The sequence below is a fragment of the uncultured Pseudoflavonifractor sp. genome (assembly GCF_944387805.1).
Taxonomy (GTDB): Bacteria; Bacillota; Clostridia; order Oscillospirales; family Oscillospiraceae; genus Pseudoflavonifractor.
The window spans coordinates 1-56,178 of record NZ_CALXGI010000009.1 but is presented as its reverse complement, the minus strand read 5'-3'; the positions used below and the strand labels follow the sequence as shown (position 1 = coordinate 56,178).

General features: G+C 55.5%; 57 protein-coding genes (1 of these 57 only partly in view). 42 read left to right on the top strand and 15 right to left on the bottom strand.

Annotated elements, in window-relative coordinates; all coding sequences use genetic code 11:
• The 12 genes from Q0K06_RS04310 to Q0K06_RS04255 all read left to right on the top strand — a co-directional run.
• Window positions 1–3,674, top strand: partial view of a PolC-type DNA polymerase III gene (locus Q0K06_RS04310; RefSeq protein WP_294549019.1) — the 3' portion only. Its footprint begins 508 nt before the window's first position; the window shows 3,674 of its 4,182 coding nt (coding positions 509–4,182); its start codon lies off the left edge, out of view; it ends in the stop codon at window positions 3,672–3,674.
• 167 nt (window positions 3,675–3,841) lie between these two features.
• A complete protein-coding gene (hisZ, locus tag Q0K06_RS04305) occupies window positions 3,842–5,011 on the top strand; it encodes an ATP phosphoribosyltransferase regulatory subunit (protein WP_294549017.1) in 1,170 nt (389 codons plus the stop codon).
• Window positions 5,008–5,646: an ATP phosphoribosyltransferase gene (hisG, locus tag Q0K06_RS04300; RefSeq protein WP_277216106.1), complete on the top strand. Its 639-nt coding sequence runs from the start codon at window positions 5,008–5,010 to the stop codon at window positions 5,644–5,646. The genes hisZ and hisG overlap by 4 nt, the downstream gene beginning before the upstream one ends.
• On the top strand, window positions 5,646–6,944 hold the full coding sequence (gene hisD / locus Q0K06_RS04295; protein WP_294549014.1) for a histidinol dehydrogenase: 1,299 nt from the start codon (window positions 5,646–5,648) through the stop codon (window positions 6,942–6,944). The genes hisG and hisD overlap by 1 nt, the downstream gene beginning before the upstream one ends.
• Window positions 6,944–7,555, top strand: coding sequence for an imidazoleglycerol-phosphate dehydratase HisB (gene hisB, locus Q0K06_RS04290; RefSeq protein WP_294549012.1), 612 nt, complete (start codon window positions 6,944–6,946; stop codon window positions 7,553–7,555). The genes hisD and hisB overlap by 1 nt, the downstream gene beginning before the upstream one ends.
• A complete protein-coding gene (locus Q0K06_RS04285) occupies window positions 7,555–7,938 on the top strand; it encodes a DUF3795 domain-containing protein (RefSeq protein ID WP_294549010.1) in 384 nt (127 codons plus the stop codon). Before hisB ends, Q0K06_RS04285 begins: the two co-directional genes overlap by 1 nt.
• Window positions 7,939–7,988: 50 nt before the next feature.
• A complete protein-coding gene (hisH, locus tag Q0K06_RS04280) occupies window positions 7,989–8,597 on the top strand; it encodes an imidazole glycerol phosphate synthase subunit HisH (RefSeq protein WP_294549008.1) in 609 nt (202 codons plus the stop codon).
• Window positions 8,594–9,316: a 1-(5-phosphoribosyl)-5-[(5-phosphoribosylamino)methylideneamino]imidazole-4-carboxamide isomerase gene (hisA, locus tag Q0K06_RS04275; RefSeq protein ID WP_294549006.1), complete on the top strand. Its 723-nt coding sequence runs from the start codon at window positions 8,594–8,596 to the stop codon at window positions 9,314–9,316. The genes hisH and hisA overlap by 4 nt, the downstream gene beginning before the upstream one ends.
• The gene (gene hisF / locus Q0K06_RS04270; RefSeq protein ID WP_294549004.1) at window positions 9,310–10,107 is read left to right on the top strand and encodes an imidazole glycerol phosphate synthase subunit HisF; all 798 of its coding nucleotides are present in this window, start codon (window positions 9,310–9,312) and stop codon (window positions 10,105–10,107) included. Before hisA ends, hisF begins: the two co-directional genes overlap by 7 nt.
• The gene (hisI, locus tag Q0K06_RS04265; protein ID WP_294549002.1) at window positions 10,100–10,426 is read left to right on the top strand and encodes a phosphoribosyl-AMP cyclohydrolase; all 327 of its coding nucleotides are present in this window, start codon (window positions 10,100–10,102) and stop codon (window positions 10,424–10,426) included. Before hisF ends, hisI begins: the two co-directional genes overlap by 8 nt.
• A gap of 3 nt (window positions 10,427–10,429) precedes the next feature.
• A complete protein-coding gene (gene hisE / locus Q0K06_RS04260; RefSeq protein ID WP_294549000.1) occupies window positions 10,430–10,759 on the top strand; it encodes a phosphoribosyl-ATP diphosphatase in 330 nt (109 codons plus the stop codon).
• Between the two features lie 108 nt (window positions 10,760–10,867).
• Window positions 10,868–12,046: an iron-containing alcohol dehydrogenase gene (locus tag Q0K06_RS04255; RefSeq protein ID WP_294548998.1), complete on the top strand. Its 1,179-nt coding sequence runs from the start codon at window positions 10,868–10,870 to the stop codon at window positions 12,044–12,046.
• Window positions 12,047–12,091: 45 nt separating this feature from the next.
• Here the strand turns inward: Q0K06_RS04255 and Q0K06_RS04250 are convergent, their stop codons facing one another.
• A complete protein-coding gene (locus Q0K06_RS04250) occupies window positions 12,092–12,595 on the bottom strand; it encodes a nitroreductase family protein (protein ID WP_294548996.1) in 504 nt (167 codons plus the stop codon).
• Window positions 12,596–12,932: 337 nt separating this feature from the next.
• On the opposite strand from Q0K06_RS04250, the gene Q0K06_RS04245 reads away from it, so the two are divergent.
• The 3 genes from Q0K06_RS04245 to Q0K06_RS04235 all read left to right on the top strand — a co-directional run bounded on the left by Q0K06_RS04245 (window position 12,933) and on the right by Q0K06_RS04235 (window position 15,062).
• Complete coding sequence (locus Q0K06_RS04245) at window positions 12,933–13,580, top strand: redox-sensing transcriptional repressor Rex (protein WP_294548993.1); 648 nt, start codon at window positions 12,933–12,935, stop codon at window positions 13,578–13,580.
• A gap of 4 nt (window positions 13,581–13,584) precedes the next feature.
• Window positions 13,585–14,736: a hypothetical protein gene (locus Q0K06_RS04240; protein ID WP_294548991.1), complete on the top strand. Its 1,152-nt coding sequence runs from the start codon at window positions 13,585–13,587 to the stop codon at window positions 14,734–14,736.
• Window positions 14,737–14,906: 170 nt separating this feature from the next.
• A complete protein-coding gene (locus tag Q0K06_RS04235) occupies window positions 14,907–15,062 on the top strand; it encodes a hypothetical protein (protein WP_294548989.1) in 156 nt (51 codons plus the stop codon).
• Window positions 15,063–15,147: 85 nt separating this feature from the next.
• On the opposite strand, the gene gltX is transcribed toward Q0K06_RS04235, so the two are convergent.
• On the bottom strand, window positions 15,148–16,632 hold the full coding sequence (gene gltX / locus Q0K06_RS04230) for a glutamate--tRNA ligase (RefSeq protein ID WP_294548987.1): 1,485 nt from the start codon (window positions 16,630–16,632) through the stop codon (window positions 15,148–15,150).
• Window positions 16,633–16,824: 192 nt separating this feature from the next.
• Between gltX and trpS the strand changes: the two genes are divergently transcribed.
• From trpS to Q0K06_RS04210, 4 genes are read left to right on the top strand one after another with little or no spacing between them, the layout of a single operon-like run.
• Window positions 16,825–17,826, top strand: coding sequence for a tryptophan--tRNA ligase (trpS, locus tag Q0K06_RS04225; protein WP_294548985.1), 1,002 nt, complete (start codon window positions 16,825–16,827; stop codon window positions 17,824–17,826).
• A 33-nt stretch (window positions 17,827–17,859) separates the two neighbouring features.
• Window positions 17,860–18,975, top strand: coding sequence for an MraY family glycosyltransferase (locus tag Q0K06_RS04220; RefSeq protein ID WP_294548983.1), 1,116 nt, complete (start codon window positions 17,860–17,862; stop codon window positions 18,973–18,975).
• The gene (gene wecB / locus Q0K06_RS04215; RefSeq protein ID WP_294548981.1) at window positions 18,972–20,129 is read left to right on the top strand and encodes a UDP-N-acetylglucosamine 2-epimerase (non-hydrolyzing); all 1,158 of its coding nucleotides are present in this window, start codon (window positions 18,972–18,974) and stop codon (window positions 20,127–20,129) included. Before Q0K06_RS04220 ends, wecB begins: the two co-directional genes overlap by 4 nt.
• 40 nt (window positions 20,130–20,169) lie before the next feature.
• Window positions 20,170–20,946 (top strand): hypothetical protein, encoded by a 777-nt coding sequence (locus tag Q0K06_RS04210; protein ID WP_294548979.1) that lies wholly within the window; start codon window positions 20,170–20,172, stop codon window positions 20,944–20,946.
• A gap of 6 nt (window positions 20,947–20,952) precedes the next feature.
• Here Q0K06_RS04210 and Q0K06_RS04205 read toward each other — a convergent pair whose 3' ends face one another.
• Genes Q0K06_RS04205 through Q0K06_RS04195 form a run of 3 tightly spaced genes read right to left on the bottom strand, consistent with a single transcriptional unit; the run spans window position 20,953 to window position 22,093 of the window.
• Window positions 20,953–21,255, bottom strand: coding sequence for a hypothetical protein (locus Q0K06_RS04205; protein ID WP_294548978.1), 303 nt, complete (start codon window positions 21,253–21,255; stop codon window positions 20,953–20,955).
• Window positions 21,248–21,769: a hypothetical protein gene (locus Q0K06_RS04200; protein ID WP_294548976.1), complete on the bottom strand. Its 522-nt coding sequence runs from the start codon at window positions 21,767–21,769 to the stop codon at window positions 21,248–21,250. Before Q0K06_RS04200 ends, Q0K06_RS04205 begins: the two co-directional genes overlap by 8 nt.
• A gap of 42 nt (window positions 21,770–21,811) precedes the next feature.
• The gene (locus tag Q0K06_RS04195; RefSeq protein WP_294548974.1) at window positions 21,812–22,093 is read right to left on the bottom strand and encodes a hypothetical protein; all 282 of its coding nucleotides are present in this window, start codon (window positions 22,091–22,093) and stop codon (window positions 21,812–21,814) included.
• An 86-nt stretch (window positions 22,094–22,179) separates the two neighbouring features.
• On the opposite strand from Q0K06_RS04195, the gene Q0K06_RS04190 reads away from it, so the two are divergent.
• Together Q0K06_RS04190 and Q0K06_RS04185 are read left to right on the top strand one after the other, a co-directional pair.
• Window positions 22,180–22,653: a YfcE family phosphodiesterase gene (locus tag Q0K06_RS04190; RefSeq protein WP_294548972.1), complete on the top strand. Its 474-nt coding sequence runs from the start codon at window positions 22,180–22,182 to the stop codon at window positions 22,651–22,653.
• Between the two features lie 4 nt (window positions 22,654–22,657).
• Window positions 22,658–23,443, top strand: coding sequence for a type III pantothenate kinase (locus Q0K06_RS04185; protein WP_294548969.1), 786 nt, complete (start codon window positions 22,658–22,660; stop codon window positions 23,441–23,443).
• Window positions 23,444–23,479: 36 nt separating this feature from the next.
• On the opposite strand, the gene sigG is transcribed toward Q0K06_RS04185, so the two are convergent.
• The 6 genes from sigG to Q0K06_RS04155 all read right to left on the bottom strand — a co-directional run bounded on the left by sigG (window position 23,480) and on the right by Q0K06_RS04155 (window position 30,292).
• Complete coding sequence (gene sigG / locus Q0K06_RS04180) at window positions 23,480–24,250, bottom strand: RNA polymerase sporulation sigma factor SigG (RefSeq protein WP_294548967.1); 771 nt, start codon at window positions 24,248–24,250, stop codon at window positions 23,480–23,482.
• 179 nt (window positions 24,251–24,429) lie between these two features.
• Window positions 24,430–25,485 carry an LCP family protein gene (locus Q0K06_RS04175; RefSeq protein ID WP_294548965.1) on the bottom strand — a complete coding sequence of 352 codons (1,056 nt, stop codon included), beginning with the start codon at window positions 25,483–25,485 and terminating at the stop codon, window positions 24,430–24,432.
• Window positions 25,486–25,570: 85 nt separating this feature from the next.
• Complete coding sequence (locus Q0K06_RS04170; protein WP_294548963.1) at window positions 25,571–26,497, bottom strand: GTP-binding protein; 927 nt, start codon at window positions 26,495–26,497, stop codon at window positions 25,571–25,573.
• Window positions 26,498–26,518: 21 nt separating this feature from the next.
• Window positions 26,519–28,255: an ASKHA domain-containing protein gene (locus Q0K06_RS04165; protein ID WP_294548961.1), complete on the bottom strand. Its 1,737-nt coding sequence runs from the start codon at window positions 28,253–28,255 to the stop codon at window positions 26,519–26,521.
• 43 nt (window positions 28,256–28,298) lie between these two features.
• Window positions 28,299–28,955: a hypothetical protein gene (locus Q0K06_RS04160; RefSeq protein ID WP_294548959.1), complete on the bottom strand. Its 657-nt coding sequence runs from the start codon at window positions 28,953–28,955 to the stop codon at window positions 28,299–28,301.
• Between the two features lie 59 nt (window positions 28,956–29,014).
• On the bottom strand, window positions 29,015–30,292 hold the full coding sequence (locus Q0K06_RS04155; protein ID WP_294548957.1) for a helix-turn-helix domain-containing protein: 1,278 nt from the start codon (window positions 30,290–30,292) through the stop codon (window positions 29,015–29,017).
• Window positions 30,293–30,565: 273 nt separating this feature from the next.
• Here Q0K06_RS04155 and Q0K06_RS04150 point away from each other — a divergent pair, with 273 nt between their 5' ends.
• From Q0K06_RS04150 to Q0K06_RS04125, 6 genes are all read left to right on the top strand, one after another.
• On the top strand, window positions 30,566–31,225 hold the full coding sequence (locus tag Q0K06_RS04150) for a cobalamin-dependent protein (protein ID WP_294548956.1): 660 nt from the start codon (window positions 30,566–30,568) through the stop codon (window positions 31,223–31,225).
• A gap of 87 nt (window positions 31,226–31,312) precedes the next feature.
• Window positions 31,313–31,954, top strand: coding sequence for a corrinoid protein (locus tag Q0K06_RS04145; protein ID WP_294548954.1), 642 nt, complete (start codon window positions 31,313–31,315; stop codon window positions 31,952–31,954).
• A 90-nt stretch (window positions 31,955–32,044) separates the two neighbouring features.
• On the top strand, window positions 32,045–33,502 hold the full coding sequence (locus Q0K06_RS04140) for a trimethylamine methyltransferase family protein (RefSeq protein ID WP_294548952.1): 1,458 nt from the start codon (window positions 32,045–32,047) through the stop codon (window positions 33,500–33,502).
• A gap of 129 nt (window positions 33,503–33,631) precedes the next feature.
• Window positions 33,632–33,868, top strand: a complete 237-nt coding sequence (locus Q0K06_RS04135) for a hypothetical protein (protein WP_294519895.1) — start codon at window positions 33,632–33,634, stop codon at window positions 33,866–33,868.
• Window positions 33,869–33,871: 3 nt separating this feature from the next.
• Entirely contained in the window at window positions 33,872–35,434 is a 1,563-nt protein-coding gene (locus tag Q0K06_RS04130) for a sodium:solute symporter family protein (protein WP_294548950.1), read from the top strand.
• Between the two features lie 83 nt (window positions 35,435–35,517).
• The gene (locus Q0K06_RS04125; RefSeq protein WP_294548948.1) at window positions 35,518–36,876 is read left to right on the top strand and encodes a uroporphyrinogen decarboxylase family protein; all 1,359 of its coding nucleotides are present in this window, start codon (window positions 35,518–35,520) and stop codon (window positions 36,874–36,876) included.
• 192 nt (window positions 36,877–37,068) lie between these two features.
• Here Q0K06_RS04125 and Q0K06_RS04120 read toward each other — a convergent pair whose 3' ends face one another.
• Entirely contained in the window at window positions 37,069–37,953 is an 885-nt protein-coding gene (locus Q0K06_RS04120; protein WP_294548946.1) for a hypothetical protein, read from the bottom strand.
• An 86-nt stretch (window positions 37,954–38,039) separates the two neighbouring features.
• On the opposite strand from Q0K06_RS04120, the gene Q0K06_RS04115 reads away from it, so the two are divergent.
• The 12 genes from Q0K06_RS04115 to Q0K06_RS04060 all read left to right on the top strand — a co-directional run bounded on the left by Q0K06_RS04115 (window position 38,040) and on the right by Q0K06_RS04060 (window position 47,823).
• Window positions 38,040–38,342: a YlmC/YmxH family sporulation protein gene (locus tag Q0K06_RS04115; protein WP_294548944.1), complete on the top strand. Its 303-nt coding sequence runs from the start codon at window positions 38,040–38,042 to the stop codon at window positions 38,340–38,342.
• A 188-nt stretch (window positions 38,343–38,530) separates the two neighbouring features.
• Window positions 38,531–39,256 carry a 30S ribosomal protein S2 gene (rpsB, locus tag Q0K06_RS04110; RefSeq protein WP_294548942.1) on the top strand — a complete coding sequence of 242 codons (726 nt, stop codon included), beginning with the start codon at window positions 38,531–38,533 and terminating at the stop codon, window positions 39,254–39,256.
• 98 nt (window positions 39,257–39,354) lie between these two features.
• Window positions 39,355–40,272, top strand: coding sequence for a translation elongation factor Ts (gene tsf / locus Q0K06_RS04105; protein ID WP_294548940.1), 918 nt, complete (start codon window positions 39,355–39,357; stop codon window positions 40,270–40,272).
• Window positions 40,273–41,288: 1,016 nt separating this feature from the next.
• Complete coding sequence (locus Q0K06_RS04100; RefSeq protein WP_294548938.1) at window positions 41,289–42,845, top strand: transposase family protein; 1,557 nt, start codon at window positions 41,289–41,291, stop codon at window positions 42,843–42,845.
• Window positions 42,842–44,194: an ATP-binding protein gene (locus tag Q0K06_RS04095; protein ID WP_294548936.1), complete on the top strand. Its 1,353-nt coding sequence runs from the start codon at window positions 42,842–42,844 to the stop codon at window positions 44,192–44,194. The genes Q0K06_RS04100 and Q0K06_RS04095 overlap by 4 nt, the downstream gene beginning before the upstream one ends.
• 24 nt (window positions 44,195–44,218) lie before the next feature.
• Entirely contained in the window at window positions 44,219–45,418 is a 1,200-nt protein-coding gene (locus tag Q0K06_RS04090) for a TniQ family protein (RefSeq protein WP_083870454.1), read from the top strand.
• An 11-nt stretch (window positions 45,419–45,429) separates the two neighbouring features.
• The gene (locus Q0K06_RS04085; protein WP_040647668.1) at window positions 45,430–45,732 is read left to right on the top strand and encodes a hypothetical protein; all 303 of its coding nucleotides are present in this window, start codon (window positions 45,430–45,432) and stop codon (window positions 45,730–45,732) included.
• 2 nt (window positions 45,733–45,734) lie between these two features.
• Window positions 45,735–46,088, top strand: coding sequence for a hypothetical protein (locus tag Q0K06_RS04080; RefSeq protein WP_294548931.1), 354 nt, complete (start codon window positions 45,735–45,737; stop codon window positions 46,086–46,088).
• Window positions 46,085–46,393, top strand: coding sequence for a hypothetical protein (locus Q0K06_RS04075; RefSeq protein ID WP_294548929.1), 309 nt, complete (start codon window positions 46,085–46,087; stop codon window positions 46,391–46,393). The genes Q0K06_RS04080 and Q0K06_RS04075 overlap by 4 nt, the downstream gene beginning before the upstream one ends.
• 63 nt (window positions 46,394–46,456) lie before the next feature.
• Window positions 46,457–47,122, top strand: a complete 666-nt coding sequence (locus Q0K06_RS04070) for a recombinase family protein (protein WP_294548926.1) — start codon at window positions 46,457–46,459, stop codon at window positions 47,120–47,122.
• Window positions 47,119–47,442: a hypothetical protein gene (locus Q0K06_RS04065; protein WP_294548924.1), complete on the top strand. Its 324-nt coding sequence runs from the start codon at window positions 47,119–47,121 to the stop codon at window positions 47,440–47,442. The genes Q0K06_RS04070 and Q0K06_RS04065 overlap by 4 nt, the downstream gene beginning before the upstream one ends.
• Before the next feature lie 54 nt (window positions 47,443–47,496).
• On the top strand, window positions 47,497–47,823 hold the full coding sequence (locus Q0K06_RS04060; RefSeq protein WP_294548922.1) for a hypothetical protein: 327 nt from the start codon (window positions 47,497–47,499) through the stop codon (window positions 47,821–47,823).
• Window positions 47,824–47,924: 101 nt separating this feature from the next.
• Here Q0K06_RS04060 and Q0K06_RS04055 read toward each other — a convergent pair whose 3' ends face one another.
• Both Q0K06_RS04055 and Q0K06_RS04050 read right to left on the bottom strand, forming a co-directional pair.
• Window positions 47,925–48,116 (bottom strand): hypothetical protein, encoded by a 192-nt coding sequence (locus Q0K06_RS04055; RefSeq protein ID WP_294548920.1) that lies wholly within the window; start codon window positions 48,114–48,116, stop codon window positions 47,925–47,927.
• A gap of 1,825 nt (window positions 48,117–49,941) precedes the next feature.
• Window positions 49,942–50,208, bottom strand: coding sequence for a type II toxin-antitoxin system prevent-host-death family antitoxin (locus Q0K06_RS04050; RefSeq protein ID WP_294549069.1), 267 nt, complete (start codon window positions 50,206–50,208; stop codon window positions 49,942–49,944).
• Between the two features lie 484 nt (window positions 50,209–50,692).
• Between Q0K06_RS04050 and Q0K06_RS04045 the strand changes: the two genes are divergently transcribed.
• Window positions 50,693–50,971: a type II toxin-antitoxin system Phd/YefM family antitoxin gene (locus tag Q0K06_RS04045; RefSeq protein ID WP_294548918.1), complete on the top strand. Its 279-nt coding sequence runs from the start codon at window positions 50,693–50,695 to the stop codon at window positions 50,969–50,971.
• A gap of 554 nt (window positions 50,972–51,525) precedes the next feature.
• Window positions 51,526–51,960, top strand: a complete 435-nt coding sequence (locus tag Q0K06_RS04040) for a selenium binding protein (RefSeq protein WP_148316764.1) — start codon at window positions 51,526–51,528, stop codon at window positions 51,958–51,960.
• 1,327 nt (window positions 51,961–53,287) lie between these two features.
• Here the strand turns inward: Q0K06_RS04040 and Q0K06_RS04035 are convergent.
• Window positions 53,288–54,145, bottom strand: a complete 858-nt coding sequence (locus tag Q0K06_RS04035) for a hypothetical protein (RefSeq protein ID WP_294548880.1) — start codon at window positions 54,143–54,145, stop codon at window positions 53,288–53,290.
• Window positions 54,146–55,915: 1,770 nt separating this feature from the next.
• Here Q0K06_RS04035 and Q0K06_RS04030 point away from each other — a divergent pair.
• Window positions 55,916–56,170: a hypothetical protein gene (locus tag Q0K06_RS04030; protein ID WP_294548879.1), complete on the top strand. Its 255-nt coding sequence runs from the start codon at window positions 55,916–55,918 to the stop codon at window positions 56,168–56,170.
• The last annotated feature ends 8 nt before the right edge of the window (window positions 56,171–56,178 follow it).

Here is a 56,178-nt window from a genome sequence, read left to right as displayed (position 1 = left end):
GCCGCCGGGAGATCAAAGGCGAGGTGACTGCCATGAAGAGCCTGAACCTGGACATGGGCACGGTCACTGTTAAGGGCGATGTCTTTGCTGTGGAGCACAAGGAACTGAAGAAGCGGGGAGCCTGGGTTATCGGCTTTGATATGACCGACTACACCGGCTCTATCCACGTCAACAAGTTCTGTCCCGGAGACGAGGGCAAGCCCATCGTGGACAGCGTGAAGGAGGGCATGCACCTTCTGGTTCAGGGCAAGCTGACGGTGGACCGTTTCTCCGGCGAGATGGTGCTGGAACCCTACGCCATTATGGAGGGGAAGAAGGAAACCAAGCAGGACAATGCCCCGGAGAAGCGTGTGGAGCTTCATCTCCACACCACCATGTCCACTATGGACGCCCTGACGCCCGCCAAGGCGGTGGTCAAGCGGGCGGAGGGCTGGGGCCACCGGGCCATCGCCATCACCGACCACGGCGTGGCCCAGTCCTTCCCGGACGCCTGGCATGCCGCCAAGGACATCAAGGTGCTCTACGGCGTGGAGGCCTATTACATCAACGACGTGGATGACCGGGTGGTAATCCACGGAGAGCAGGAGCAGGACTTCACCGGTGAGGTAGTCTGCTTCGACATTGAGACCACTGGCCTGGACAACCGGCGGGATGTGATCATTGAGATTGGTGCGGTCATCCTGCGCAACGGCGAGATCGCCGAGACCTTTGATACCTTTGTCTCCCCCGGCCGCCCCCTGAGCCGTGAAATTGTGGAGCTGACCAGCATCACCGACAAGATGCTGGAGGGAGCCCCCTCTCAGGAGGAGGCCATCCGGGCCTTCCTGGAGTTCGCCGGGGACCGTCCCCTGGCCGCCCACAATGCCGAATTCGACATGGGCTTTATTGCTGAGGGCTGCCGCCGGTACGGCATCCCCTTTGAAAAGACCTCCATTGACACGCTGATTCTGGCCCAGAACCTGCTGCCCGACCTGGGCAAGTACAAGCTGGACATTGTGGCGGAGCACCTGCGGCTGCCGCCCTTCAAGCACCACCGGGCCGACGCAGACGCCGGCATGGTGGCCTATATGCTGGTGCCCTTCTTCAAGATGCTGGAGGACTTGGGCATCCACACCCTCCAGTCCATCAACCCGGAGATGACCCGCCTGCGGGTCAAGGGAAAGGCCCGCCGCCAGCCCAAGCACCTGATTGTGCTGGCTAAGAACAATATAGGCCTGCGGAACCTGTACACCCTCATCTCCAAGGCCCACCTGGAACATTTCAAGCGGTATCCCATCATGCCAAAGAGCCTCATTAACCAGCACCGGGAGGGCCTGATTTTGGGCTCCGCCTGCGAGGCGGGCGAGCTCTTTGAAGCGGTGGTCAAGCACAAGGACTTCAATGAGCTCAAGCGCATCGCCTCCTGGTATGACTTTCTGGAGATCCAGCCCCTGTGCAACAACGCCTTCATGCTCCGCAAGGGCATGGTCCGGAGCGAGGAGGAGCTGCGGGACTTTAACCGCACCATCGTGGCTCTGGGCAAGGCGCTGGACAAGCCGGTGTGCGCCACAGGCGACGTCCACTTCCTGGACCCGGAGGATGAGATTTACCGCCATATCCTGCTGGACACCAAGGGCTTTGAGGACTGCGACGCGCCGCTGCCCCTGTACTTCAAGACCACCGAGGAGATGCTGGAGGAATTCTCCTACCTGGGCAAAGAGGACTGCTACAACGTGGTGGTCCGCAACACCAACCTGGTGGCCGACTGGTGCGACCGCATCAACCCCCTGCCCAAGGGCCTGTTTGCCCCCAAGCTGGAGGACTCCGCCGGCGAGCTGTCCCGGCTGGTGTGGGGGAAGGCCAAGTCCCTCTACGGCGAAGAGGTGCCTCAGATTGTGTCTGACCGCATCAACGCCGAGCTGGGAGACATTCTGAAGCGGCACTACGACGTGATCTACATGTCCGCCCAGAAGCTGGTGCAGAACTCTCTGGAGCACGGCTATCTGGTGGGCTCCCGCGGCAGCGTAGGCTCTTCCCTGGTGGCCTTCATGTCGGGTATCACGGAGGTAAACTCCCTGCCGCCCCACTACCGCTGTCCCAACTGCAAGCACTCTGACTTTGAAATCGCCAAGGAGCTGGGGGCGGGCTGCGGCGCGGACATGCCCGACGCAGTGTGCCCGGTCTGCGGCGCCCAGTACGCCAAGGACGGCTTCAACATCCCCTTCGAGACCTTCCTGGGCTTCGGCGGAGACAAGGTGCCCGATATCGACCTGAACTTCTCCGGCGAGTACCAGGCCAAGGCCCACCGGTATACCTTTGAGCTCTTCGGAGAGACCCACGTGTTCCGGGCCGGCACCATTGGCACGGTGGCAGAGAAGACCGCCTTCGGCTACGTGAAGAAATATCTGGAGAAGCGGGGCATCCATGTGCCCCGTGCAGAGGAGAACCGGCTGGCACACGGCTGCACCGGCGTCAAACGCACCACCGGCCAGCACCCCGGCGGCATGGTGGTCATTCCCCAGAACCGGGAGATCTACGATTTCTGTCCCGTTCAGCACCCTGCCGACGACCCCAACACCGACATCGTCACCACCCATTTCGAATATCACTCCATGGAGTCCAACCTGCTGAAGCTGGACATGCTGGGACACGATGACCCCACCATGATCCGCATGCTGGAGGACCTGACCGGCGTCAACGCCCGGACAGATATTCCTTTGGACGACAAAAAGACCATGTCCCTTTTCACCTCCTCGGAGGAGCTGGGATTTGTGGACGATCCGGTACTGGGGCCCACCGGCGCAGTGGCTATCCCCGAGTTCGGCACCTCCTTTGTCCGGGGCATGCTGGAGGACACCAGCCCCAGCGAGTTTGATATCCTTATCCGCCTGTCCGGCTTTTCCCATGGCACCGATGTGTGGTTGGGAAACGCCAAGGACCTCATCGTCAACCAGGGCATCCCGGTCGGCCAGGCCATCGGCTGCCGCGACGACATCATGCTCTTCCTTATCTCCTGCGGCATGCCGGAGAAGCGTTCCTTTAAAATCATGGAGTCGGTCCGAAAGGGAAGAGGCCTGCCTGAGGGCGCAGAAGAGGAGATGAAGGCCGCTGGCGTGCCAGACTGGTACATTGGCTCCTGCAAAAAGATTAAATACCTGTTCCCCAAGGCCCACGCCGTGGCCTACGTGATGATGGCCTTCCGCATCGCCTGGTTCAAGGTCCACCGGCCGCTGGCCTTCTACGCGGCCTATTTCTCTATCCGGGCCAAGGCCTTTGACGAGACCTATATGTGCCGGGGAATGGATGTGGTCAAGGCAAAAATGAAGGAGATCAAGGCCAAGGACAAGGAGGCCACCGCTGTGGAGCAGGACATGCTCACCACCCTGGAGGTGTGCTACGAGTTCTATCTCCGCGGCTTCACCTTTGAGCATGTGGACCTGTACAAGTCCCACGCCATCAACTTCATCTTCAGCGAGACCAACGACAAGGCGCTGATTCCGCCCTTCTCAGCCATTCCCGGCCTGGGCGAGACGGCGGCCTGGTCCATTATGGAGCAGCGGGAGGGGAAGGAGTTTATCTCTGTGGAGGAGTTCTCCGCCGCCTGCCCCAAGGTTTCCAAGACTCATATTGAAATGCTCAAAGCCGCCGGCGCCATGGATGGAATGCCGGACACCAGCCAGATGACTCTGTTCTGAGGCGGGGCTTTCTCTGTGGCTGCGCAGGTGACCGGTGAGCTCCGGCCGCCTGCGCAGCATTACTATTTGCCGGGATGTGCGGGAAGGAGGCCGGGAAAAGAATCTTGACTTTAACATGGTAATGTGCTAATATGAAAAAGCAAAAATCGGGTATAGGAGGATTCTGCGTGAATTACACGGTACATACCCCCGAGGGCACCCGGGACCGGCTCTTTGCCGAGTGCCGGGAGCGGCGCCAGGTCCAGCGGGCGCTGACGGCGCTCTTCCGCCGCCGCAGCTATGCGGAGATCATCACCCCCGAGGTGGAGTTCTACGACCTCTTTCTCCAGTCGGGCAACCCCTTACCCCAGGAGGCCATGCTGAAGATTATCGACCGCTCCGGCAAGATTATGGTCATGCGGCCTGACTGTACCACCCCTATCGCCCGGGTGGCGGCCACCAAACTGCGCACCTTACCCCTGCCCCAGCGGCTCTACTATGACCAGACCGTGTTCCGGTCCGGGGACGCCCACCGGGGCGGCAGCAGTGAGATTGCCCAGTGCGGCGTGGAACTCATTGGTGCGGCGGGCAAGAAGGCCGACCTGGAGATGGTGGCTCTGGCTGTGGACGCGCTGAAGGCCGCCGGCCTGGAGCGATTCCATGTGGAGCTGGGCCATGTGGGCTTTTTCCGGGAGCTGACTGCCCGGGTGGATATGCCGGCGGAGGCGGCGGAGCAGATGCGCTCCCTCATTGAGGGCAAGAACTTCGCCGCCCTCAACGACCTGCTGGAGCCCTATGACGGCCAGCCCGCCGTCCGACCCCTCCGCCGCCTGCCCTATCTCTTCGGCGGGGCCGAGGTGCTGGATGAGGCGGAGACCCTCTCCGGCGGCAGCGACGCCCTGGACTACCTGCGGGACCTGTACGGCGAGCTGAAGCATGCAGGCTACGGAGACCACATCCGTTTTGACCTGGGCCTGGTCCATCAGATTGACTATTACACCGGCGTGGTCTTCCGGGGCTACGTGGAGGGAGCGGGAGACGCGGTCCTCTCCGGCGGCCGGTACGACAAGCTGGTGGGCGCCTTCGGGCGGCCCGCTCAGGCCACCGGCTTTGCCGTGGACGTGGACGCGGTGGCGGCCTGCCTGCCCGCGGCCGCTCCTGTCAGGCTGGAGATGCTGATCCACTATGGAGACGGGGAGTTTGCCCGCGCTCTGGCAGTGCTGGATGTCCGGGAGCCCGGCTCCTGCGAGCTGTCCCCCTGCCGGGCCCTGGAGTCCACCCTCAGCCTGGCCCGTGAGAAGGGGGCGTCTGTGGTGCTGGTGCTGGAAAACGGCGGAGAGAGGTTGGTGGAGGTATGAGTCAGAATCTGAGAATCGCCCTGACCAAGGGCCGCCTGCAGGACAAGGCCGTGTCCCTCTTTGAGGCCATGGGACTGGACTGCACCCCCATCAAAAACCCGGGCCGCCGGCTCATCCACACCATCCCAAACTACCCCCTGGACGGGGTGCTGGCCAAGGCGCCCGACGTCATCACCTACGTGGAGCACGGCGTCTGTGACCTGGGCATCGCCGGAAAGGACACCATTCTGGAGCAGGGCGGCGCCTTTTACGAGGTGCTGGACCTGGGCTTCGGCAAGTGCCGCTTCGCCCTGGCGGTGAAGGAGGGCAGCGATTTCTACGGCACTTATAAGACCCGGCGCATTGCCAGCAAGTACCCTAACGTGGCCCGTGCCTTCTTTGCCAGGAAGGGCATGGATGTGGACATCATCAAAATCGAGGGCAGCGTGGAGCTGGCCCCCATCCTGGGCCTGGCCGACGCCATCGTGGACATTGTGGAGACAGGCGCTACTCTGAAAGAGAACGGCCTGGTGCCCATTGAGACCGTGGCGCCGGTGAGCGCCCGGCTGATTGTCAACACAGCCAGTATGAAGCTCCGCAAGGCGGAGATTCAGGATTTTATCGCCAGATGTGAGCGGGAATTGGAGAAAAAGTGATGCTGGAGATTATTCGTGCCGATGGAACGGCGGAGCGAAACAAAATCACAGCCATGCGGGCCAGAGCAGCCCAAGTGAGTGCAGATGTAGACCGCGCGGTGGCTGATATTCTAAGAGATGTAAGGGAGAATGGCTTTGCAGCTGTAAAGGAGTACTCCCTTCGGTTTGACAAGGCGGAACCCAGGGAAATTTCCAGAGAAGAGCTGGACGCGGCCTATGCCGCCTGCTCCCCGGAGCTGATCGCCGCCATGGAGCGGTCCGCTGCCAACATCCGGGACTACAATGAGCACCTGCTCTCCCGCACCATGGAGTGGCGTTCGCCTGACGGCGGCGTAGTGGGCCGGGTGGTCCGGGGGCTGACCCGGGTGGGTATCTACGTGCCCGGCGGTACGGCGGCCTATCCCTCCTCGGTGCTGATGAATGCGGTGCCTGCCAAGGTGGCGGGGGTGGAGGAGATTGTGATGGTCACGCCCCCCACCGAGAACCTGAACAGCGCCGTGCTGGCCGCAGCCAAAATCGCCGGGGTGGACCGGGTCATCGCCGTGGGCGGCGCCCAGGCAGTTGCCGCCCTGACCTACGGAGCCGGGTTCATTCCCAGAGTGGATAAGCTGGTGGGGCCGGGCAACGCCTTTGTGGCGGCGGCCAAGCGGATGGCCTACGGCAAGCTGGACATCGACATGGTGGCCGGCCCTTCTGAGGTTCTGGTTATTGCCGACGGCAGCGCCAACCCGGTGTATGTGGCCGCCGATCTGCTGAGCCAGGCCGAGCATGACCGGCTGGCCTCCGCCATGCTGCTCACCACCAGCATGGAGCTGGCCCAGGCGGTGGATAAAGAGATTATCCGCCAGACCGGATATCTGAGCCGCAGCGAGATCATGGAGGCCTCCCTCCGGGACTTTGGCTGCGCCATCGTCTGCGACACTCTGGACGACTGCGCCGCTCTGGCCAACGAGATCGCCCCGGAGCACCTGGAGATTGTGACCAGGAACCCCCGAGCCCTGCTTCCGTCCATCCGCAACGCCGGCGCGGTATTCCTGGGGGCCTGGTCCCCGGAGCCACTGGGGGACTATATGGCGGGACCGGACCACGTTCTGCCCACCAGCGGCACCGCCCGCTTCTTCTCGCCCCTGAGTGTGGACAGCTTTCTCAAGACCATGAGCGTCATTGCCTACGAGAAGGAACAGCTGGCGCCAGTGAAGGACCAGATCATCGCTCTGGCCGAGGCGGAGCGGCTCACCGCCCACGCCAACGCCATCCGGGTGCGCTTTGCAGAGGCGCCATCCAAGGAGGAATGTTGATGGAGACCCATGTGTACAAGGCGGGGGACGCCCCGGTCCGGGCCTATGCCATGGAGCGCAAGACCAAGGAGACCCAGATCAGCGTGAACCTCTGTCTGGACGGGGGAGAGGTGAAGATATCCACCGGCATCGGCTTTTTTGACCACATGCTCCACGCCCTGGCCTTCTACGCTGGCTTTGGTCTGGAGCTGGAGGCCAAAGGCGACCTGGAGGTGGACGGCCACCACACGGTGGAGGACACCGGCATCGTCCTGGGCCAGGCCTTCTGCCGGGCCATCGGCGGACGGAAGGGTATCCGCCGCTTTGCCAGCGCCTATGTGCCCATGGACGAGGCTCTGGCCTTCACCGCGCTGGACATCTCCAACCGGCCCTTCCTGGTCTACGATGCGGAAATGCCCCAGGAGCGGATAGGGGAATATGACGCCTGCCTTACCGAGGAGTTTATGCGGGCCTTCGCCGTCAACGGGGGAGTGACCCTTCATATGAAGGCCCTCTACGGCCGCAACTCCCACCACATCACCGAGGCCCTGTTCAAGTCCCTAGGCCTGGCCCTGAAGGACGCGGTGAAAATAGAGGGGAGCGGCGTCACCTCCACCAAGGGGGTATTATAATGAAACCCGAGTTGGGAATTGGATATTGTGGATTGGCCTGCTGCCTGTGCAGTGAGAATGAGACCTGTGCTGGCTGCCGAAACGGCGGCTGTGAGGAAAAAAACAGCTGCAAATGCTATCAATGCTGCGTGGAGCAGGGCTTTGCCGGCTGCTGGGAGTGCGCCGCATTTCCGTGCAGTGGAACCATTCTGGACAAGAAGCGGATTCGGGGCTTTGCCGCCTTCGCGGCTCAATATGGAGCGGAAAAACTGATGAAGTGCCTGGCGCGCAATGAGAAGGCCGGAGTGATTTATCACAACCCCGGCACGCTGACAGGCGATTATGACCGGGTGGGAGACGAGGCGGAGCTTTTTCGCCTTTTGCTCGAGGGACCGGATAGATGAGAAACGTATGTCCCGGAATCTTGGGCTGCCGAACAGGGGGAGAAGAATAGATGGGCTATACCGCAATCGTGGACTACGGCGTAGGCAATCTGAAGAGCATTGCCAACGCGATGAAATACCTGGGGCTGCCTACCCAGGTCACAGACGACGCCGGAGTGCTGGAGCGTGCCGAGGCAATTATCCTGCCCGGCGTAGGGGCCTTTCCCGACGCGGCGGATCGCCTGCGCCGGTCCGGACTGGACAAGGCGGTGGTGGCACAGGCAGAGCAAAAGCCTGTCCTGGGTATTTGCCTGGGCATGCAGCTGCTCTTCGACATGGGCGAAGAAGTGCGATGCTGTAAAGGACTTGGACTTGTCCATGGCCGCGTCAAGCGAATTGAGACCGACCAGAAGCTGCCCCATATCGGCTGGAACAGCCTGACCTTTCAGAACGACGCCCCTATTTTTCGGGGGCTGGAGGACGGCGCGTGGGTCTACTTTGTTCACTCCTACTGCGGCGTAGCCGCATCGGAAGAGGACGTGATCGTCCGGACAGAGTACGGCGTGTCGGTAGTGGCGGCAGTGCGCAGCGGCAATGTGTACGGCTGCCAGTTCCACCCGGAGAAGAGCGGGGAGACCGGCCTGCAAATCCTGAAAAACTTTGGGGAGCTGAACCGATGAAACTTTTTCCTGCCATTGATATGAAAGACGGTAAGGTCGTAAGGCTTTACAAAGGAGATTTTGCAACGGTTCACCAGGTTGCTGACAATCCTCTCACCGTGGCCCGTGCCTTCTACGGCGCCGGCGCCCGCCACATCCACATGGTGGACCTGGACGGGGCCCGCAGCGGCATACGGGTGAACTTCCCCATGATCTATCAGGTCATTCAGAACTCCGGCCTCAAGGTGGAGCTGGGCGGCGGCATCAAGACCGAGCTGGACGTAATCACTGTGGGCGAGTCCGGCGTGGACCGGCTGGTCATCGGCTCTGCGGCGGTCACCAATCCCGGTCTGGTGTCCTACGCTCTGGGACTCTACGGGGACCGGGTGGCCGTGGGCATCGACAGCCTCAGCGGCAAGGTACGCACGGCCGGCTGGGAGGAAAACTCCGGCCTGGACTACCTGGAGTTTGCCGCTCAGATGGAGTCGCTTGGCGTAAAGAATATTATCTTTACAGATATTGCGACGGACGGAATGCTGTCCGGCCCCTCCTATGAGCAGCTGGCGCAGCTCCAGAAGACGGTGTCCTGCAACATCACCGCCTCGGGCGGTGTGTCCTGCCTGGATGACATTAAGCGCCTGCGGGACATGGGGCTCTACGGGGCCATCATAGGCAAGGCCTACTACGCCGGGACCATCGACCTGGCGGAGGCGGTAAAGGAGGCTGGAGATCAATGCTAGCCAAACGGATTATTCCCTGTCTGGACGTGCGTGACGGCCGGGTGGTCAAGGGAGTCAACTTTGTCAATATTCGGGACGCGGGGGACCCGGTTGAGCTGGCCAGGTATTACTCGGACGCAGGAGCAGACGAGATTGTCTTTCTGGATATTACCGCCACCAGCGACAACCGAAACACGGTGGCCGACGTGGTGGAGCGGACGGCGGAGCAGGTCTTTGTGCCCCTGACTGTGGGAGGCGGCATCCGCACTCTGGAGGACTTCCGGTTGCTGCTCCGGGCCGGAGCGGACAAGATTTCGGTGAACTCTGCGGCGGTGAAGGACCCCACCCTTATCTCCCGGGCAGCGGAGCGGTTCGGCTCTCAGTGCGTGGTTTTAGCCATTGACGCCCGCGGCAGGGGGGACGGCACCTGGGAGGTGGTGACCGCCGGCGGCCGCAACCCCACCGGGCTGGATGCGGTGGAATGGGCCAGAGAGGGCCAGCGGCTGGGGGCGGGGGAGATCCTCCTCACCTCCATGGACGCCGACGGTACCAAGGCAGGCTTTGACCTGCCTATGACCAGAGCGGTCACCCAGGCGGTGAGCATCCCGGTCATCGCCTCGGGAGGCTGCGGCAGCCTGGAGCACTTCGCCCAGGTCTTTGAGGAGACCGGCTGTGACGCGGCCCTGGCGGCGTCCCTCTTCCACTTTGGCGAGCTGACCGTGGAGGAGGTCAAGGAATACCTGCAGGGCCGGGGTATCCCGGTTCGCCGGTCAGAGAAGAGCGAGTGGATGGGAGGCCGGCTGCATGTTTGATTTGGAAGCGCTGTTTCAAAAGTCGGAGCTGATTCCGGTGATTATCCAGGACGCGGACACCCTGGAGGTACTGATGCTGGGCTTCACCAACAGGGAGGCGGTGGAGCTGACCATCAAAACGAAAACCGCCTGGTTCTGGAGCCGCAGCAGGCAGAAACTGTGGAACAAAGGGGAGAGTTCAGGCCATTTCCTCCATGTGGAGCGGATGGTTACCGACTGCGACACCGACACCCTGCTCTACTTCTGCCATCCCGTAGGTCCCACCTGCCACACCGGGGCCAAGAGCTGTTTTTTCCGTGAAATCGCAATGGAGGAATGACAAATGAACGACGAAGTTTTAAAGCGGCTTTACCAGGTGGTGCTGGACCGGAAGGCCAACCCGCGGGAAGGGTCATATACCTGTTATCTCTTTGACAAGGGCGTGGATAAAATCCTCAAGAAGGTGGGTGAGGAGTGCGCCGAGACCATTATCGCCGCGAAAAACGGCGTGGAAGCAGACACGGTAAACGAGTGCTCCGACCTGCTTTATCATCTGATGGTCCTGCTGGCGGCGCAGAATATCCCGCTGGACGCGGTGCTCGCCGAACTGGACCGCCGCAGCGCTAAGATTGGAAACCTCAAGCAGATGCGGGTCACCGACCACAATACTTGATACAGAAGAAAAAGGCCATATCCGTTATATTCCGGATATGGCCTTTTGTCTGAGTTTGTAGTATACTAATGCCGGATGTAAGCTCTGCCTCAAAGGAGGAATTGCAAGATGAACGCCTTTACCTATCATATACCCACCAGAGTTATTTTCGGTGAGAACACAGAGAGACAGACTGGCCGGGCGATTCGGGATGCGGGGGGAACCAAGGTTCTGATCATCTGCGGCCGCAGCGCATTGAAAAGCGGCCTGATGCAGCGTATCGTTGAGTCCCTGGACGAGGCCGGACTGCCTTGGGTGGCAGTAAGCGGCGTACAGCCCAATCCTCGCCTGAAGCGGGCCCAGGAGACTGTGGACACCTATGCCTACCGAGGATTTGACTTTGTATTGGGTGTGGGCGGCGGCAGCGTGATTGATACTGCCAAGGCGGTGGCCCACGGTCTTGCCAGACCCGACGTGCCCATCTGGGACTATTATAGCGGCAAAGCCAAGGTGACAGCTTCTCTGAAGAAGGGGGCTGTTCTTACTATTGCGGCAGCAGGCAGCGAGATGTCGGACTCAGCAGTCCTCACCAATGAAGAGAATGGGCAGAAGAAGGGAATTAACACGCCCTTCAACCAGCCGGATTTTGCCATCATGAATCCCGCCCTCACCTGTACGCTGCCGCCCCGACAAACGGCCTGCGGTGTGGCTGATATCATGATGCACACAATGGATCGCTATTTCAGCATCCAGACTGACAACGCTCTCACCGACAGCATTGCCGAGGCGCTGCTTCGTACGGTTATTGAATATGGCCGGGTAGTCATGGACGACCCTGACGATCTGAAGGCCCGGTCTGAAATTATGTGGTGTGGCAGCCTGTCCCATAACGGTCTGACCGGTTTGGGACAGCCCAAGGATTTCTCTGCGCACGCGCTGGGTCATGAGCTCTCCGGCATGTTCGATATTCCTCACGGCGAGAGCCTGACCATTATGTGGCCTGCATGGGCTCGGTATGTATACCGGAACGCCCCTGGACGCTTTGCCCGTTTCGGACGCAATGTCTGGGGAATTCAGGAGGAGAATGAAGAGCGGGCCGCTCTGGCGGCTATCCGCGCCGCAGAGCGGTACTTCTGCGAGGTGCTGAAGCTGCCCGTCTGTTTCAGCCAGGCCATGGGAGTGCAGGATGAAACGACCCTCCGGGATCTGGCTCTGCGTGCCACCTACTATGGAGACCGCAGAGTGGGCCAGCTTCACCCCATGGAGAAGGATGAGATCTATCTGGTCTATCAGATGGCCAACCACTAAAAAATGCAGCGGCGCCCAACGGGCGCCGCTGCAGCTGTGCTGAGGTCAGCCTTTCCAGAAGATGACCTTGTCTGGATCATATTGGTCCACTCTGGGCCGCACTTCGGCGGGCCAGCCCAGTGATACAATTCCCACGGGGAGCAGGTCATCCCCCAGATGGAAGTAGCGGGAGAAACCCTCAATCCGTTCCGGCTTGGGGGCCACGGCGCACCAGCAGGCTCCCAGACCCTGGTGTACCGCCTCTATCAGCAGATTTTCAATAGCGGCGGCGCAGTTGACATACAGATATCCCTCGCTGGCCTCGGCGGTGCGGTTGCCCATGACCAGAATAGCTGCCTGAGCCTGGCGCATCATGCCTGTGTAAGGCTGGAGGGACGGGATGTCATCCAAAGTTTTTCGGTCGGTGATGACCAGAAAGCGCCAGCTCTGGGTGTTGCGGGCGGAGGGGGCGTTCATGGCGGCCCGGAGCAGCTCGGTTAGCACATCGTCCGGAATAGGGCGGTCGGTATAGCGTCGGATGCTGCGGCGGTCAAACAGTTCTTTCAGCATGGGATATTCCTCCTTGTATGGTAAGAAGCAGGCAATGCCGGACCTCTCATGCGGGGCGCGGCTATTACTGAGACGAATCTTTTATCAGAAAACGGCATACAGAATAGCTGCCTTTTGTCCCGCTCTGACGGCTCCGAATGGAAAGGAAAGAAGAGAAGCCTTCGCGCTCATTTTAGCACAGCGAGATGAAAATGAAAAGACGGACCGTGCACGGCGGCAAAATCCAGTGAAAAAAATTGACAAGCGCACGGCCCTGGGGTAAACTAATAAAATAAGCATGAAAATTGGCTTGACGGAAAAATACAGCCAACCAAAATAGAGTGAGTGTGATGAAACGATGAGAAAGCAGAAAGTATCCAGCGCCGTTATTCGGCGGCTGCCGCGGTATTACCGCCATCTGAATGATCTCTTTCAAGCCGGGACCATCCGAATTTCCTCCAATGCGCTGGGAAATTCCATGGGCCTGACGGCATCTCAGATCCGTCAGGATCTGTCCTGCTTCGGTGAGTTCGGGCAGCAGGGATACGGCTATAATGTAGAGAAATTGAGGGGGGAGCTCTCCGATATTCTGGGGATGAACCGCGCTCATACGGCGGTGATTCTGGGCGCCGGCAACTTGGGCCGGGCGCTGATTGAGAATTTTCATTTTGAAAAGAACGGCTTCCAGTTGACCGCCGCCTTTGACGTTAACCCCGCTATCGTGGGCAGTACGATCGGCACGATGATCATCCGTCATGCCGATACGCTGGAGGCGTACCTTGCAGAGCATCCTGCCAGCGTAGGCGTGCTGACGGTTCCCGGCCGGGTGGCCAACGGCCTGGCGGAGCGGCTGGCGGCGGCTGGTGTGAAGGGCATCTGGAACTTTACCAATATTGAGCTGAACCTGTCAGATCGCAATAATGTAATCATTGAAGACGTGCATTTTGCCGACAGCCTGCTGGCTCTGAGCTATATGATTTCCGACGCAGATGACGCCCGGGAGTAACCGAATGAGACGAATCACAGCAGCTTTGCTGGCCATGCTTTTGCTGGCCGGCTGTGCAGCGGCAGTGGCGGCAGGCGGAAGCGCCTCCGATCCGTTGCTGACCCAGTCTTATATTATCAATACCTATATTCCTGAAACTGTGACACAGGCAGATAAAGAAATTCAGGCTGGATTGGGCAAGGTCTATGATGACGCATTGAAGGAACTCAAGGCTCAGGCGGAGCTGTACCAGGCCCGGGCTAACGCGCTGGCAGGGGAGGGCGGCGGGTATGCGGCCTCCTTTACCGAACAGCGGTTCAAGCGGGGGGATATCATTACCCTGGATACCGGTTCCAGTGGAATATTGCTGGCCGGGTCCGCCACCATCTCGTACTCCTCCGGCGGCGTGGTGGACATGACCACAGCCGCTGACATAGCTTCAAGCGCGGCCATGACGGCGCAGCACCGCTATCTGGCTGCGGAGAATACCATGTGCCAGCTGACCATTACCTCGGATACCGCCGTGCTGGCGCCCCAGGGATTTTACTCCGTCGTGAAAAGCAGCGCCACAGATTACAACGAGCTGGCCAATGCCCTGAAAGAAATGGGCCTGTTCAAGGGCGGTGACACAGCCTATGGTGATGGACTGATGCTGGAGAAAACCCCTACCCGCATTGAGGGATTGATTATGTTCCTCCGCCTGCTGGGTGAGGAAGGGGCGGCTCTGGCCACCACGGAGCCCTGTCCCTTTGTAGATGTGCCCGAGTGGTGTCAGAGTTATGTGACCTATGCCTATGCCAAGGGGTATACCAAGGGCGTGGGTGCGGACAGCCCTGAGCTGTATTTCGCCCCCTATGTCACCATTACTGCCGGGGAGTACATGACCTTTGTGCTCCGTGCCCTGGGCTACCAGGACAGCGGTGAGAGCCCGGACTTCCAGTGGGATTCGGCGCTGCTCCGCAGCCTGGAGCTGGGGTGCATTACCGATGGGGAATACAAACTGATGGTAGAAGAGCCCTTCCTCCGGGCTCAGGTGGCCTATGTGTCCTACTATGCGCTGGATGCTAAGATGAAATCCGGCGGGACCCTGCTCAGCTACCTTGCTTCAACGGGAACACTGGATTCCGCTGAGGTTAATCAAGTGCGCTCCAATGTGGCAACAGAGCGAATTGCATAAGCAGAGCCCCCGGCAGCCGCCGGGGGCTCACTTTTTGCCCGTGCAAGACGCCGGAGCGGTGCCGCACCAATCAGAAGGCGGGGCATAGTATGAAGTGAGGCCGCGCAGGAGAGGCCGCCAGGGCAGGCTCCGGCAGCCGGTCTCCATTTTATTTCAGGAGGTACTTCATTATGGGGTGCTGTAATAACGGTTCCGGCTGGGGCGGCTGCGGCTGCCTGTGGATCATCATCCTCATCATCATCCTGTGCTGCTGTTGCGGCGGCGGGAACATGGGCGGCTGCTGCGGTGGCTGCAACAACGGCTGCGGCAATAACTGCGGCTGCTGAGCGATCGGACTGAACATAAGAACAGAGGGCCGGGCGCATCTGCGTCCGGCCCTCTGTCGTGAGAACGCGGGAAGGATGGAGAAACTCAGCCGCCCAACTGGGCGATACCCTTGCGGATCCGGGAGAGTGCCTCGTCCCGGCCCAGAATGTGACACAGCTCCACCGCGCCGCCGGGAGTGACGGCCTTACCGGACAGGGCAGTGCGCACCGGCCACATGATCCGGCCGTTCTTCAGCTCCAGCTTCTCGGCCAGGCCGATGAGGGCGTCGTGGATAGCATCATAGGTCCAGTCGCTCAGGCCCTCCAGCACAGGGAGCACCTGCTTGAGCGCCTCCAGGGAATTTTCCTCGTTGGTTTTCATCTTCTTGTGGCAGTAGAGTTCATTGGAGTACTCAGGCAGGGCGTCAAAGAAGTCCACCTGGGGAGCGATGTCCAGCAGGGTGTCGCACCGGGGCTGGACCAGAGGGGCGATGAGCTTCAGGTCAATGCCTGGGGTTTTGACGGCCTCCCGGAGATAGGGCTCGGCCAGGGCGTAGAAGTCCTCGGGGGAGAGCTCCCGCAGGTATTTGGCGTTGAAATAGCGCAGCTTCTCAATATCGAAGATGGCAGGGGACTTGGAGATGCCGCCGATGTCAAACACCTGGGCGAGCTCCTCCAGGGAGAAAAACTCCCGCTCGCTGTACTCGCCGCGGGGGGACCAGCCCAGCAGAGTGACATAGTTGACCACGGCCTGGGAGAGGAAGCCCTGGGCGATCAGATCCTGATAGGAGGGGTCGCCGTGGCGCTTGCTCATCTTGTTGTGGGCGTCCCGCATGACAGGGGAGCAGTGGATATAGGTGGGCACCTCCCAGCCGAAGGCCTGGTAGAGCAGGTTGTACTTGGGAGCAGAGGAGAGGTACTCGCTGCCCCGGACCACGTGGGTGATGCCCATCAGGTGGTCGTCAATAACGTTGGCGAAGTTGTAGGTGGGCAGACCATCGGACTTGATGAGCACCTGGTCATCCAGGGTGTCATTGTCCACGGTGATGTCGCCGAATACGGCGTCGGAGAAGGTGGTAGTCCCGCCGGCAGGAATCTTCTGCCGGATGACGTGGGGCACGCCGGCAGCCACACGGGCTTTGGCCTCCTCCAGGCTCAGGGAGCGGCAGGGGTCGGCGGAGCGGTCAAAGCTGCCGCTCTCCTCCTCGCTCTCGGTCTTCTCGCAGAAACAGTAGTAGGCGTGGCCCCGCTCCACCAGCAGCTCGGCGTACCTGCCGTAGGTGTCCCGGCGCTCGGTCTGGATATAAGGGGCGACGGGACCGCCGATATCGGGGCCCTCGTCCCAGGTCAGACCGCACTCCCGCAGGGTCTTGTAGATGACCTCAGTGGCGCCCTCCACCAGGCGCTCCTGGTCGGTATCTTCGATGCGGAGGATAAAGGTGCCGTCCTGATGGCGGGCGATGAGCCAGGTGTAGAGAGCGGTGCGCAGGTTGCCGATGTGCATATAACCGGTGGGGGAGGGGGCGAAGCGGGTGCGGACCTTGCCCTTGGGGATGCGGGCCTCCATGTCGTCAAACCATTTCATATCCATGGTGATGCCTCCAGTGGTAATAATTGTGAGAATTACGCCGACAGGCGGAAGTTCTTCTGATCTTTACCATTCTAAAGGTAAGGGTAAAACTTGTCAAGCGGTACGCCATGTGGTATGATAAACTGGTATGTAAATATGCGCTCCAGAAGAGAGAAATAGTTTCTGGCGGCGCAGTCGAGGTGTAAAACAGAAATGGAAACGACAAAGAAAATAATGCTCTCCGGAATCCAGCCCAGCGGAGACCTGCACCTGGGCAACTACCTTGGCGCCATCAAGAACTGGGGCGCCCGGGCGGACGAGTTTGACTGCTACTATTTCATGGCGGATATGCACACCATTACCGTCCGCCAGACTCCCGCTGACCTGCGCCGGCGCACGCTGGAGCAGCTGGCTCAGTATATTGCCTGCGGGCTGGACCCGGAGAAGAACACGCTGTTTGTCCAGTCCCATGTCCACCAGCACGCGGAACTGGCCTGGGTGCTGTCCTGCTACACCATGTTTGGCGAGCTCTCCCGTATGACCCAGTTCAAGGACAAGTCCGCCAAGCACGCCGACAACATTAACGCCGGCCTGTTCACCTATCCCTGCCTGATGGCAGCGGACATCCTGCTCTACCAGCCCGACTTTGTGCCCGTGGGCGAGGACCAGAAGCAGCACGTGGAGCTGACCCGCAACGTGGCCCAGCGGTTCAACCATATCTATGGCGACGTGCTGAAGATGCCTGAGCCCTACATCCCCAAGATGGGCGCCCGCATCATGAGCCTGAACCAGCCCGATACCAAGATGAGCAAGTCCATTCCCGAGGGCTGCGTATTCCTCATGGAGAAACCGGAGGACATCATGCGCAAGTTCAAGCGGGCCATCACCGACAGTGACACGGAGCACTGCATCCGGTATGACCGGGAGAACAAGCCCGGCGTGGCAAACCTGATGAGCATCTACTCCGCCGTAACCGGCAAGACCTTTGAAGAGATCGAGGCCGAGTTTGACGGCAAGGGCTATGGCGCCTTCAAGCCTGTGGTGGGTGAGGCGGTGGTAGAGCTGCTCCGGCCTATTCAGGAGGAGACCCGCCGGCTTCTGGCCGATAAGGCCTATCTGGAGGGCGTCTACCGCGCCGGTGCGGAGAAGGCCTCCTATGTGGCGGAGAAGACCCTGCGCAAGGTCTATAAAAAGGTGGGCTTTCTGCAGCGCTGAAGCCGCAGTTGATTCCGTCTAAAGGAGAAGAACATGAATATAGAACTTCGCGAAATCGGTATGGTGGCGGCTGCTCTGGGCGTGGCGCTGATTGTCGCGTTTATTCTGACGCCGGTGGTCAAATCCCTGGCCCAGAAGGTGGGCGCGGTGGACGTGCCCAAGGATAACCGCCGGATGCACGACCATCCTATTCCCCGCATGGGCGGCCTGGCCATCTTTTTCGGCTTTCTTGTCAGCACTCTGTTCTTTGTGGAGATGACGCCTCAGCTGCGGGGCATGCTGCTGGGCGCCGTGATCATTGTAGTGCTGGGCATTTTTGACGATATCTACTCCCTGAAGGCATCCCTAAAATTTGTGATCCAGATTATTGCAGCCCTGGTGGCTGTGATGTCGGGGAATGTGATCAGCACAATCTCCAATCCCAACGTGTTTTCCAGCAACCTGTACTGGGATTTGGGGTGGCTGGCCTATCCGGTCACTATCATCTGGATTGTGGCCATTACCAACGCCGTCAACCTGATTGACGGACTGGACGGCCTTGCCTGCGGCGTGTCCACCATCAGCTCCATGACGCTGCTGGTTATCGCCATGTCAGTGGGGGAGATGCCCATTGCCCTGATGGTGGCGGCCCTGTGCGGCGGCTGCCTGGGCTTCCTGCCTTACAACCTGAACCCTGCCAAGATCTTCATGGGAGATACCGGCTCCACGTTCCTTGGCTTTGTACTGGCGGTGATCTCGGTGCAGGGCCTCTTCAAGCTATATACCATTATCTCGTTTGTGGTGCCTTTCCTCATGCTGGGCCTGCCTATCTTCGATACCTGCTTCGCTTTCATCCGCCGTATAGCCCATGGACAGAGCCCCATGCACGCCGACCGCAGCCATGTGCACCACCGGCTTATCGATATGGGCTTTTCCCAGAAGCAGGCGGTGGCTGTGCTCTACATCATCAGCGCTATCCTGGGCCTGTCCGCCGTGGTATTGACCACCGAGGGCCCTGTAAAGGCCATGCTGCTGCTGATGGCGCTGTGTGCCGCCGGTGCGGTGGCCGGACAGATCTTCATCCACAATAACAATAAGAAGAACAGGGGTACCCCGCCCCAGAGCCAGGCGGAACCTGAGACACAGACAGGGGAGGAAGAGAAGAAATGAAGCCTATCCGTGTCATGACCATTTTCGGCACCCGGCCGGAGGCCATCAAGATGGCCCCCCTGGTGCAGGAGCTCAGCCGCCGCGAGGGTATCGAGTCCCAGTGCTGCGTCACCGCTCAGCACCGGCAGATGCTGGACTCCGTGCTGGAGATTTTCCGCCTGAAACCGGACTATGACCTGAATATTATGGAGCCCCGGCAGACCCTGTCCACCATTACCACCAAGTGCCTGCTGGGGCTGGAGGAGGTGTTCCAGAGCGCAAAGCCCGATCTGGTGCTGGTCCACGGCGACACTTCCACCACCTTTGCCGGTGCTCTGGCCGCCTTCTATCATCAGATTATGGTAGGCCATGTGGAGGCCGGCCTGCGCACCTGGGACAAATATTCCCCCTATCCGGAAGAGATGAACCGCACTCTGGTGGGAGATATTGCGGACCTCCATTTCTGCCCCACGCCGGCCAACCGGGCCAATCTGTCCCGAGAGGGAATTCAGAACGGGGTATTTATCACCGGCAATACCGTGATTGATGCCCTTCAAACAACGGTTGTAAAGGATTATCACTTCTCAACTGACCTGCTCAACCATCTGGACTATGCGGGCAAGAAAATCATCCTGGTCACCTGCCACCGCCGGGAGAATTACGGCCAGCCTATGGCCAATATCATGACCGCCCTTCGCCGCGTGGCGGATGCCCACGAGGACGTGGAGCTGGTGTACCCGGTGCACCTGTCTCCCGTGGTGCGGGAGGCGGCCGCCAAGTACCTGTCCGGCCATCCCCGGATCCACCTCATCGACCCGCTGGACGTGGAGGAGATGCACAATCTGATGGCCCGCTGCTATCTGGTTATGACTGACTCCGGCGGACTGCAGGAGGAGGCACCCGCACTGGGCCGTCCGGTGCTTGTCCTGCGCCGGGAGACCGAACGGCCTGAGGCCGTGGAGGCAGGCACCGTAAAGATTGCAGGCACTGAGGAAGAAAATGTGTTCCGGCTGGCCCACACCCTGCTGACCGATGCCGAGGCCTACGGCGAGATGGCCCATGCAGTCAACCCCTACGGCGACGGCCAGGCCTGCCGCCGCATTGCCGACGCCATCGAGTGGAAATTTGGCCTGCGGGCCCAGCCCCCTGAGGAATTCAACGCCCTGGGACGATAAGACGGAAAGTAACACACAGGCACGGTAAGGAGGTGGGGGCGTGGAGGGGAGAAACCGGACGATTTTTGTGGTTCTTATCGCCATTGTGATTGTAGTGGCGGTATTTTCCAGCTTTGGCCTCAATCTGTTTGCACCTGCAGCGCCTGAAATTACCCTTCCGGTGGTCACAGATCCGGCAGAGGATGAGGACAGCCAGAGCGGGCAGCCGGCAGATACGGACCGGTATGTTCGGGTTGAAGTGACGCCGGAGACAGTGCAGAACGTGATCCGTACCATGGTTCCCCTCCAGCCGGAGAGCTATTTCCGGACCATCACAGTGGAGACTTCCCTGGGAAATGGGGCTATGGGAACCACAGTCAACCGGGTCTGGCAGGATGCCGGGTGGACCCAGGTGGAATCCACCTGGCCCGGCGGAACCGTGGAGTACACCATTGCGGGAGGCGGAATTGTCTACCGCTGGTATGGCGGCGACAGCACCTGGACTGAGTGGGAAGCGGGGACCCGGGATATCAACATGGCCCAGCGGATTCCCACCTATGAGGACGTGCTGGCACTGAATGCAAAGCTGATTACCTCCGCAGGCTATGAGGAGCGGAACGGGGAATCCTGTGTCTACGTAGAGACGGCGGAGAACGAGTTGGGCAATCGGGAGCGCTACTGGGTGTCAGTGTCCAGCGGTCTGCTGATTGGCGCGGAGACCTGGTGCGGTGACGAACTGGTGATGCGCATGTCCTCCGAACCGGTGGAGATGCCGGTGCCGGCAGATACCGCCTTTACGCTCCCTGACGGCACTGTGCTTCACGCCGTAGAAGGCTGAGCGGGCTCATTCCAGCCCCAGCAGCAGAAGCAGTCCCAGGGTAATCATCAGCTCCACGTCATCTCCGTCTATGAACAGAAAGAGGAGGATGAGCAGGAGCAGCACATCGCCGCTGTCCAGATGATCCAATTTAAGGCTTTTGAGCAAGGAGTGCAGTGCGCCTGCGTCCTTTTCCTCTGTGGAAGGCGCATCGCTGAGGGGAGAGGAGAAGCTTTCGGTATGGCCGGCCCCTGCCCGCTGGACAGGGGGACTATCCTCCTCTGAAATGCGGGTATAGCCGCCGGCGCCGGGGATGTATCGGTTATACATCCTCTTCTTCGCCCCCTTCCTTCTTAAAGACCTGAAAGGCGACCCGGATGACCCGGGAGAGCTTGGCGATCTGGATGGCCTTTTCCAGCTTGGCCTGGCGCTTCTCCTTTAGGAAGGGCTTCAGGGCGTTGAGGAGTGCGGTGCGCCGATCATCCTCGGCACTGTATGCGGAGAACAGACGGAGCGCGATTTGGACCAGCTTAGGGTCCAGACTGCCCAGGGCGGAGAGGGGATTGTCCCCGCTGCTGTTCTGAGACTCATTCTGGGTCTTGCTGCCGGTCAGGCTGGACAGCAGGGCGGCTACCGCGTCTGAATTTGACGTCTGATTGCCGCTTCTCCCGGCCGCCTGGGCCTCGGAAGACGGTTCCGCATGCGGACTGTTTTGAGCGCTGTCCTGTGTGTCAACGCCAGAATCATCCTCTTGGTCTGACAAAGAACGGGCGATGGACATGATTTGCCCCATAGCCTCTGGATTGCCCAGAATTGCATTTAGTTTCTCCTCCAGATCGGCCATGGTTCACCCTCCGTTCCCTGGGAAACCCGGCAACCGCCGAGTTTACTTTTTGGAAAAGGTACTGTTGATGCGCCCGACAATCTCGGCGCCTTCCGTGCTCTTCATCAAGTGTTCCACCATATCGGTAAGGGCTCTGGCATCCCCCTTCATGGCAGCGTCAGCGGCGCCTTTCAGGCTGCCGCCTGCCTGGCGGTTGAGCATCTCCATCAGGGACTTGGTGTCCGGAGAACGCATAATGCGGGCCAGCGCCTCCTTGTTTTTGAGCAGCGCTGCCGCCTCCGGGGATTTCATCAGGTCGCTCAGATTGGATTTTGGTGCAGCCATGGCGTATCCCTCCAGTTAATATTGTATGTATGCAGTCCGTTGAACTTCACTCTCATTCTATGCCCGACAGGGGAGATGGTGCATTGATGAAACTGTTGGTTTTTTCCGATTCCCACGGCAATATTGAACACATGCGCCGGGCGGTGGAGCAGGAGCATCCGGATCAGATTCTCCACCTGGGGGATGTGATGCGGGACGCGGTAGAGCTGTCCCGGGCCTATCCGAATATCCCTCTGGAGCTGGTGCCCGGCAACTGCGACTACGCCACCGACGTGCCCGTCCAGAAGATTTTGTATTTTGAGGGCCGCCGGATTCTGATGACCCACGGACACATCTACCATGTCAAGCTGGGGATAGGCCAGGCGGTCAGGGCGGCTGTGGAGGCCAAGGTGGATGTCCTCCTCTTCGGCCATACCCATGAGGCCTTCTGCTGTGAGCAGGACGGCCTGTGGGTCATGAACCCCGGTACCATCCGGGGCGGTCTGGTGCCCACCTGCGGCATCATTCGCCTGGAGGGGGAGCATACGTCCTGCGAAATCATTGAAATTCCAAGGGGGTAAAGGTATGCTGCTTGCCGTTGACGTTGGCAACACCAATATGGTGTTCGGCATTTATGAGGGAGACAAGCTGGCGGGCAGCTTCCGCCTGAAGACCGATGCCAGCCGGACCGGGGACGAGATCGGCCTGCTGGCTACCCAGTATTTTGAGAAATTTGGTCTGGACGCCAACAGGGTGGAGGATGTGATCATCGCCTCGGTGGTACCCTCTGTGATGTATGCCCTTACCAGCGCTATGGTTCACTATTTCAACCGCAAGCCCCTTGTCATTGACAACGGGGTGGACCCCGGTCTGCCCTACGCGGTGGGCGGGGATGAACGGCTGGGCGCTGACCGCTCGGTGGCCTGCGTGGCCGCTCTGGAGAAATACGGCGCCCCGCTGGTGGTACTGGACTTCGGAACCGCCACCACGGTGGACGCAGTCAGTCGGGAGGGTGGCTATCTGGGCGGCTGCATTACGGCTGGCGTGCGCATCTCCACGGAGGCCCTGTTCCAGAAAGCCGCTATGCTCCCTGATGTAGAGCTTGCAGTACCTGACAAGGTTTTAGGCTGTACAGTTGTTGGCCAGATCCAGGCGGGAGCGGTTCTGGGATATATTGGCGCCATAGAGTATCTCATCCGCCGCACCAAGCAGGAGATGGGGTATCCGGAGGGGGAGATCAAGGTGGTAGCCACCGGCGGACTGTCCCGGTTGGTGGCGGACAACACGGACCTGATTGATCTGGTGGATGAGAACCTGATTCTGGACGGCCTGCGCATTATCTACCGGCGTTATCAAGGGGAAAAAGCATAAAAGCAACACGGGGGAGCGCTGCTCCCCCGTGTCTGTTTACAGGCTTTTTCTGATTTTCCAGATGGCGTTTTTCTCCAGCCGGGACACCTGGGCCTGAGAGATGCCGATTTCAGCCGACACCTCCATCTGGGTTCTGCCCTCAAAAAAGCGGAGGCTCAGGATGTGCCGCTCCCGGTCGGAGAGGTGGGAGATGGCCTCCTTCAGGGCGATCTGTTCCAGCCAGCTCTCATCGGTGTTCCTGCTGTCCTTTACCTGGTCCATAACGCAGATAGCGTCGCCGCCGTCAGAGTAGACCGGCTCATAGAGGGAAACGGGGTCCATGATGGCGTCCATGGCAAAGACCACATCCTCCCGCTTTAAGTCCAGCATTTTGGCGATCTCCTCCATGGTGGGCTCCCGCTGATGCTCGGCGATAAACTTTTCCTTGGCCTGGAGCACCTTGTAGGCGGTGTCCCGCATGGAGCGGGAGACGCGCATAGAGCTGTTATCCCGGAGATAGCGCCTGATTTCACCCACAATCATGGGCACGCCATAGGTTGAAAAGCGAACATCCAAGTCGGTGTTGAAATTGTCGATAGCCTTGATGAGGCCAATGCAGCCCACCTGAAAGAGATCGTCCACATTTTCTCCCCGGTTGCTGAACTTCTGAATGACAGACAGCACCAGCCGGAGATTTCCTGCGATTAACTCTTCCCTGGCGGCCATGTCCCCCTCCTTGGTGCGCTTGAGCAGCGCCACGGTCTCCTCATTTTTCAGCACCTTGAGCTTGGACGTGTTGACGCCGCAGATTTCCACCTTTCCCTGCAAGACGATACCCCCCTGTGAATGCGCTGATTACAGTATCTCCCGGCCCGATGGATTCATACGGGCACTCAGGGAAGTATATTTTTTATTGTGGGACGGTTTTCCCTTGCTTTTGTCAAACAGATGTCAGAAAAGAGAAAGGCTGAATTTCCAAAACGGATTTGGAGATTCAGCCTTTCGTCTTATTCAACCTCAAAAATATTCAGTTCGTCTGCGGACAGAGGTTCGGTATAGGGATTGAGCATGGTGTTCACAATATCCAATACCTCATCAGGATAAAGCTGATAGAGCCAGTCCAAGCCCTTGTAAGACACCTCGCCGTTTCCCGGGAGTGTGGCGGTGGACAGCCCGTTTTCCGGGTCAAAGCCCAAAGCGGGCTCCACAAACCAGAGCATCTCACGGAAACGCAGGTTTGTGTCCACTGTGTCAGAGACAATCTCTATGTAAGAGGGGAGATTTTGAGGGTTGGCCAGGGCCTTTTTGGCGATGGCGGCAAGGAGCTGCTGCTGGGTCCTGGTCCGGCCAATATCGGAGTCCGGATAGGGGATGGTGCCGTCGCTGTTCTTGCGCAGACGGCAGACCTGCAGCGCCTCCTCGCCGGTGAGGTGCTGGAGGCCGGGCTCAAAGTGGATATGCAGGTCCTGGTCCGGCGCATCATAGCTCATGTGGACGGGAATATCGAACTCCACCCCGCCCAACAGGTCCACCAGCTCCACAAAGCCCTCGATGTCAATGATGACATGATAGTCGATTGGAATGCCCAGCAGATTGGATACACAATTTTCCAGTTCCTCGATTCCCTTGCGGTACAGGGAATTGATTCTCAGGGAACCGGCGTTCACCAAGGTGTCCCGAGGGATGGACACCAGGCCGGCAGTCTGGTTGACGGTATCGTAGGTGAGGACCATGATGGTGTCCGTATTGCCGCTGACCTGATCCGTGGCCACCAGAAGGAAGGTGTAGCAGTAAGGCTTCCGCTCGTGGGTGCGGCTGCCCTGCTGATCCGGAGAGGGACTGCCGGATACCTCTGGACTCTGGCTGGCCGGGAGGCTGCTCTCAGGTTGAGACGCCGACGAAGGAGGCGGGGCGGGCGTGGGCTCCTTTGCCAGCAGTTTGTAGGCACAGTAGAAGATTACAATGATAGCAGCGATAACGGCCAGAATGATATAGAGAATCTTCAGTACCTTCCGGGCGATGGCCTGCGGGTTGTGTGAGGGGCTGCTGCGGGAAGGCTTCATAATGCTACCTCCTGAATTGAATTATCTCTCTCTGAGGAGGCCGTCCGGTGGGCAACAGGACAGGTGAACGGCGCTGTTTGCGGCGTTACCGCAGGTCCACGGGAGAGTGGAAGCAGTGCTTGGCAGCTTCCAGGGTGACGGAGAAGATGCGCACACCCACATTGGAGATGATGACCAGCTGGGTCTGGTCCAGGGCGTCGCCCCAGTCCTCCATCTGGCAGACTGTGCCCACCATGCTGACATTTTTGGTGCCCTCGGTGGTGCGGCAGAAGCCCTTGACCCGGTAGGTGGAGGGGGCAATCTCCTCCAGGAACTGCCGCAGGGCCTGGAGGGTGACGGCCTCCTGGGTGGAGAGCGTGATGGTGACGGGGCGGCTGCTCTCGGTGTTGGAGCTCTCCTGAGGTGCAGCTTCTTCCTGAGGGCCTTTGGCGAGAATGTCCCGCAGGGAGACGTTGGCATAGGTGGCGCGGTAGATGTCAGCCCTGGGGTTGATCTCCCGAATACTCTGCTCTACCTGCGTCAGCTGCTCCTCTGTCACCAGATCGGCCTTGTTGAGAATGACTGCCCGGCTGTACTCCACCTGACGGCGGAGAGCCAGAAGCAGCTTGAGGTACTTGGGAAAGTAGAGGGCGTCCACCAGACAGATGGCGCCGCAGTAGTCGTAGACCGCGCCGGAGAGGGCGGCAATCTGGTCCAGAATGGAGGAGATGCTGGAGGGGTCGGCCAGACCGGAGGCCTCCACAAAGACATAGTCCAGATCCCGTCCGGCCATATCGATGAGAGAGTCCACAAAGGAGTCCTTGATGCAGGCGCAGAAGATGGAGCCGTTGTTGAGCTCAATCATGCTGGCGCCGGGGATGTCGTGGCGGATAAGGGCGCCGTCTACACCGGTGCCGCTGAATTCATTAACAATCAGACCGATTTTTTCCTGGGAGAATTCCTGAAGCACATGGTTGAGAAAGGTGGTCTTACCAGCCCCCAGAAAACCGGTGAGAAGAACAAGCTTGCTCATATCTGTCATCCTCCGTAACCATTAAAAATTCATGTTCATAATGTAGGTCTCCATGAATTTTGGGTTGGTAGCCAGCTCCACATGCTCAATGGAGGCAGGGAGGGCCTCGCAGCGATCCATCTCCGCCTGGTCCAGCAGACACAGCTGCACGCCCTGACCGGCGCCGTTTCCGATGGAGAAGATCCGATCCCGGGGAACGGGAGGGAGCAAGCCGATCGCAAGGGCCCGGTCGATGTCAATGTAGTTGCCGAAGGCGCCAGCCAGGTAGAGGGCGTCCAGCTGGTCAGGGGAGAGGCCGGACTCCTCCAGAAGGGTGATGCAGCCGGAGAAGATGGAGCTCTTGGCCAGCTGGATCTGCCGCACGTCATGCTGGGAGAGGTAGACTGGACGGTCGCCCCGGGCGAAGTAGAAGGCAGTATTAAACTCCCCGGCCTCACCCAGATATTCAGCCAGAGGGCTGCCGGGGTGGGCGGCCAGGAACTCGTCGGCGGGCAGAAGCCGGCCGGTTTCATCGATGATGCCGGCCCGGCGCAGCTCAGCCACCGCGTCAATAATGGCGGAGCCGCACAGTCCAAGAGGCTCCACACCGCCGATAACGCGGTAAGTCAGCTTGCCATCCTGAAGGGAGACCCGCTCGATGGCGCCTTCCATGCCCCGCATGCCGCAGGAGATGTTGCCGCCCTCCAGAGCGGGGCCGCAGGCGGTGGAGGCCACCTTGTATCCGTCGCCATTGCCCACGGCAATCTCGCCGTTGGTGCCCAAGTCCACCATCAGGCAGGGACCTCTGTCGGTGGGAAGCGTGAGAAGTACGGCGGCGGTGTCGGCGCCGACGAAGCCGCCCAGCAGGGGGAGAAATTCCACCACGCCGCCCGCAGGCATGTCAATCCCAGCCTCAGCACCGGAACAGCGGACAGGCCCGGCGGTGATGTTAACAAAGGGGTCCTGAGAGAGCCCGTAAGGGTCCAGACCCAGAAAGAGGTGCTGCATGGTGCTGTTGCCGCAGAGCACCAGATGGTAGAGATGGCTGCGGAAGCCAGGGATCTTCTGCTCTGCCTGATCCAGCAGCTCGTGAATGGTATCCCGGATGTGGCCGTTTAGCTCGTCCAGGCCGTCCTTGTTCTGGCGGGTATGGAGAATGCGGGTGATGACATCAGCGCCTCTTACAATTTGTCCATTCAGTGCGGACACAGTGTGGAGCAGCGCACCGGTGTTCAAATCGTAGGCATAGAGCACCACAGAGGTGGTGCCGATGTCAATGGCGCCGCCGTAGAGCAGGGAGGTGGTGTCGCCGGGTTCTACCGCCAGAGGTTTCCCCCGGTAGGACACAAAGGTGACCCGCTCCACTGAGGAGTCAGCCATCAGCTTGGAAAATGAGCGCAAAAGGCTGGAAGAGGCCGGTTCCAGGTAGGCGCCGCAGTGAGCAGGCATCAATTCAGTCTTGGTCAGGCAGCGCTTGGAGACAGCAGGGGAGAGCCTGGCGCGATGGGCGGAGCGACCCTCAGTGACGATGGACGCGTCCCGGGTGAGCTGGTGTTCCTCCAGGTAGACGGTCATATCACAATCTACCACTGTCCGGCATGCAAGGACAGTCTCGCTGACGCCGCCCCGGTCGATCCGGACAGCGCACTTGCCGCAGGTGCCCCGGCCGCCGCAGACCAGATCCATGGGGAAACCGGCGGCGGCGCAGGCCTGGGAGATGGTTACACCGCCTGACGTCTCAAAGGCTGTGTTTTGGTTGGGCAGTTTGATGCAGTACATAGGGCAAAACCTCCAGTTTGATTGTCTTGATTTGTGGGCGGAATCAGAGACAGGCAGCAGGCCCTTCCGTGGAGCGGAAGAAGCAGGAGGTGTTGGAACACTTGCCGCAGTCGTGTTCCACAGAGATCTCCGGATTGCTGCGGTCAGCCCCGAAGAGATAGAGCATGGATTTCTCGGGGTAGAGCATGTAGCTCTCCGTCAGTCTCACATGGGACACGGCGGGGATATTGTGAAAAGCGGACAGAAGGGAGGACTGGTACTCCAGGCCCAGCTCCCGTTCACCGGGAGAGAATCGCTGGGTAAGGTGGCAGCCCTTTTCCTCCATGGCAGCGGAGATCTGGCGGTTCATCTGGTCAGAGGCGTTGAAGAGCAGCTCATTGACCAAGTCGTTGAGGATATAACCCTCTAGAAAATCACCCTGAGCCAGCATTTGGGAAATTTCCCTTGTGATGTTCTCCGAGCAGGTGGACAGACAGGTAATGCGGTACTTGCACCGGTCCACCTCGGGCACGCCTACGGGCGGTTCGTTCTCATCCACGGAGTAGCAGTGCGTCATGCAGAGCTGCTGACGGGCAATCTCCGCCAAGGAGGGAAAGACCGACTGGGCATATTGGTAAGCGTTGGTATCCGGCTCAATATGGAGCCTGCGAAAAATGCGCTCCCGGTCATATTTGGGCGTAACATCAGCGAAGTAAACCATGAAAGGTCATCCTTTCCTCGTGTCTGAATTCGTGAGCTTGTGGAGCGTCATTCAAGGAATCAGCCAGAGACGTGTTTCTCGCTGCTGAGTTGACTTTTGTACCGGCGAGGAGTGGTCCCAGTCACCTTTTTGAAGATTTTTGTAAAATAGCTCTGATCATCAAACCCTACCAGTCCAGCGATTTCCAGCAGGCTTCTGTCTGTGTTGCGCATCAGTTCGGTGCTGTGTTCAATGCGAATGCGATTGAGATAATCGGTGAAACTGGAGCCCAGCTCCTGCCGGAACAGCTTGGACAGGGAGGACTCATTGAGAAAGAGGGCTGCGGCCAGATCTCGCAGCGTCATCTTCTCCATATAGTGGGCGTTGATATAGCTCACCGCCCGGGTGATGGCAGAGGATACCTGGGGCAGGTCGGCAAAGACATCATCCACAAAATGAACCACCAGCTCCCGGCTCCATTGGGCCAGGCTGTCCAATGTATTGAGTTCATTCAGGGAGTTAATAAATTTGAAATCCAGGCCGAAGATCTTGCGAAGGGACGCACCCCGCTCAGTGGACATACGGGCCAGGGAGATATACAGTTCAAAGAAATGCAGCTTAATGCTGTCGAAATTGCCGCCTTCAACCAGGACCAATTCTTCAAAGAGGTCCTCCAGACAGGTGAGGGCAGCCTCGCGGTTGCGGGCCTGAATTTCTTTGGAAAGGCGGTCCTCCAAATCTGAACAGGTGGGAGCGGACAGGGCGGCAGAGGTGTTCTGGGGCCTGCTCTGCTTGCGTTTTTGAATGTGGTCTCCCACGGTGAGCTGGCGCTGATAGCGGAGGCGGAGCTGTTCGTAGTCGTCCCAGTTTTTATGGCTGTGTACCACTGCGCTATACAGCAGCAGGGAGAACTTCTGTATTTGTTCTGGAGTATATACCTGCATGGAGGAAATGAAAAGAGAAATTTTCGCCAGAAGATCAGGAGAGACCTGATTAAACTCGAAGGCCTGGGTGAGGAATTCGGCAGACACAGGGCCCATGGATATGGGGCCGGCCACAGCGCAGCCGCAGAACTTTTCTGATACAATAACAGGGACGGCGATGTGGATCAAGCCGGATGGACAGGAAAATATGTATGGTTCGCCCAGATGATAGGAGGATTTGGCAGAAAAGAGCAGCGTACTGCTGCAAATGCTTTCCGGCTGACGATAGATGGGAAAGAATTGGCAAAATTTTTTCTCCGCCTGAAATTCCTCCAAAATTACGCCGTCCGGGTCAAAAAGGGTCACCGGCACGCCGGTGCTCACGCTGAAGGCGTCCAGATATTCATGCAGGCGCTTATGATCAATGGCAGGCAACCGAATTCCTCCTATCTAGCATGAAGTAGATTCCTGTATGGGAGATGGTGCAGCGTTGTAGGGGGAAGAACAAATTGGTAAAATAGAGATTACCAATTTGTAATTTTTTAAATACTATACCCCTTTTTTGGAAGAAAAGCAATAAACAAGTTTCCTACCAGGGCTAAACGTTGGCAAATACGCCGGAATAAAACAAAAAGAAATGGTATTTTTCTTAGAAAATATAGGCTGGTTTCGATATACTACAAGCGTGGAGCGGAAAGGAACAGCAGAATGAATCGGTTTAGTACAATTTTTCAGAGCATCATCGACGGGGATGAAAAGAAGACCGTAGCGGAGTGCCGAGAGCTGCTTGCAAAGGGTTGCCGTCCGGTGGACATTCTGGAAAAGGGCATGATTCCGGCCATGGATCGTCTGGGCGTGATGCTGAGCAGGGAGGAGCGGTTTATCCCTCAAATCCTGCTCTCGGCCAGAGCCATGCAGAAGGCGGTGTCCATCATTCGGCCGCTGCTGCTGGAACAGACGGAAGGAGCGATCCATCGGGAGAAGGTTGTGGTTGGAACCGTCCGTGGCGACATCCACACCATCGGAAAAAGCCTGGTGAGCATTATGCTCCAGAGCGCCGGATTCGATGTGACGGATCTGGGGTCCAATGTCGGTGCCGAACAGTTCATTGCCCAGCTGCGGGCAGACGGCGCTCGAATTGTGGCCATGTCCGCCATGCTGACCACATCCATGGCCAGTATGAAGGAGACTGTGAAGCGGATTCGCCAGGAGGATTTCGGCTATCCCGTCCACATCATTGTGGGGGGCGGCCCCATTACGCCCAGCTTTGCCCGGGAGTTAGGAGTGGAGTTCTCTGCGACGATGATGGACACGGCCCGCCTGGCCACCGAGATTAGCACAGAACGGCGGAAGCCTCCGCAGGACTGAGCGCTGTACCTTACACACGATAGCTGAGACCAAGGACAAACGAAGGAAGCAGGCATACGGATAATATTTGAAAAGGAGCGGGAATTCATGTCTATTCTCAACGAGATCACCGAGCTTGTTATTAAGGGCGACATCATGGGTACCAAGGCTAAGGTGGCCGAGGCAGTGGAGCAGAAGGTGGAGGCCACCGACATTTTGAACAACGGACTGATGCCCGGCATCAACGAGATTGGCGAGCGGTTTGCCAAGGGGCAGATTTTCGTGCCCAACGTGCTCATGTCCGCCAAGGCCATGAATACCGGCGTGGAAGTCATTCAGCCCCTGCTGGCCGCCGGCGGCGACACCACCATCGGCACCGCTGTCATCGCCACTGTGAAGGGCGACCTCCACGACATCGGAAAGAACCTGGTGGGCCTGATGATGAAGAGCGCCAATCTGAAGGTCATTGACCTGGGCGCCAACGTTCCCGCAGAGAAGTTCGTGGAGGCCATCAAGGAGTACAATCCTGATATTGTGGGCCTCTCCGCGCTGCTGACCACCACGATGAACGAGCAGGGCCATGTCATTGAGGTCCTGAAGCAGGCCGGCGTCCGGGACCAGGTCAAGGTTATGATCGGCGGCGCCCCTGTTACCCAGGCCTGGGCCGACAAGATCGGCGCTGATGCCTTCACTGCCGATGCCGCCGCCGCCGCCCGCTGGGCCAAGGAGTATGTAACCAGCATCCGCTGAAATTCCGACTGAACGTTCCGGCCTTTGCGATTCCGACTGACATCCCGGCCTTGCGCCGGCAGATATGAATGAAATGGAGGATGAATTCCTATGGTAGGAAGAGTTAAATATGAAGTGTTGAGCGACCAGGAACTTCAGTATCTCAAGTCCCGCATGGAACAGCTGCTCATCGAGCGCGGCATTCATCTGGACCATGAGGAGCTGCTCTCCGAGCTGGATAAGCTGGGCTGCGCGGTAGACATGGAGAAGAAGGATGTCCGCTTTACCAAGGAGCTTATCGACAGAGCCGTCGCTGCCGTCCCCAAGAAATTCACCCTCTATTCTCCCAGCGGCAAGTACGACCTGGAGTTCCCCAATCCCACCGGCAGCTTCTATACCCGCACCAATACCGGTGCGCCCAACTACCGCACCATCAATGGCGACACTCATTACACCACCCTGGAAGAGGTGGACGAGTGGTATAAGATCACCAACGTGATGGAGAACCTGGACTATGTCACCCTGCCTTCCACTTCCGGCGAGTACGTGCCCGGCGACGCTGTGGATGTCTATACGCTGGAGAAGGCACTGAAGCACTCCGCCAAGCATATCTGGATTCAGCCCTATGAGTCCGACAATGTCCAGTGGCTCATCGACATGGCCGCCGCCGCTGTGGGCGGGCTGGAGAACCTGCAGAAGAAGCCCATTGTCAGCTTCATCTCCTGCGGCGTGCCCAGCCTGACCTTCAAGCATATGGACGCCGAGGTGCTCTACCGCTGCGCCAAGGCCAAGGTGCCTGTCCAGCCCTGCTCTCTGCCCACTGCCGGAGCCAACACCCCCGTCACCGCCCAGGGCACCGCCTTTGTGGCCTGCGCCGAGGTCTTTGCCCAGATTGTGATTCTGGAGCTCCTCTGCCCCGGCCTGCCGGTTATCGCCACGCCGCTGCTGTTCTCCATGGACATGCAGAGTACTTATACCCTCCAGTCCAACACTGAGATCACCATCGCCCGTCTTATCTGCATGGAGCTCTTTGAGCGGGGCTACAATATCCGCGCCCACTCTTACGGCACCGGCACCGACAGCGTGGTGCTGGACGCGCAGAACTTCATTGAGCGCACCAACCTCATTGACGCCATGGCCATGAGCGAGGCCTCCGTCCTGGGCGGCGCCGGCCAGCTGGAGACCGCCAAGACCATCAGTCCCGTGCAGCTGATCATCGACAACGAGATCTTCGGTATTGCCCGCCGCATCCGCCGCGGCCTGGACGTCAACGACGAGACGCTGGACTGGGAGGATCTTATTTCCGGCGCCGATCGGGATCCGTCCTTCAGCTTCCTGACCAGCGAGCACACCTTCCGCCACTTTACCGAGCCTCACCGCCCCGACATGTTCAACCGGGACAGCCCCGTGAATTGGGAGCTGGCCGGCAGCAAGACCCTGGCGGAGAAGGCCGTGGAGAAGTTCCACGCCATCATGGCTGCCGAGGACGTCTACGCCCTGCCTGCCGACAAGGCTGCTGAGGTGGAGAAGGTGCTCAAGCAGGCCCACGCCGCGCTGGTAAAGGAGTAAGCGCACTCCGGCCATCTGCGATATGGCCCGCATCTCCGTGCGGGCCATATCATGGATCCGCCCCATAAGCGGTTTCGGCGACGAAATTCCGCATGTGTGTCTGGAATTTGAGAGAAAGGCGGTTTAGAGATGAAAGTAACGAAGACGGAAAAAATCTGGCTGATTCTCACGGTAATCTTCTATATCCTCTACAATCTCCCTGGTGTCCCGCCTTATGGCGAGGCCATTCCCACGCTGATTCACGCGCTGCTTACGGTCGTACCCATCTGGATCATCGTCTATGTGGGCCTGGTAAGGGTCTACCGGATTTACAAGCTGCGAGATGATGCGGACGCGCCCCCCGCGTCCAGTACAAAGGAGGGATAACGGATGCTGAGCGCCAATACTATCTGGATCGCATTTGGCCTGTACATGTGCTTCCTCATCGGCGTGGCAGTCTACGTTACGCTGAAGGAGCGCCGCCAGAAGAACAAGGGAAGCCTGCTGACCGCATCCGTGCCCTGGCCGGTGCTGGTTATGACCTACATCGCGTCTCTGATGAGCACCTGGGTGTTCTTCGCCGGCCCCGGCGCCTACTACCGCGGCGGCCTGGGCTACTGGCTGTCTGAGATGAGCTACATTGCCCTGTTCCCCATTATCGCCCACTTTACCATGAACAAGGTGTGGATCGTCAATCAGGAAAAGGGCGGCACGCTGGTTACTCCCGCAGATTTCTACTATGAGCGCTTCAAGAGCAACGCCCTGCGCACCATCCTGGGCATCATCTTCCTGGTCTCCGCCGTACCCTATGTCACCTCCACCCTGGTGGCCATCGCCCAGGCGGCCCAGTATGCCACTGACGGCGCCATCAACTACCGCATGGCTGTTATTGTCATCGGCCTGACCATGACGGTTTTTGTGTGCATCGGCGGCATGAAGTCCGCCGCCATGGCGGATACTGTCCAGGGCCTGCTGTTTATTGCCATGCTGTGGGTCATCGTCATCGCCTGCCTTATCGTGGGCTTTGGCGGATCCCTGCCTGCGGCGGTGGGCAACCTGTGGGAGAACACGCAGTCGTTCTTCTCCTATCCCGGCCCCTCCGGCTGGACGCCCTACGCGGCCCGGTTCGGCTATCCCTTCTCCTGCGCCATCGGCTGGACCATCATGCTGCCCCATGTGTTCGTCCGTTCCGGCTATTTTGGCGACAACATGAAGACCCAGCGCAAGCTGTCCTTCCTCACCCCTGTGCTCCAGGCCGTGGTTTGGACCGGCACCATGATGATCGGCCTCATTGGCCTGGCTCTGGTCAGCAATATGACCGCCTCCGAGTCCGAGCTCATCATCCCCTATCTGGTGAAGAACTTCGTGCTGGACTTCAGCCCCATGCTGGCCGTTGTGCTGATGATTGGCTTCTTCGTGGGCTCTGCGGCCGTAGGCCTGTCCACCGCCAATGCTTTCCTGGGCGTCAGCGCCGCCATTGTGTCCTCCGATTTGATTAAAAATACCTTCCATATTAAGGTGCCTGAGAAAAAGGAGAATATGGTCCACCGGGTCATCATCGTGGTTATCGGCCTGACCTCCACTGTTCTGGCCATCAATCCGCCCGATCTGATTTTCACCCTGATTATGTTCTCCATCGCCATTGTAACGCCCCTGTTCGCCGTGCTGGTGTTCGGCCTGTACTGGAAGAAGGCCACCAAGCAGGCGGCTATCGTCGCCTCCATTGTGGGCACGGTGCTGGTTCTCATGACCTACTTCGTGTGGGACGTGGGCGACACCTGGTACGGCGCCTTTGGTCTCCTGGGCTCTGCAGTGACCATGTTTGTGGTCAGTCTGGTGACCAAACAGCCCGAGAGCGACGCCGCTCCCTTCTTTGCCACGCTGGAGGCCGGAATGAACCGGTTCTATGAGGTTAAGAAGGCGAAAAAAGACGCAAAAGCGGTGGAAAAGTAAGCGTCCTGCCATCACATCACTGCATTCTGAGGGGCTGGAGGGTTCCGCCTCCGGCCCCCGGTCTGGAAAGGAATTATATCATTATGGGTAAGGAACTGATTTTTAAGACCATGCGTCACGAGCCCACCAAGCGGGTGCCCTGGGTGCCCTTTGCCGGCATTCACTCCGGAAAGCTCAAGGGCTATACTGCGGAGGAGATTCTTCAGGACGGTCAGAAGCTCTATGAGTGTCTGATGGAGGTGGCCCGGCTCTATGGGCCTGACGGCATGCCCATCATGTTCGACCTCCAGCTGGAGGCGGAGATTCTGGGCTGCGACCTGATGTGGGCCAAGGATAATCCGCCCTCCGTGGCCAGCCACCCCTTTGAGGGGGACAATAAAGGGATTCCCTGCCGCTGTAAGCTGCCCACCCCTGAGTCCGGCCGGATTCCCGTTATGCTGGAGGCCATGACCAAGCTGAAGGCCTCGGTTGGCGACGACATCGCCCTCTATGGCCTCATCTGCGGTCCCTTCACCTTGGCCTCTCACCTGCGGGGAAGCGAGATCTTCCTGGATATGCTCATGGATGAGCAGTATGTCCGCGATTTGGTGGGTTATTGCGCCGAGGTCTCCATCCGCATGTGCGATTACTATATCAACGCAGGCATGGATGTCATCGCGGTAGTGGACCCCCTGGTCAGTCAGATTGCCCCTGAGTCCTTCGATGCCATGCTGGCGGACTCCTTCAAGGCGGTGTTCGACTATATCCGCAGCAGGGGCGTGTTCTCCTCTTTCTTTGTCTGCGGCAACGCTACGCCTCAGCTTGATGTGATGTGCAAGACCAATCCGGACTCTATCGCGGTGGATGAGAACGTGGATTTTGTCTACGGCAAGAGTGTGTCCGACAAGTACAACATTGCCATCAGCGGCAATATCCCCCTGACCACCGTCATGCTCCACGGTACCCCCAAGGACAACATGAAGTATGTGGTGGATTTGCTGGACAGGGTGGAGGATCACCGCAACATGATCATCAGTCCCGGCTGCGACATGCCCTATGATGTGCCTGTGGAGAACACTGTGGCCTGCTCCCAGGCGGTGAAGAACACCGAGCAGTGCCGCGAGATGCTCAAAGACTACACCGGTCCCGACGAGAGCGGCATCCAAATTGAACTGCCCGACTACGAACATTTGGAGCGGCCTCTCATCGAAGTCTTTACGCTGGATTCCACCCAATGCGCCGCCTGTACCTATATGATGGCCGCCGCACAGGCTGCCAAGGACTACTTCGGCGATAAGATTGATATTGTGGAGTATAAATACACCATCCGTGAGAATGTAGTCCGCTGCAAGAAGATGGGAATCACCAACCTGCCCACTATGGTCATCAACGGCCAGATCCGCCATGTCTCTATGATCCCTGACGGCAAGGCCCTCAGGGAAGAGATTGAGGCGCTGCTGTAAACTACAGCCTATTATTTCGATTTAGTGCGGAGTTTTTCCGGAGTACAGCGCCGGACAGACAGAAGATTTGCGCAGATCTTCAAGAGATGAATCGATGCCAGTCAGTTCATTGCGCCGCATTAAATATCTCCCTCACAAAAACACAGAGCGCCCGGCTTGGGGAGCCGGGCGCTCTGTGTTTATAATTTTTATTTATAAAGGTAGAGAGGCGGGGTCGATTCCGTAAATCTGGACTACCTCCAGGAGAGGGCTCTCGGCCAGGTCCAGCACGGTGACAATCTTCCCGCCGTCCGAGTCCAGGTCTACGCCGAAGGCCTGCCAGGCGTACCAGGGGAGGTAGGCGCACTGGGCCTTGAGCGGGCTGTCCGGGTCGGGGGCCTTGGGACCGAAGATGCCGGAAAGCAGGCTGTATGGAATCCCATCCAGATGCTCCAGGGCAAACTGCACAACCTGTTGTCTGGTTTCGTCATCGGCGTCTTTTACCCTCAGAACCATAAAGTTGGAGTAGGTGCGCCAGTGCTGGGCGTTGACCTGGGCGCTGTCGCTGCCCAGTACCACTGCCTCCAGTGTGACGCCCAGCAGGGGATCCACCACCAGAGATGCATGGCCATGCCGCCAGCCGTAGGTGTGGGTGGAGAAGGAGAGAATGATGTCGCCTGGCTCCAGCGGAGCCAGGGGCACCGAGTAAACTACGTTTCCTTCGGCATCCCGCAGCCGATCCTCCTTGGTGATGGGGGGCAAATCCAGACATACCGGCGTCTGTTCAGCAAAGAACCCCGCCTGGGTTTCCAGAATCTGAGCCACACCCTGACTGCCCCGGGAGAGCAGTGCGTCCACTGCCGGGCGGGCAAGGCCGGTCTGAAAAAAGAGCGTCTCGTAATCCGCATTCTCCAGCTTCGGCTGTGACAATATGGGGGAAAGGTCTATTTGCTGATAATTCGGTGAAAAATAGGGGGCGCGATGGGCCCAAAAGGTTTGAAGCAAGGCGTTGAGCCCAAAGAACAGCACCACAATGGCCACGGGAACCGCAGCCCAGAGCCATCGGCGGCGGTTTTTGGCGGTTGATTTTGCCTGCATGTTAAGTCACCAGTCTTTCATAGGACAAGAGGGTATCTCATAGGATTATATATCATATTCCGCGATTTGAAAATGGGGGAACAGCCATGAAGAGCAGAATTGCCGATTTGCGGTGCAAGGAGATTATCAACGTGACCAACGGCTGCCGGTATGGTTATGTGGGAGATGTGGAGGTAGAGCTGGACAGCGGACAGATCTGCGCCCTGGTGGTGCCTGGGCGCCTGCGCCTGTTCGGCCTGCTGGGGAGGGAGGAGGACCGGATCTTTCCCTGGGAATCGGTACGGAGATTTGGAGAGGATATTATTTTGGTAGAGTCCGGCGCCCTGGAACCCGGCCGGCAGGAACGCCGCCGGGGCAGAGAAAGGGAGAGAAAGGAAAAAAACCTGTAAAATCTGCATTTTATAAAATAAAACTGGAAATCATACTTGCATTCCGCACAACCCTATGATAAAATACTCTAGCTGTGTAAAAGCGCAGTATTACGCACACCGTTGTGACGGAGCGCCTTGTGCCCCATGGGCTGGCGGGCTCCGGATGAACTGGTGGAGGTAATAACTATAAAGGAGGAAATAAAACTATGGCAGTCGTATCTATGAAGCAGCTCCTGGAGGCCGGTGTCCACTTTGGTCACCAGACCCGCCGCTGGAATCCCAAGATGGCCGCTTACATCTACACCGAGCGTAACGGCATCTACATTATCGACCTGCAGAAGACCGTGAAGAAGCTGGAGGAAGCCTACAACTTCGTCCGCGATCTGGCTCAGAACGGCCAGACTCTGCTCTTCGTGGGCACTAAGAAGCAGGCGCAGGAGGCCATTAAGGAAGAGGCCGGCCGCTGCGGCGGTTACTATGTGAATGCCCGCTGGCTGGGCGGCATGCTCACCAACTTCAAGACCATGCGCGGCCGCGTGGACCGTCTCAACCAGCTGAAGAAGATGCAGGAGGACGGCACCTTCGACATGCTCCCCAAGAAGGAAGTCATGAAGCATATGGGCGAGATCGCCAAGCTGGAGAAGTACCTGGGCGGCGTTGTGGAGATGAAGAAGCTCCCCGGCGCTCTGTTCGTGGTCGACCCCCGCAAGGAGCGCAACGCCATCAACGAGGCCCGCAAGCTGAACATTCCTATCGTGGCCATTGTGGATACCAACTGCGATCCCGACGAGATCGACTATGTCATCCCCGGCAATGACGACGCAATCCGTGCCATCAAGCTCATCTCTTCCGTTATGGCCAACGCCATCATGGAGGGCAAGCAGGGTCAGGATGCCCCTGAGGAGAAGGCCGAGGAGACCGCGGCTGAGTAAGCCGGTTCCGAATAATGCGGACTTTGGAGCGCCCGCCCAGGCGGGCGGGCGCTCTTCATATTGACTTTACAATTTTACAAATGTGGAGGTAACTTACTATGGCTTTTACCGCAAAAGACGTGCAGGCTCTGCGCGAGATGACCGGTGTTGGCATGATGGACTGCAAGAAGGCTCTGACCGCTTCCGACGGCGATATGGACAAGGCTGTGGAGTTCCTGCGTGAGAAGGGCCTGGCCGCTTCCCAGAAGAAGGCTGGCCGCATCGCCGCTGAGGGCATGGCTTACGCCGCTGTTATCGACGGTGTGGGCGTGGCTGTTGAGGTCAACGCCGAGACTGACTTCGTGGCCAAGAACGAGAAGTTCGTGGACTTTGTCAAGGGCGTGGCTGCCACCGTGGCCGTCAATAAGCCCGCTGACCTGGATGCTCTGATGGCCTGCAAGTACAACGGCACCGAGATGACCGTCACCGAGCAGCAGCAGGAGATGGTGCTGGTTATCGGCGAGAATATCAAGGTCCGCCGTTTCCACTTCTATACCGAGGGCGTTTCCGTGCCCTATAACCACGCCGGCGGCAAGATCGGCGTGCTGGTCAACCTGGAGACCAACCTGTCCGCCGAGCAGGTGGAGACCGTCGGTAAGGACGTGGCTATGCAGATCGCCGCGCTGAATCCCCGTTTCTGGGATAAGAGCCAGGTGGACCAGGCCACTCTGGACGAGGAGAAGAAGATCATGATGGTCCAGATGGCCAATGATCCCAAGATGGCCTCCAAGCCCGAGCAGGTCCGCGAGAAGATCGTCATGGGTAAGCTGAACAAGTTCTATGAGGAGAACTGCCTGCTCCAGCAGGATTTCGTGAAGGACGGCTCTGTGACCGTGGAGCAGTATGTGGCGCAGAGTGCCAAGAGCCTGGGCGGCACGATTACCTTCAAGGACGCCGTCCGCTTTGAGAAGGGCGAGGGCATCGAGAAGAAGCAGGAGAACTTCGCTGAGGAGATCGCCAAGCAGCTGGGCAAGTAATTGTGTACTTGTCCCCCCGCAAACAAGCACATTGTCCCTAAATAATGACTCACAAAAGAGTCCGAGGAAATTCGTTTCCCCGGGCTCTTTTTTTATTTATTTTCTGTTTTAAGCCCGGTTTTTGGCTTGATTTAGAACTAATTTAGAATTTTTTGAGAAAGAGATTGGGCGAGTAGCTGGTGGTCAAAATGGTTGGATAAACGACCAGGTTGGAGTGGGATGACCACATGGTATCTAAGGAAAATGGCAATTAACTCAAAAAATTGACAGCGAAATTTGAATTAAATGAAAAATTTGCGGGTAATATCATCAAATTTTTGATTTAATTCAATTTTTGGACGCAAAATTTTGAGCTAATTCCGTCCCATCATCAAAATTTTGAGTTAATTCAAAAAATTAAGATAAAAATTTGCTGATATAGAAAACTGATGGAGATATAAGCCACTGGGGAAACAAACTTTTTGGGGAGGGGTGTCGTATGGAACGCTTAGGTGAGCGCACACGAGACATCCGATTTTACAGTAACAAGAACGGAGATATCGTATGCCTGCACAGTAAGTGGGCGAGGAATTACGCACGATGGTTGGAGGAGCAAGCGTGGGTGCAGAGTTATCAGGTAGGTTGTCCTCTGGATGCCGACATCATGGGCCGCATATCACGGGCGGGCATACGCACGGACTACCTACAGACCGGGTGGGCTACCGACTTTGTCATCCGGTACGCTGCTGGACACAAAGGCGTAAGAGAGCTAGTGCAGCGAGGACAGTTGAAGAAAAAGGCCCATGTAGAGCGCCTGGAGCTATCTCGCAGGTACTGGGCGGCGACCGATACGGAGTGGATGGTGGTGATCGTAGATGGATAGACCACTGCGCTTTGTGAAACGATTGGGCGCCATATATCGAGTTTTGCTTGAGACTCCGGCCGGTTGCTGGCTGACTGACTGTAACGGCCCCTCTCCACCATTTTTTGAGGCCGACCTACACAGATATGAGCGTGTACCAGCGCCGGATAGCTGGATGACAGAACAGATTAACACCCCGGCTCAGGTGGCCCGCCTGAAGATGATCCAACCGTTGCTTGATTGCACTGATTGTATCTCGGACAAGTCCTTGCGTTACCAGATGGCGGCAGAGGTTGCACAGCAACACAAGACCACGACACGCCGCATCCTGCGGCTGTACTACCGGTATCTTGCCACAGGACGACTCACGCAAAAGCGGACACGGCAGGCCAGCAAAAGCAATCAGATGATAGAGCGAGCGATCCGGCGGTACTATTTTGGTGCCAAACGGCTATCCCTAAGATCCGCTTATGAGATGATGCTGCTGGAGGATTATGTGGGACCTGATGGAGAGATAGATAGCGATGCTCCGACATGGTCTCAATTCCGGCACTACTACTATGGACACGGGTTTCATCGTGATCCTCAAAAAATCATTGCCCGGGATGGCCTTACCAAATACCAGAGAGATTATCGACCTGCATGGGGATCCTCTGCCGGATGGAGGGCACAGCCTGGGAGCTATCAGATGGATGCCACACAGGCGGACATCTATCTGGTGTCCAGGCAGGATCGATCCATCGTGGTGGGCAGGCCATATATCTACTTGGCGGTAGACACAGCCACCCACCTAATCGCCGGTGTCTATATCGGATTTGACTGCGATGAAACTGCGGTGATGGCTTGTATCGCCCAAGCAGCATCTGACAAAGTGGAGTATTGTACCCGTTACGGTATTGAAATCACACCGGAGCAATGGCCATCGGTGGGTATGCCGTCTGAGATCATCACTGACAAGGGGCGTGAGTTTTTCGGTCCCAGAATGTCGGAACTATGCCGCCGGTATGGTCTGGAAGTACTGACCTTACCGCCATTTCGGCCGGACTGCAAGGGGGCCGTCGAAAAAACGATTGATCTGCTGCAGCAAAGATACAAGCCTATGCTGCGGGGCCGTGGCGTAATCGAGGATGACGCACAAGAGCGATGGGCTACCGACTACCGCACGCAGGCAACCCTTGACCTTGATGATTTTGCACGGGTTGTAATCCACTCTGTACTGTACCTAAACAGCGGGAGACTTGTCGATGGCAAGACTCCAGCAGAAAGATGGACGGAGCTATCACCCCGATTGATGGCGGTGGATCCTCAGGAGCTGCACATACAGACGCTGCCACGGGATACCGCCAAGCTGACCCGTAAGGGCCTCCGGATCAATCGCATGTGGTACGCCCCGGATGATGCAGATGGGTTGACCATTGGAGACAGCTATACGGTTGCCTATGACCCGGCAGACCTGCGCCGTATCCATATCATCTTGGCTGACTGGATCTGTCCATGTCATGCAATTGGGATTGGCCAGCCGCTTTCCGAAATTGAATGGGAAAAAGCACATAAAGCAGCCAAGAAGAACAGGGGAGCGGCCCGTGCAAAAGAGACAGCATCAAGTATTGCCGCCACCCAGGCCATCCGAGCCATCATTGAGCACGCAGATAGTCACAGGGAGACAATACAGCGAGTCGATGGAGAGCAAATCAAACAGGACAAGCTCACAGAAAGGGGGCAACTGACATGAGCAAGTATCCAGCTGGCCATGCGGCCAGCGCCATCTATGAGGGCTCATCAGGCAACCCATACCTGGACGCCATGCCCGACATGCTCTCACCGGAGCAATTTGCCCGGGTCATCGCAAGTTACCCACCTATCCCCCATGATCTGGCTCAGATGTCGCCTGAGGAGCGCCGGGGGCTGCTGCCGTCTCTGCCATCGCTCTATGTGCCGATGCCGTACCAGTACGCCATCTATGACACGCTATACCGGGCAATCGCCACGACATACCGTACGGCCGATGTGGTAGAGTCGACCAGGGCAATCAACGCCTACTACTGCGGCCAGAGCACCAACTATGCCACGCAGGCAGACAGCGGGTCAATCTTAGGGGTTCCAGGGTGCGGCAAGACGGCCACCGTGCGCCGATGTCTATCCACGATGCCACAGGTGATCGAGCATGTGGAGTACCAGGGGCAGCCCTTGTTCTGTAAGCAGATACTGTGGCTCCATGTTGAATGTCCGAGTGACTGCTCGGTCAAGACGCTTGGATTTGGGATTATGGCCGCACTTGATCGGGCTATCGGCGCAAAATACCTGCAATCAACGCAGGGGCTGCGATCGGCATCTGCATCCGCCATTGCAGTGCAGACAAAAATCCTGCTTACTAACCACCATGTAGGGTTGTTGGTGATTGATGAGATTCAAAATGCGGTCACAACGGCCAGAAAAAATCGGCAGGAAAAGCCTCTGCTCCGATATCTGGTTGAGCTCACAAACGAGACTATGACCTCCATCTATTTTGTAGGTACACCGTTGGCTGAGGAGCTCTTTATAAGTCAGGAGCATCTCAAAAGGCGTACCAGAGGCATCCGACTGGCTCCATTTCGGCCGGACGGAGCATATCTCGATTTTTTGAACAAGATATGGCCCTATCAGTACACAGTACAGATGGCAGAACTAACCACATCCATCGGCAATAAGCTATACGATTGCAGTGGCGGTATTCCGGCCTATATTCTCAAGATATTCACAGAAGCTCAGGACTGGGCCCTCCTTCAGGGGCGCAGCTGTGTCGACGAAAAAACCATTCAGCAAGCGGTAGAGTTGCTGGCCATCAAGGTTCCACGGACTCATGTAGCGGGCACCCACATTTCGGACTTTGAAATTGGGGCACAAGTGCCAGAACCACCGCCAGACCAGGAAGAAGTACCAAGGCAATATGCAAACAAGCGTGGTCGCAAGGCGGCACAGCGGGACGATGGGGATCTGCTCGTTGCGTACAACAATGGAGTAGATATTGAGGTTCATCTCAAAGAGCATGGGTGCTTGGAGGTTGATTACCATGCATATCCCAAAGATGCACGGGGCCCCTGATGCGCTTGTACATCGGTTGGTTTTATGCCGATGCTGACCTATTTTCCGTCCCCGTACCCAGATGAATGGTGGTACTCGGTACTTTGCCGTTACCATGTACGCAGTGGCCACAGCAAGTACGCAACTACTATCAACGAGCTATACAGTGACCGCCCCATGGTGCATGGCAGGCTTATCCCAGGTGGCGACTGCGCCGCCATCTTATCCAATTTACCACCAGGGGTGCTGTCGATCGATGATGTATTGGCCAATTATACTCTGCTGCCGTACTATACCCGTTTTTTTGCTGCAGACAAGAAGCAGCAGGTATGGGAGGCATTACGGGCTGGCCGTGGATCAGGGATTACCAGCGTGCGGGCACAGATGCCGGATGGCACGGAGGGGCTCAAGTACTGTCCCACCTGTTATCTCTTGGATACAGAAAAATACGGAGAGCCATTTTGGCACCGGGTACATCAAATTCCCCTGCTCCCCATTTGCCCGATGCACCAAGTGCCGCTTGTTGTTGTGCCTGCCAAGTTTACACGGCTATCGGAGATGTTTCTCCCGCTCGTATCTGTACGCCACCAAAAAGCTGAACACAGAGGAAAAGCCCCATGGATGGAGTCGCTGACTGATATGCTGACTGCGCTGGTATGCGGAGAGTATGCCCCAACGGTTGGATACAACAATCTGCATACCGCATTGATCAACGCAGGATATGGGGCGGACAAGATCAGCAAGTATCAGACCCTGAGTGTTGTTAAAATCCAGCAAGCAGCAAGAGAGTATTACGGTACGCAAATCTATGAGCAGTACTTTGCCAGCTTGTCTGCCGCCGTACTATCACGGCTCATAAATTGGAAGCTATCATCACCAGAGCGGTATGCACTACTCGCTGTGATGGTTGGAATGGATGCAGAGGCGCTATTTGGCCCAAGGCTCGATGCTGCGGATCCTCTGCTGGAGCAGTTGCTGCGTTATAAGGAGACCGGCATTGTATATGGCAAAAATGATCTGGCCGCAAAGATGGGCATACAGCCCGGGCAGCTGGACTCCCTTGCTCAAAAGTACAAGGTACAGCCCTTTTGGCGGCAGATCCGGCAGGAGCGCAACCGGTGTATCCGGTTGTTGCTAACAGACAATGAGTATGATCTTATCGCACAAGCAGCGAAAGAAAACGGCAACACACAGCTTGCTGTGTTCGTGCGAACAATCATCTTGGATGTTTTGAAAAACAATTAGGAGGAATTAAAATGCGAATGAAACAGCACCGGCGAATCCTTAAAGAAGTGTTGGAAACAGACGAAAAAGAACGCGAGCAGGAGATTGGGCGCATGATGCCAACATTGTGCAGTTTAGTAGATGACGCCACCTATATAACGGGATTAGAAGATGGCGTAGGTGCATTGATAGCGCTGTACATCCTGTGTACCAGTCACAATATCAATACCGTTGATCATTACCAGGACATCAAGACCCGCTTGATGAATCTGATCGATCATCTGCAGGATAATATGCTGCGAAAATTCCCTCCTCAAGGTTCAACGGAGGCCTAAGTATGGACAAGTATCGAAAGATTTTGAAAGAAGTCAGAGAAAAATGCGAAAAAAAAGATCAGCTGAAAGCGGCAGAGGGCATCGCAGAGACTATGTGTCTGTCGGTCGATGAGAGTCCGCACATGATTGCTATGGGGGACGGGGCGGCAGCAGTTGCAGCCATGTATACCCTGTGTGTGGAGGACGGACTTAACACCGTAATGGAGTACTTGGAACTTAAAGATCGCCTTGACGGATTGATGAGTGATATGCACGACAAGATGCGGGCGATATACCCAGTACCTGCCCAGGGGGAGTCAGGGGACAAGTCCAAGCAGTGCATTGGTGCCGATACGGCCCAGGAGGAGTGTACATGATATGGATGGATAGTTACGCCAAGATCCACGCACTTACCCTCGGCTGGGTTACCTGTGAGGATGACTTGACTGATTGGACCGATGAGACCCTATGGCCTCTGGTATCCCATACTGATATCGAGTCCATGCTGTGGGCTATGTCTGCGTTTGTGGTGATCACATCCACGCCTCCCCCTGCTGGCGTTACCCCTTATATCTATCGGCTGGCATGTAAGATCGTTGGAGACAAAATCGAGCAAGTAATCGAGCAAGTAATCGAGCAAGTAATCGAGACAAAGCGCAAAGCGGCAGAGAGCTGTCCGTAAAACACATGTTTGTCGTTACACACGGGAGGCCTCTAAATAGGGGTCTCCCAGGGGGATAAAACAGTGAAAAATGGAACGGAAAATCAAAAGGGGATTATCGTTACAGATAACGGCGGTACTGTACATGGCTATGCCCGGTGCTCAACCAATGAGACCCGCCAGGACATCGACCGGCAGGTGAGGGAGCTCAAGGCAGCTGGGGCAACCAGGATATGGATGGAGTATGAGCACGGAGATGCGGAGACAAAAGAGCAGCAAGTCATGATGTGGAACACGGTCAGCTCTGGTGATACTGTCATCATCACCGAGCCATCTCGTCTGTCTCGCTCAGTGCAGCAGTTTTGCCAGATCGTAGATGTTATCAAGTCCAAGAGCATCAGGCTCCAAATCTTGGGGAGTATCACCATAGACTGCCGGACGACTGAGCCGGACCCAATGACTGTGGCATTTTTACAGTTGATTGCGGTGTTTTCGGAGTTGGAGCTTTCTATGATCCGGGCCCGTGTGCGTAGCGGTGTAGCTAACGCCAAAGCTAAAGGCAAGCAGCTGGGCCGCCCTCCTATTACGGCAGAGCGTATCCCAGATAGTTTTTATCGCTATTTTGTCAAGTTGCAAGCTGGCGAAATCAATGTGACAGAGCTGGCCAGGCTGGCACAGGTAAGCCGCCCCACAGTTTACAGATACCTGTCAGCCATCCAGTCCAGTAAGGCAGAAAGGAAATTAACATGACTGAGTGCTACCGTTATGCAGTCGATACCTATGAGCAGATGACCGAGGATGAAAAAGCCAAAATCTCTTTGGAACTGCTTTACAATGCCATCTGCTATTTTCATGGCGACGCCAAAGAAATTGTCCAAAAACTGCTCCATATGGATCAGATGACTCTTAATCAATTTGCAGACTCGCTAGCTGAAACGAGACAGCATGTCAAACAGATGCATCAGGCTGCATTGGCTGCAATGTCTGCCCTGCGACAGTCAGTATTTGCCTCTGGTGATGTGGAAGACATCTTATTTTATCGTATTGCTAACGATCTACCTATCGGATAACGCAGGAACCCGCTAGTAATCAGGAGATATCACCTGGATAAGGAGGAAATCATTATGAAAAAAGAAGGAAATACTAATCCGACTGTGAATGAAATCCTGGAAGAAATCGAAAATGCCGGTCTGGATGTCCCGAAGGTGCAATGCAGCATTTGTGGTCGAGAGAAACCGGCCCACGCTGTATACACATTACCGGAGGTCTGGCGCCATGGGAGACGGCTGGCGCTATATATGCTGGGTAAGGCGCCCAGGCCGGCGCCGGTGGACGAGGAGGCGATGATTCGGAAATATGGGTACACGGCCCGGGATGTATTTTGCTGTGACTGCTGGCTGGATCTCATCCTGGATGGTACGCATAAACACGGAGAGTCAACCGATAAATAAGTTGGTCAAGATTATTAACATGAAAAATATCGGGCTCGATCGCTTGATCGGGCCCGATGTTTTGTCTCGTTAGCGTGATTATTTTTGTGTGATCGGGAGAATTATGCTTGTCCTGCTTGTGCCTCTTGGTCCGCTTTTAGATAAGCAATAGCTTTTTCTGTGTCATAGATACACCAATGGAAAAAATGGTTAATCAATTCTTCGATGCTAATACCCATTGGTTTGATCAGATCTTCGACTTGAGCCTTTAACTCGCTATCAATTGTAATTGTGATAAGTTCAGTTTTATCCATACCAATGGCTCCTATTCAAAATTAGTGATGCACTCACAATCTAAGCGATTTTTAACAGCCTGCAATGATATCCTTGCAGACTTTGTCCAGATGCTGGGGTAATTTATCGGCTACTTTGTTTATAATCCTTATATTTTCTATCCTATCAGAGAGTTTTGTGTCCTGCAACTCTTTTATTCTGTAGAGCTAACGCTGACTATCAACATTGACTATTCTTTTATACAAAGAAAAAAGACAGACGGGGTGTACTTCTCGATTTGATTTGGTTGAATCTTTGGCTCGTGACTTTCCGCAATCTCATTGCAAGACAACCCATAGGTGTTTTGGTAATTGTATAATGCATCAAGGAGATAAGCAAAGTTGAATTAAATTTCCAAAAATATCAAAATAAACGTTAGGATAAAATATTATGAAACTATTTTGTAGTGAAACAGTTGGCTGTTGTACAAAAAAATGAACACTGGATTTGTGCCGCATAAAAAAATTTTTTAGGAATTTTAGTTCTTGCATTATTTTAAAAAATATCTAATAACAATATATTCTGCAACTTTTATTGGAGAAAATTGTCCCTTGTTATATAAAACAATCAAAAAGTGGAAATACAAAAAAGGAAAACCGCATAGGATGTAATAGACATAGCCAGACAGCGCACGGAGATGAGGGGCTAGTACAGGAGGAGACCCATAATTCCTGGCGAATCCCCCGCAGCGGGCTGGCTGCATACAGACTCTTTCCGGGATCCGGAAACGGGGGTTTAGGCGATCACGGCCCTCGATATCAAGAAGCGCGATCAGGTCTGGCGGAGCCGCTGCAATAAATCCGCTCGGGGGAATGCATGGGAAAGATGATCCAAGAACTCCCGTCAACCGGGTGTGCCTGTCCGGGAATAGAAATTAGGCAGGAGGGTTTCTCGCCGGCGATGAGCCGGGGGAGCTTGCTCAAGGATGGTCGCCGAGGAGCGAGAATACGGCGGAGAGCAGGCTGGTCGATCATCGCTGACAAGATCAAATGAGGTCTTGGACTCCCCTGAGCAGCGCAAAAGAGTCGTATTATACTCTTTTCGCGATGCTCAGGGGGTGTTGCATTCTTTTCACGACAAGATTATGCCTTCCAGCCTTATCCCGACAGCCAAGGATCATGATTCTTTGGCACAAAAGGAATGTGCTGAACGGTCGGTCCATTTGCCAGGTGCAGGTGTGGCAGCGCCTTTGGCTCATGGCCTCCCAGGGCAGGTACAGGGTGGTTAGGACGCTTGACTCAAGGGCTTGACTCCAGTGGTCTGCCAGGCAGTCTTTCAACAGCTGACTGATTGCCTGAAACACAGGAGGCAGTCAGTGATCCGCTCCGGGTGCACAGAGCCAATATCAACAATCCCTACTGGCTCGGACAGGGGTGATGATTAACTCATCTATAGATGTGTTTAATAGTTTACCTCGCTAAAGTCTTAGGATAGACATAATTGCAGTACAGGAGGCAGTCAGTGATCCGCTCCGGGTGCACAGAGCCGATATCAACAATCCCCACTGGCTCGGACAGGGGGTGGTGATTAACTCATCCTCAGAAGCGTTCAACAATTTACCTTGCTAAAGCCTTGGGGTGAACACGATTGTAGCACAGGACGCAGTCAGTAATCCGCTCCGGCGTTGTGGAGGCTTGTGTTATAACTCTTTCCGTCAGAAGCAGTTATTAAGAGACACTTAATAACTGCTTCCTTTTCCGGCTCACCATGCGACTTCATGAACTATCCGGAATTCCCGGATAGTTGTATTCTCTGTCAGTTCGGCATCCGCATGGAACGGTCTGACACACTTTGTTCTTCCATGAGTCACGCCTCCGATATCACGCGATCCAAATAGGCCGACACTTCATCTAGCGTGTGATCTGTAACCCCATGAAAACGGTCTTCTTCAACAGCCAGGAGTTGTTCCCGCAGTTTGAGCATCTTTTCACGCCGAGTAAAGTTTTCGATGTCCATGACCACCAGGTCACCTTCACCGTTTTTGGTCAGGTAAACAGGTTTCCCAGTTTCCCTGCAAAGATTTGCAATCTCATCGTAATCTTGCCTAATAGCTTCAGATGGACGAATGTTCATATGGAAGCCCTCTTTTCGATTTGGAGAGGTAATTCTTGGCAATGGACACATCAATTTCTGGATCTTTCCGTCCGGATACTGCTTCAAGAAGGTCAGGTACATCAGCATGAGAGTCGGTTCCCTGTTTTGCTTTCCCGCCTGTCATTTGGAGCCACACCTGTTCTTTTAACATTGATACCATCATACCACATGAGGGATATTCAGTCCAATCCACATTCGCAGGATTAGCTATTTATCCGCTCAGCGCTCATACATCGGTTTCCGCCCCGTCCTAGAGCCACCGCCCTCTGATTACCTAGTGTCCGGAAATTGAGGCTGCGTGATCGGCGGATATCGGCAAACTTTGCACCAAACTACTATCATAGACCACACTCGAAGACGGTCATTGACAATTGACTAAAAGCGGGGACGGACGGCTCCTTGGATAAATCGCCTGGATATTTCAGCATAATCATGCTAAAATTCTCGCAAGGAGGTTGATGTTATGAATATGGTTAGACCTGTTTCTGATTTGATAAATAACTTTGTAGACATATCAAAGACAGTTCATGAAACAGCTCAACCTGTTTTCTTGACGAAAAACGGATATATTGATATGGTGGTTTTGAGCATGGAGGCATTCGAAAACGTGCAGTTCGGAGGTGAAGTATATTTCAAGTTACAGGAGGCAGAGCGAGAAGCCGAGTTGATAGAGCAACGCTATTCCTCCAAAGATGTGCTGCAAGCAATGAAAGCTACCATTGGAGGGGAACAGGCTGTATAGTTTAGGTATTTGCTTGCTACCCGAAAAGATGTGCTTAAAACCGTGCGGTTTATCAGTGGGATACTGCAAAACTCGGACGCAGCGAATCACTTGAAGGTGGAACTATCATTTCACAGCAGTACTTTGAGCGTCTTGGCTTTGGTGAGGAGATAGAATGCATTCTCCGGGGGATGAACTGGTGATCTGTATACACTTTGATACCGAAATCACGCCAGTTTGGATACGGTTTCATTACGGACGGCAAAGTAAAAAAACAAAATCGCCGAGGAAGTAGGGGGGCCGGAGGGCAATCAAAATGCGCCTTTTAATTTTTTTACAGATATTAAACAAGTTTGTGGCAATTAAGGGACGAGCCATTGATAGTCCTCACGACAGTCAAGAATGTAGTAAATAGAACCTCATGGGTAAAATCTCCAAAGAGGATTACGACAAGTGGCGCTGCTATTACCCGGAGCTTGACAAGACTAAGTGCTGGGCAAAGGTGCCTTCTCAGGAACTTAGTAATTTACCAGTACAGGATATTTGATTAAAAGATAAAGCAAGAGGGAATCAAGATGTACGAAAGCTATACAAGACAATCTCTACCTACTAAGCAATACCGCGAACTGCTAGGGAGCGCTATTTGTGTTTTTAACTCAAATAACGCCTTTATAGTTGAGAATATCCTCAGATGTGATGACTTAGATAAATACGACTGGCATCATCTAATAGACTTGGAATCAGGGCATCTCAAGGGAAGCGTTCATGAGGTCATCACTTCAAAATGTGGAGATAAAATTGAAACACTGTTTGCCAAAATTATCCGAATGAGAAACCGAATAATTCATAGCTATCGCATTACAAACGCATCTGGCGAACAAACATTGGCGACAAAAGAAAGAGTAAAGGATGGAAATAGGCAATTTGAGATTACAGAAGAGTACCTTCTTGGCTTTATAGGCCTTAATCAAGAACTTTCCGATCTGCTGCATGATTTAAGAGGATATTAAATAAAAAGAGAACTAACTAGTTAGCTCTCTTTTTATGAGGCGGAATCTCTGTAAACTCTTCAGGATTCCCAATTCACAATGCGATATGTTCAAACCTAAAAACTCGTCAACATATCTCTTAAAATAGAATGGAGAAAACCAGAGCCTTTGCGACTACAGTTAGCCGAAAAAGAAGCCTATTCAGATATTTTCTCTGTAGAAAAGACACTCTGCATCTCGTTTCCGCATGGCGGCATAGAGTCAAACTCCATGCCGCTGTCGCTACCATAGGGTGTAACTTGACATCTAGCCAATCGTAGCAAAAGTATTGCAGAACGCAGAAAGCCCTACCACACGGTGGGGCTCTTTCTATGCCCGATGACTTTAATATGCAATATGCATCTAATATGTTTTTCAATTTCTGCAATCTGCATTTTATATCTGTGTAATATTTGACTAATAAGCAGATAATATGTGAAATATGCAAATAATATGTAGATAATAGGCAAAATGCGTCTGGTGTATCTAAGAGCAGGGGATGGGGGCTTTCCCAGAAAGAATATTTTGGATGGAAGGCCTTTTCTACAAAAGAAATACGGGAGGTAGACCTTCTCTGTCCATAGGGAGGATGCAGAGTGTTTGGCTCATATTGCTGAAACTGAAATCTCAAAGCTACTGGTGTCAGGTATGCGCACTGTCGTACTGGCAAGCCTTTTCCTCCAGCCGTGGTTTGCCTTTGTAATATGCTGACAATACGCAAGTAATATGTAGATAATACCTGTCTTAGAGCCAAAATCCGAAACTCTTGATGGGTATTGTCCAATGGAGCTGGGATTATCAAAGCGTAGCGGCAGAGGGGCTACGGGGCGGTCTACCGCGGCAGGCAGTCAAGGACTGACCCAATGCCCAACACACATACCTGATAGACAGTCAAATCAGCCAATCCATATATGATTCAGCCGAGGCACCTATACCATTGCCGAACTGATAATTGTGTTTGTAACTACAAAGAGGCTTTTGTACATGGCTGCATTTTCGCCGAATACCCCTACCTCCCCGGCAATTTTATTTTTTGCTTTGCCATCCGCACTGAAATGGTATCCGCACCGGCATAATCCCGGCTTGAAACCGTATGGTGTCCAAGACAAAACGCAAAAAACCGTGGTATCTGCGGTTACATTACTAATATAATTGTGCTATCTCTTCTGCGAATCTGGAAAGCACAGGGATTGGATGTATTGAGGCAAAAGGACAGTCACATCACTCAGATGACACGCCTAAACAGTTCTCTTTGGCGCTCGCTGCTGGACCTTTAAATGCAGATCCCGTAGTTTTCTTTTTAGTGCATCTATAGGTTTTCTCTTGAAAGTGTATTCTTTAGACTATCGATATCATGCAGTCGCTTCGAATTTTCTAGCTCCAAATTAGCCAACAAAATCATTTGATATAGCTCATCATACCAATGTTCCAAGTCCATCGGAGTCATAGAAGCTACCGCTTTTTTATAGTTCTTGTCTCTCTCCGCACAGTTGTTATGCCGGAGATTTAAATTATTAAGCATAAAGAAAATGTTGCGCTCCAATGACTGATTTATACCCTTTAAAACATTTCTTTTGGGTTCTAATTCTGCTCCCATTGTAAGAAGAATGCGTTTTTTTGCCTCCAAGTTTCCTTGCAATGTGTGGTGATTATATCGTACAATTTCAAAGGCAGTTTGAGGATCTACGATTTCTGCAACGGCAGTTACCTCTGGTTTGTCCTCAGCTACTATGAGTTGCTCAACTTCTGAATTGTAATATGCTTTGTAATTAAAATCAGAGAGACAATCGTCGAGTAATGTTTTGAGGATGCTATAAGTTATATAGAATTTAGGCGGCTTTTCAGATAAATATCGATAGTTTTTTGCAAGATACCATAGGTTATAAATTCCCTCGATTCTGTCTAAATACGAATATAGATTGATTGTCTCGTAAGGATCAAGGGGGTAGCCAATTGTATTTAGAAAATCATCTACATCGATGCAACGCCCTCTGTTTTTCCAGCTATAAAAGCAATGTTGTTGCACAAAATTTTTTAATGTAGTTTTTTGCCCGAAATTTTGCTCTATCATGTAGCGTTTTTGAAAAAGCTCATCAATTCGAAACAAATTACTTTCGAATGATTTATAGTTCTGTTCCAATAGTTTGAAGATGTTATTCCGTTCCATGTAAATCTCCAATTTCTCTTCTAAGTAAATAAGTTCCTGCCGAATCTCCGTTTGTCTGCGGAATTGCTTCTCTTTTTATCTTCGCTTTTAACTGTATGATCTGCTTTTTTACTTCTTCCGCCGCTGCGTATGGGCCTCCACCTCTTTCAGGGTCTCTCCCTGTGGAGCCATAACGGCGTATTCGGCGTTCTAGCGCACAATGCACTCATAAAGGGCGTCCATATCCAAGATGGTCAGGTTCGAAAAAGTTGGTGCTGCTCTAGCTGTGCTCCCCTTAGGTCGTATGAAGCCAGATGTAGCTATTGGACAGCTCCAGTAGAAACAGCATATGATAGGAAGATCTGATTGCCTATCAGGAACTGCATCTGCCTGTCAAGGTTGCCTCTGGAGCGTCAGGCAGCACATCTTGATTTCCCGTACCATCTGCTTGGGGATCCGCTAACCAAACGCTGTTAATTTTGGAAAGTCCAGCATGGAATTATTCTCATTTTATCAGACGGTAAGAAAACAAACAAGCTGGAAATCATCCATTCTAGATACCTGGCTGAGCAGCGCTAAAGTGTTATCCGTCCAGGACAGGCTGTCCAGGTTGTTGTCCTCCTTAGAGTCTAGGATGGACAGCAACGCGTCTCGAGTAAGTCGAAGCAGAGGGCCAGGTGGAGATCCTCAACAGACTGTTCTTGCTCTAGCACAGCTGCCTAATGGTGTTCAGGGTATCCGTGAGTGATGATTATGGACAGTAGCAGGTAACCAAAAACTATCACATGGTGTTGTAGCCTTTGGGCTATTTCTGGGAGGCGGACATGATATAGCTACAGTTTTCCGTGATTGGATCACAACTGGGGACAAATTGTCCCCAGTGTGATATATGAGGTCATCTATAAATGTTATAGCCAACAGCGAGTGTAGCAACATGAGCTGGGCAAAGGTGGCACCTGAATGCAGATTGTTCGTATACCCATGCGCGAGCAGCCCTGCGAAGCGATGAGGTAATTGTGTGCCACAGAAATCAGACCATTATCAAGTATCTGACGGAACTTAAAAGCTGATGGAGTGAACTACATACAGCTGAAGTCGTGGGCTTCGGAAGACAAGAAAGTCGAATGTCCCTCTCCATCTTTCCCTATTTTTCTGGCTACATAGTCACACAGGACAATACTGACCATCCCTAATGTAGTGGTACAGGCAATATTTGAAGAAGCATTCTTTTCCACAAAGAAAATTTGCGAGCAGATTTCGATTCTCTGTATCTTTGTCAATGATTTTTGGCTTACCCGTGCAGTGGTATTTTAAGATGGATTCCGGAGGCGTTTCTCACTTTCCTGAATGAGGAACTTGTGCTGTCTTACAGGCCAAACATCAGCCGCAAATGCTAGGGGTAACAAAAAGTTTAATCAGTATTTTTTCTGTAAGAAAGACCGCACAAACAGTTTAATATTCACATAACCAAGAGTCCTTAGATTGCCACACAGGCACCCAGAGATTCTCCTTTTGCGTCTTAGGTCGGTTCCTTTTTGGCCCTGTCTGCAGTCGGTTTCATAGGATAAAACATACTACAAAGTAAAATGTAGCTCTTTCCGCTTCATGCTGGGAGAGGCTACATTTTACTTTATGACTATACGAGGTTTTCTCCGGTAAATACTTCGTTTATATAATCTGTCAAAATAAATACACCTTTTCGATTGCACAGTAGTATGATATAATTTGTTTAAATTGCACCCTTTTCAGGCCCTTGATTTTTGGCATGGTAATGAATCATGAGGTTATGCGATGAAAGAAAAAACAGAGCAGTTGATCACTGCGTCTTTTATATATGAGGAAATTATTTTGTCTGTGGAGGAAACCACATCTGGGGGTAGATGTGGTTCCTCTCTTGCGGCCTTTTCACGCCCTGCGTCAGCCTGTCCAAGTGACAGGGTGTCGCGGGGCGTTTTTCTATCTTTGGAAAGACCTGCAAACAAAAGTCAAGTAGAAATTTCAGGTTTTGGAGGCAGCGAAAAAGGCAACACAAAATCAAGCCGCTGAGCAACTCA

Coding starts and splice junctions, on each gene's coding strand:
- Q0K06_RS04220 (WP_294548983.1), top strand. CDS start 17,860: ATGAATATAGAACTTCGCGAAATCGGTATGGTGGCGGCTGCTCTGGGC.
- Q0K06_RS04115 (WP_294548944.1), top strand. CDS start 38,040: ATGAAGAGCAGAATTGCCGATTTGCGGTGCAAGGAGATTATCAACGTG.
- Q0K06_RS04055 (WP_294548920.1), bottom strand. CDS start 48,116: ATGGATAAAACTGAACTTATCACAATTACAATTGATAGCGAGTTAAAG.
- Q0K06_RS04195 (WP_294548974.1), bottom strand. CDS start 22,093: ATGGCTGCACCAAAATCCAATCTGAGCGACCTGATGAAATCCCCGGAG.
- Q0K06_RS04035 (WP_294548880.1), bottom strand. CDS start 54,145: ATGGAACGGAATAACATCTTCAAACTATTGGAACAGAACTATAAATCA.
- Q0K06_RS04255 (WP_294548998.1), top strand. CDS start 10,868: ATGAACGCCTTTACCTATCATATACCCACCAGAGTTATTTTCGGTGAG.
- rpsB (WP_294548942.1), top strand. CDS start 38,531: ATGGCAGTCGTATCTATGAAGCAGCTCCTGGAGGCCGGTGTCCACTTT.
- Q0K06_RS04240 (WP_294548991.1), top strand. CDS start 13,585: ATGAGACGAATCACAGCAGCTTTGCTGGCCATGCTTTTGCTGGCCGGC.
- Q0K06_RS04080 (WP_294548931.1), top strand. CDS start 45,735: ATGGACAAGTATCGAAAGATTTTGAAAGAAGTCAGAGAAAAATGCGAA.
- Q0K06_RS04095 (WP_294548936.1), top strand. CDS start 42,842: ATGAGCAAGTATCCAGCTGGCCATGCGGCCAGCGCCATCTATGAGGGC.
- Q0K06_RS04075 (WP_294548929.1), top strand. CDS start 46,085: ATGATATGGATGGATAGTTACGCCAAGATCCACGCACTTACCCTCGGC.
- gltX (WP_294548987.1), bottom strand. CDS start 16,632: ATGGATATGAAATGGTTTGACGACATGGAGGCCCGCATCCCCAAGGGC.
- Q0K06_RS04085 (WP_040647668.1), top strand. CDS start 45,430: ATGCGAATGAAACAGCACCGGCGAATCCTTAAAGAAGTGTTGGAAACA.
- Q0K06_RS04200 (WP_294548976.1), bottom strand. CDS start 21,769: ATGGCCGATCTGGAGGAGAAACTAAATGCAATTCTGGGCAATCCAGAG.
- Q0K06_RS04190 (WP_294548972.1), top strand. CDS start 22,180: ATGAAACTGTTGGTTTTTTCCGATTCCCACGGCAATATTGAACACATG.
- Q0K06_RS04120 (WP_294548946.1), bottom strand. CDS start 37,953: ATGCAGGCAAAATCAACCGCCAAAAACCGCCGCCGATGGCTCTGGGCT.
- Q0K06_RS04125 (WP_294548948.1), top strand. CDS start 35,518: ATGGGTAAGGAACTGATTTTTAAGACCATGCGTCACGAGCCCACCAAG.
- Q0K06_RS04150 (WP_294548956.1), top strand. CDS start 30,566: ATGAATCGGTTTAGTACAATTTTTCAGAGCATCATCGACGGGGATGAA.
- wecB (WP_294548981.1), top strand. CDS start 18,972: ATGAAGCCTATCCGTGTCATGACCATTTTCGGCACCCGGCCGGAGGCC.
- hisF (WP_294549004.1), top strand. CDS start 9,310: ATGCTAGCCAAACGGATTATTCCCTGTCTGGACGTGCGTGACGGCCGG.
- Q0K06_RS04050 (WP_294549069.1), bottom strand. CDS start 50,208: ATGAACATTCGTCCATCTGAAGCTATTAGGCAAGATTACGATGAGATT.
- Q0K06_RS04100 (WP_294548938.1), top strand. CDS start 41,289: ATGACAGAACAGATTAACACCCCGGCTCAGGTGGCCCGCCTGAAGATG.
- Q0K06_RS04040 (WP_148316764.1), top strand. CDS start 51,526: ATGTACGAAAGCTATACAAGACAATCTCTACCTACTAAGCAATACCGC.
- Q0K06_RS04145 (WP_294548954.1), top strand. CDS start 31,313: ATGTCTATTCTCAACGAGATCACCGAGCTTGTTATTAAGGGCGACATC.
- hisI (WP_294549002.1), top strand. CDS start 10,100: ATGTTTGATTTGGAAGCGCTGTTTCAAAAGTCGGAGCTGATTCCGGTG.
- Q0K06_RS04165 (WP_294548961.1), bottom strand. CDS start 28,255: ATGTACTGCATCAAACTGCCCAACCAAAACACAGCCTTTGAGACGTCA.
- Q0K06_RS04175 (WP_294548965.1), bottom strand. CDS start 25,485: ATGAAGCCTTCCCGCAGCAGCCCCTCACACAACCCGCAGGCCATCGCC.
- Q0K06_RS04170 (WP_294548963.1), bottom strand. CDS start 26,497: ATGAGCAAGCTTGTTCTTCTCACCGGTTTTCTGGGGGCTGGTAAGACC.
- Q0K06_RS04250 (WP_294548996.1), bottom strand. CDS start 12,595: ATGCTGAAAGAACTGTTTGACCGCCGCAGCATCCGACGCTATACCGAC.
- Q0K06_RS04060 (WP_294548922.1), top strand. CDS start 47,497: ATGAAAAAAGAAGGAAATACTAATCCGACTGTGAATGAAATCCTGGAA.
- Q0K06_RS04090 (WP_083870454.1), top strand. CDS start 44,219: ATGCCGATGCTGACCTATTTTCCGTCCCCGTACCCAGATGAATGGTGG.
- Q0K06_RS04065 (WP_294548924.1), top strand. CDS start 47,119: ATGACTGAGTGCTACCGTTATGCAGTCGATACCTATGAGCAGATGACC.
- Q0K06_RS04235 (WP_294548989.1), top strand. CDS start 14,907: ATGGGGTGCTGTAATAACGGTTCCGGCTGGGGCGGCTGCGGCTGCCTG.
- trpS (WP_294548985.1), top strand. CDS start 16,825: ATGGAAACGACAAAGAAAATAATGCTCTCCGGAATCCAGCCCAGCGGA.
- hisA (WP_294549006.1), top strand. CDS start 8,594: ATGAAACTTTTTCCTGCCATTGATATGAAAGACGGTAAGGTCGTAAGG.
- Q0K06_RS04185 (WP_294548969.1), top strand. CDS start 22,658: ATGCTGCTTGCCGTTGACGTTGGCAACACCAATATGGTGTTCGGCATT.
- hisE (WP_294549000.1), top strand. CDS start 10,430: ATGAACGACGAAGTTTTAAAGCGGCTTTACCAGGTGGTGCTGGACCGG.
- hisB (WP_294549012.1), top strand. CDS start 6,944: ATGGAGACCCATGTGTACAAGGCGGGGGACGCCCCGGTCCGGGCCTAT.
- tsf (WP_294548940.1), top strand. CDS start 39,355: ATGGCTTTTACCGCAAAAGACGTGCAGGCTCTGCGCGAGATGACCGGT.
- Q0K06_RS04135 (WP_294519895.1), top strand. CDS start 33,632: ATGAAAGTAACGAAGACGGAAAAAATCTGGCTGATTCTCACGGTAATC.
- Q0K06_RS04030 (WP_294548879.1), top strand. CDS start 55,916: ATGAAAGAAAAAACAGAGCAGTTGATCACTGCGTCTTTTATATATGAG.
- Q0K06_RS04130 (WP_294548950.1), top strand. CDS start 33,872: ATGCTGAGCGCCAATACTATCTGGATCGCATTTGGCCTGTACATGTGC.
- hisD (WP_294549014.1), top strand. CDS start 5,646: ATGCTGGAGATTATTCGTGCCGATGGAACGGCGGAGCGAAACAAAATC.
- Q0K06_RS04285 (WP_294549010.1), top strand. CDS start 7,555: ATGAAACCCGAGTTGGGAATTGGATATTGTGGATTGGCCTGCTGCCTG.
- Q0K06_RS04245 (WP_294548993.1), top strand. CDS start 12,933: ATGAGAAAGCAGAAAGTATCCAGCGCCGTTATTCGGCGGCTGCCGCGG.
- hisG (WP_277216106.1), top strand. CDS start 5,008: ATGAGTCAGAATCTGAGAATCGCCCTGACCAAGGGCCGCCTGCAGGAC.
- Q0K06_RS04140 (WP_294548952.1), top strand. CDS start 32,045: ATGGTAGGAAGAGTTAAATATGAAGTGTTGAGCGACCAGGAACTTCAG.
- Q0K06_RS04160 (WP_294548959.1), bottom strand. CDS start 28,955: ATGGTTTACTTCGCTGATGTTACGCCCAAATATGACCGGGAGCGCATT.
- Q0K06_RS04045 (WP_294548918.1), top strand. CDS start 50,693: ATGAATATGGTTAGACCTGTTTCTGATTTGATAAATAACTTTGTAGAC.
- hisH (WP_294549008.1), top strand. CDS start 7,989: ATGGGCTATACCGCAATCGTGGACTACGGCGTAGGCAATCTGAAGAGC.
- Q0K06_RS04205 (WP_294548978.1), bottom strand. CDS start 21,255: ATGTATAACCGATACATCCCCGGCGCCGGCGGCTATACCCGCATTTCA.